49 protein-coding genes and 2 pseudogenes (1 of these 51 cut by a window edge) are annotated in these 57391 nt (G+C 62.5%); 32 read left to right on the forward strand and 19 right to left on the reverse strand.

Annotated elements, in window-relative coordinates; genetic code table 11:
• Window positions 1-137 precede the first annotated feature (137 nt).
• From BLL38_RS00005 to BLL38_RS00020, 4 genes are all read left to right on the forward strand, one after another.
• A complete protein-coding gene (locus tag BLL38_RS00005; protein WP_076960725.1) occupies window positions 138-1871 on the forward strand; it encodes a hypothetical protein in 1734 nt (577 codons plus the stop codon).
• Between the two features lie 202 nt (window positions 1872-2073).
• Window positions 2074-2514 carry a c-type cytochrome gene (locus BLL38_RS00010; RefSeq protein WP_029294425.1) on the forward strand — a complete coding sequence of 147 codons (441 nt, stop codon included), beginning with the start codon at window positions 2074-2076 and terminating at the stop codon, window positions 2512-2514.
• Between the two features lie 3 nt (window positions 2515-2517).
• Window positions 2518-3939 carry a cbb3-type cytochrome c oxidase subunit I gene (locus BLL38_RS00015; protein ID WP_076960726.1) on the forward strand — a complete coding sequence of 474 codons (1422 nt, stop codon included), beginning with the start codon at window positions 2518-2520 and terminating at the stop codon, window positions 3937-3939.
• A 72-nt stretch (window positions 3940-4011) separates the two neighbouring features.
• The gene (locus BLL38_RS00020; RefSeq protein ID WP_076960727.1) at window positions 4012-5853 is read left to right on the forward strand and encodes a nitric oxide reductase activation protein NorD; all 1842 of its coding nucleotides are present in this window, start codon (window positions 4012-4014) and stop codon (window positions 5851-5853) included.
• Here the strand turns inward: BLL38_RS00020 and BLL38_RS00025 are convergent.
• The gene (locus tag BLL38_RS00025) at window positions 5847-6047 is read right to left on the reverse strand and encodes a protein DnrP (RefSeq protein ID WP_076960728.1); all 201 of its coding nucleotides are present in this window, start codon (window positions 6045-6047) and stop codon (window positions 5847-5849) included. The genes BLL38_RS00020 and BLL38_RS00025 overlap by 7 nt on opposite strands.
• Complete coding sequence (locus BLL38_RS00030; RefSeq protein WP_076960729.1) at window positions 6044-6763, reverse strand: Crp/Fnr family transcriptional regulator; 720 nt, start codon at window positions 6761-6763, stop codon at window positions 6044-6046. Before BLL38_RS00030 ends, BLL38_RS00025 begins: the two co-directional genes overlap by 4 nt.
• Before the next feature lie 495 nt (window positions 6764-7258).
• Here BLL38_RS00030 and BLL38_RS00040 point away from each other — a divergent pair, with 495 nt between their 5' ends.
• Both BLL38_RS00040 and BLL38_RS00045 read left to right on the forward strand, forming a co-directional pair.
• Window positions 7259-8446 carry an NnrS family protein gene (locus tag BLL38_RS00040; RefSeq protein WP_076960731.1) on the forward strand — a complete coding sequence of 396 codons (1188 nt, stop codon included), beginning with the start codon at window positions 7259-7261 and terminating at the stop codon, window positions 8444-8446.
• Window positions 8447-8456: 10 nt separating this feature from the next.
• Complete coding sequence (locus tag BLL38_RS00045; RefSeq protein WP_076960732.1) at window positions 8457-8888, forward strand: hypothetical protein; 432 nt, start codon at window positions 8457-8459, stop codon at window positions 8886-8888.
• A 37-nt stretch (window positions 8889-8925) separates the two neighbouring features.
• Here BLL38_RS00045 and BLL38_RS00050 read toward each other — a convergent pair.
• Window positions 8926-9375: pseudogene (locus BLL38_RS00050) on the reverse strand (hemerythrin domain-containing protein); the annotation flags it as partial.
• A 178-nt stretch (window positions 9376-9553) separates the two neighbouring features.
• Here BLL38_RS00050 and norR point away from each other — a divergent pair.
• The 7 genes from norR (at window position 9554) to ubiT (ending at window position 16212) form a co-directional block, all read left to right on the forward strand.
• Window positions 9554-11071, forward strand: a complete 1518-nt coding sequence (gene norR / locus BLL38_RS00055; protein WP_076961122.1) for a nitric oxide reductase transcriptional regulator NorR — start codon at window positions 9554-9556, stop codon at window positions 11069-11071.
• A gap of 100 nt (window positions 11072-11171) precedes the next feature.
• A complete protein-coding gene (gene pdxH, locus BLL38_RS00060) occupies window positions 11172-11819 on the forward strand; it encodes a pyridoxamine 5'-phosphate oxidase (RefSeq protein WP_076960734.1) in 648 nt (215 codons plus the stop codon).
• 92 nt (window positions 11820-11911) lie between these two features.
• On the forward strand, window positions 11912-12466 hold the full coding sequence (gene moaB / locus BLL38_RS00065) for a molybdenum cofactor biosynthesis protein B (RefSeq protein WP_076960735.1): 555 nt from the start codon (window positions 11912-11914) through the stop codon (window positions 12464-12466).
• Window positions 12463-13698, forward strand: coding sequence for a molybdopterin molybdotransferase MoeA (locus BLL38_RS00070; protein WP_076960736.1), 1236 nt, complete (start codon window positions 12463-12465; stop codon window positions 13696-13698). Before moaB ends, BLL38_RS00070 begins: the two co-directional genes overlap by 4 nt.
• Before the next feature lie 156 nt (window positions 13699-13854).
• Window positions 13855-14850, forward strand: a complete 996-nt coding sequence (gene ubiU, locus BLL38_RS00075; RefSeq protein ID WP_076960737.1) for a ubiquinone anaerobic biosynthesis protein UbiU — start codon at window positions 13855-13857, stop codon at window positions 14848-14850.
• 10 nt (window positions 14851-14860) lie between these two features.
• Window positions 14861-15751, forward strand: coding sequence for a U32 family peptidase (locus BLL38_RS00080; protein WP_076960738.1), 891 nt, complete (start codon window positions 14861-14863; stop codon window positions 15749-15751).
• Window positions 15745-16212, forward strand: a complete 468-nt coding sequence (gene ubiT / locus BLL38_RS00085; protein WP_076960739.1) for a ubiquinone anaerobic biosynthesis accessory factor UbiT — start codon at window positions 15745-15747, stop codon at window positions 16210-16212. The genes BLL38_RS00080 and ubiT overlap by 7 nt, the downstream gene beginning before the upstream one ends.
• Before the next feature lie 51 nt (window positions 16213-16263).
• Here ubiT and ampC read toward each other — a convergent pair whose 3' ends face one another.
• Window positions 16264-17406 carry a class C beta-lactamase gene (gene ampC, locus BLL38_RS00090; RefSeq protein WP_076960740.1) on the reverse strand — a complete coding sequence of 381 codons (1143 nt, stop codon included), beginning with the start codon at window positions 17404-17406 and terminating at the stop codon, window positions 16264-16266.
• Window positions 17407-17538: 132 nt separating this feature from the next.
• Between ampC and BLL38_RS00095 the strand changes: the two genes are divergently transcribed.
• Window positions 17539-18417 carry a LysR family transcriptional regulator gene (locus tag BLL38_RS00095; protein ID WP_076960741.1) on the forward strand — a complete coding sequence of 293 codons (879 nt, stop codon included), beginning with the start codon at window positions 17539-17541 and terminating at the stop codon, window positions 18415-18417.
• A gap of 110 nt (window positions 18418-18527) precedes the next feature.
• Here the strand turns inward: BLL38_RS00095 and BLL38_RS00100 are convergent, their stop codons facing one another.
• Entirely contained in the window at window positions 18528-19022 is a 495-nt protein-coding gene (locus tag BLL38_RS00100) for a PaaI family thioesterase (protein WP_076960742.1), read from the reverse strand.
• A gap of 52 nt (window positions 19023-19074) precedes the next feature.
• Window positions 19075-19965 (reverse strand): DMT family transporter, encoded by an 891-nt coding sequence (locus BLL38_RS00105; protein ID WP_076960743.1) that lies wholly within the window; start codon window positions 19963-19965, stop codon window positions 19075-19077.
• A gap of 91 nt (window positions 19966-20056) precedes the next feature.
• Here BLL38_RS00105 and BLL38_RS00110 point away from each other — a divergent pair, with 91 nt between their 5' ends.
• Entirely contained in the window at window positions 20057-21385 is a 1329-nt protein-coding gene (locus BLL38_RS00110; RefSeq protein ID WP_076960744.1) for an aminotransferase-like domain-containing protein, read from the forward strand.
• A gap of 74 nt (window positions 21386-21459) precedes the next feature.
• Here BLL38_RS00110 and BLL38_RS00115 read toward each other — a convergent pair whose 3' ends face one another.
• Window positions 21460-26445 carry a TcdA/TcdB catalytic glycosyltransferase domain-containing protein gene (locus BLL38_RS00115; RefSeq protein WP_083743012.1) on the reverse strand — a complete coding sequence of 1662 codons (4986 nt, stop codon included), beginning with the start codon at window positions 26443-26445 and terminating at the stop codon, window positions 21460-21462.
• Window positions 26446-27089: 644 nt separating this feature from the next.
• On the opposite strand from BLL38_RS00115, the gene BLL38_RS00120 reads away from it, so the two are divergent.
• From BLL38_RS00120 to BLL38_RS00130, 3 genes are read left to right on the forward strand one after another with little or no spacing between them, the layout of a single operon-like run.
• The gene (locus tag BLL38_RS00120) at window positions 27090-28499 is read left to right on the forward strand and encodes an NAD(P)/FAD-dependent oxidoreductase (protein ID WP_076960745.1); all 1410 of its coding nucleotides are present in this window, start codon (window positions 27090-27092) and stop codon (window positions 28497-28499) included.
• Window positions 28486-29748: an NAD(P)/FAD-dependent oxidoreductase gene (locus tag BLL38_RS00125; RefSeq protein WP_076960746.1), complete on the forward strand. Its 1263-nt coding sequence runs from the start codon at window positions 28486-28488 to the stop codon at window positions 29746-29748. The genes BLL38_RS00120 and BLL38_RS00125 overlap by 14 nt, the downstream gene beginning before the upstream one ends.
• A 1-nt stretch (window position 29749) precedes the next feature.
• Complete coding sequence (locus BLL38_RS00130; RefSeq protein ID WP_076960747.1) at window positions 29750-31165, forward strand: glycerol kinase; 1416 nt, start codon at window positions 29750-29752, stop codon at window positions 31163-31165.
• A gap of 3 nt (window positions 31166-31168) precedes the next feature.
• Here the strand turns inward: BLL38_RS00130 and BLL38_RS00135 are convergent, their stop codons facing one another.
• Window positions 31169-31948 (reverse strand): DeoR/GlpR family DNA-binding transcription regulator, encoded by a 780-nt coding sequence (locus BLL38_RS00135; protein WP_076960748.1) that lies wholly within the window; start codon window positions 31946-31948, stop codon window positions 31169-31171.
• Window positions 31949-32335: 387 nt separating this feature from the next.
• On the opposite strand from BLL38_RS00135, the gene eutH reads away from it, so the two are divergent.
• The 6 genes from eutH (at window position 32336) to BLL38_RS00165 (ending at window position 39551) form a co-directional block, all read left to right on the forward strand.
• Window positions 32336-33580 (forward strand): ethanolamine utilization protein EutH, encoded by a 1245-nt coding sequence (eutH, locus tag BLL38_RS00140; protein ID WP_076960749.1) that lies wholly within the window; start codon window positions 32336-32338, stop codon window positions 33578-33580.
• A gap of 56 nt (window positions 33581-33636) precedes the next feature.
• On the forward strand, window positions 33637-33993 hold the full coding sequence (locus BLL38_RS00145) for a DUF1937 family protein (protein WP_076960750.1): 357 nt from the start codon (window positions 33637-33639) through the stop codon (window positions 33991-33993).
• A 193-nt stretch (window positions 33994-34186) separates the two neighbouring features.
• Window positions 34187-35038 (forward strand): urea carboxylase-associated family protein, encoded by an 852-nt coding sequence (locus tag BLL38_RS00150; protein WP_076960751.1) that lies wholly within the window; start codon window positions 34187-34189, stop codon window positions 35036-35038.
• Window positions 35039-35159: 121 nt separating this feature from the next.
• Window positions 35160-35666, forward strand: a complete 507-nt coding sequence (locus BLL38_RS00155) for a sigma-70 family RNA polymerase sigma factor (RefSeq protein ID WP_076960752.1) — start codon at window positions 35160-35162, stop codon at window positions 35664-35666.
• On the forward strand, window positions 35663-36628 hold the full coding sequence (locus BLL38_RS00160) for a FecR domain-containing protein (protein ID WP_076960753.1): 966 nt from the start codon (window positions 35663-35665) through the stop codon (window positions 36626-36628). Before BLL38_RS00155 ends, BLL38_RS00160 begins: the two co-directional genes overlap by 4 nt.
• Window positions 36629-36725: 97 nt before the next feature.
• Entirely contained in the window at window positions 36726-39551 is a 2826-nt protein-coding gene (locus BLL38_RS00165; protein ID WP_076960754.1) for a TonB-dependent receptor, read from the forward strand.
• Window positions 39552-39617: 66 nt separating this feature from the next.
• Here BLL38_RS00165 and BLL38_RS00170 read toward each other — a convergent pair whose 3' ends face one another.
• Window positions 39618-40220, reverse strand: coding sequence for a glutathione S-transferase family protein (locus BLL38_RS00170; RefSeq protein WP_076960755.1), 603 nt, complete (start codon window positions 40218-40220; stop codon window positions 39618-39620).
• A 261-nt stretch (window positions 40221-40481) separates the two neighbouring features.
• Between BLL38_RS00170 and BLL38_RS00175 the strand changes: the two genes are divergently transcribed.
• Window positions 40482-40658 (forward strand): DUF2188 domain-containing protein, encoded by a 177-nt coding sequence (locus tag BLL38_RS00175; protein WP_076960756.1) that lies wholly within the window; start codon window positions 40482-40484, stop codon window positions 40656-40658.
• 186 nt (window positions 40659-40844) lie between these two features.
• Complete coding sequence (locus BLL38_RS00180; protein ID WP_076960757.1) at window positions 40845-41570, forward strand: tellurite resistance TerB family protein; 726 nt, start codon at window positions 40845-40847, stop codon at window positions 41568-41570.
• A gap of 311 nt (window positions 41571-41881) precedes the next feature.
• Here BLL38_RS00180 and BLL38_RS00185 read toward each other — a convergent pair whose 3' ends face one another.
• The 5 genes and pseudogenes from BLL38_RS00185 to BLL38_RS00205 form a co-directional block, all read right to left on the reverse strand.
• The gene (locus BLL38_RS00185; RefSeq protein ID WP_076960758.1) at window positions 41882-42610 is read right to left on the reverse strand and encodes a hypothetical protein; all 729 of its coding nucleotides are present in this window, start codon (window positions 42608-42610) and stop codon (window positions 41882-41884) included.
• Between the two features lie 88 nt (window positions 42611-42698).
• On the reverse strand, window positions 42699-45407 hold the full coding sequence (mgtA, locus tag BLL38_RS00190) for a magnesium-translocating P-type ATPase (protein WP_242627585.1): 2709 nt from the start codon (window positions 45405-45407) through the stop codon (window positions 42699-42701).
• Between the two features lie 208 nt (window positions 45408-45615).
• Window positions 45616-45900 carry a hypothetical protein gene (locus tag BLL38_RS00195; RefSeq protein ID WP_076960760.1) on the reverse strand — a complete coding sequence of 95 codons (285 nt, stop codon included), beginning with the start codon at window positions 45898-45900 and terminating at the stop codon, window positions 45616-45618.
• Between the two features lie 309 nt (window positions 45901-46209).
• A pseudogene (locus tag BLL38_RS00200) lies at window positions 46210-46365 on the reverse strand (chemotaxis protein); the annotation flags it as partial.
• Between the two features lie 10 nt (window positions 46366-46375).
• Window positions 46376-47659 carry an arsenic transporter gene (locus tag BLL38_RS00205; RefSeq protein ID WP_076960761.1) on the reverse strand — a complete coding sequence of 428 codons (1284 nt, stop codon included), beginning with the start codon at window positions 47657-47659 and terminating at the stop codon, window positions 46376-46378.
• A 142-nt stretch (window positions 47660-47801) separates the two neighbouring features.
• Here BLL38_RS00205 and BLL38_RS00210 point away from each other — a divergent pair, with 142 nt between their 5' ends.
• The 5 genes from BLL38_RS00210 to BLL38_RS00230 all read left to right on the forward strand — a co-directional run bounded on the left by BLL38_RS00210 (window position 47802) and on the right by BLL38_RS00230 (window position 50355).
• Window positions 47802-48017 (forward strand): hypothetical protein, encoded by a 216-nt coding sequence (locus tag BLL38_RS00210; RefSeq protein ID WP_003212603.1) that lies wholly within the window; start codon window positions 47802-47804, stop codon window positions 48015-48017.
• A 129-nt stretch (window positions 48018-48146) separates the two neighbouring features.
• Window positions 48147-48842: an alpha/beta hydrolase gene (locus BLL38_RS00215; protein WP_076960762.1), complete on the forward strand. Its 696-nt coding sequence runs from the start codon at window positions 48147-48149 to the stop codon at window positions 48840-48842.
• Window positions 48843-48958: 116 nt separating this feature from the next.
• Window positions 48959-49654, forward strand: coding sequence for an AzlC family ABC transporter permease (locus BLL38_RS00220; protein WP_076960763.1), 696 nt, complete (start codon window positions 48959-48961; stop codon window positions 49652-49654).
• Window positions 49651-49962, forward strand: a complete 312-nt coding sequence (locus tag BLL38_RS00225) for an AzlD domain-containing protein (protein ID WP_076960764.1) — start codon at window positions 49651-49653, stop codon at window positions 49960-49962. The genes BLL38_RS00220 and BLL38_RS00225 overlap by 4 nt, the downstream gene beginning before the upstream one ends.
• Window positions 49963-50001: 39 nt before the next feature.
• A complete protein-coding gene (locus BLL38_RS00230; protein ID WP_076960765.1) occupies window positions 50002-50355 on the forward strand; it encodes a hypothetical protein in 354 nt (117 codons plus the stop codon).
• A gap of 138 nt (window positions 50356-50493) precedes the next feature.
• Here BLL38_RS00230 and BLL38_RS00235 read toward each other — a convergent pair whose 3' ends face one another.
• From BLL38_RS00235 to modA, 5 genes are all read right to left on the reverse strand, one after another.
• Window positions 50494-51198 carry a YoaK family protein gene (locus BLL38_RS00235; protein ID WP_076960766.1) on the reverse strand — a complete coding sequence of 235 codons (705 nt, stop codon included), beginning with the start codon at window positions 51196-51198 and terminating at the stop codon, window positions 50494-50496.
• A gap of 82 nt (window positions 51199-51280) precedes the next feature.
• A complete protein-coding gene (locus BLL38_RS00240) occupies window positions 51281-52915 on the reverse strand; it encodes an ABC-F family ATP-binding cassette domain-containing protein (protein WP_076960767.1) in 1635 nt (544 codons plus the stop codon).
• 146 nt (window positions 52916-53061) lie between these two features.
• Entirely contained in the window at window positions 53062-54141 is a 1080-nt protein-coding gene (modC, locus tag BLL38_RS00245) for a molybdenum ABC transporter ATP-binding protein (RefSeq protein WP_076961124.1), read from the reverse strand.
• Between the two features lie 5 nt (window positions 54142-54146).
• Window positions 54147-54827, reverse strand: coding sequence for a molybdate ABC transporter permease subunit (gene modB / locus BLL38_RS00250; protein ID WP_038441011.1), 681 nt, complete (start codon window positions 54825-54827; stop codon window positions 54147-54149).
• Entirely contained in the window at window positions 54828-55592 is a 765-nt protein-coding gene (modA, locus tag BLL38_RS00255; protein ID WP_076961125.1) for a molybdate ABC transporter substrate-binding protein, read from the reverse strand.
• Window positions 55593-55864: 272 nt separating this feature from the next.
• Between modA and BLL38_RS00260 the strand changes: the two genes are divergently transcribed.
• Window positions 55865-57391, forward strand: the 5' end (the start) of a protein-coding gene (locus BLL38_RS00260) for a hypothetical protein (protein WP_076960768.1). 2223 nt of this gene lie beyond the right edge of the window; only the first 1527 of its 3750 coding nucleotides appear in the window; the start codon lies at window positions 55865-55867; its stop codon lies beyond the right edge, outside the window.

Below are 57391 nucleotides of genomic sequence, written 5' to 3' on the forward strand. Positions count from 1 at the left end.
CTCGCAGCGTCTGTCGTTGAAAGAGCATCACCATAATGGTGACGCGCTCCTCGGTACTCAGGTGGTTGTATTGGGTAGACATGGCAACACCTTACATGAGGTGTTGCACTTGCTCCTTGAGACCGCCCAGTATCAGTTTGGGCGCTGTCGCGGCCCAATATGGCGGGGACGCGATTGGGGCGTCGCTCAACAAGTTGGGGCAAAGTGTCATTCAAAAGGCTGCACCTTCGATCATGGGATTTAAAGCGTCGAGTGTCGGGCAACTGATTGGCAAGGTCGGCACGGGGGCGGGCACGGCGATCAGCCTGCCCTTTGATATCTACAGTGCTGTCGATTCGTTTAAAAAAGCCAGTAACAGCAGCGGTACTGAAGCCCAGGATCACTATGTTGACGGTGCGTTTTCGGTGGCCAACGCTGCAACCTCGGTAACGTTGGGCGCCGCATTCATGATGGGGGCGACCTCGGCAGGGCCGATAGGCTTGGCCGTGGCAGGGACGCTCATGATGAGCCAAATGATTTACCACTCTGTTCGTAGCGTGGAAGACCTGGATAAGGTCACGCCGCTGACTGGTGAACAAAAGGCCGTCACCGGGGCGAGGGCGTTCCTGGGCCTGGAGCCCGGATTTGATGTGCTCAAGCCTTACTTGCAAACCCAATACACCAACGAAATCGATGAGCAACGCCAAAGTCGCTATAAAGCGTTCCTGAGCGGTGATGGAAAGCACAACTTTGAACGGGTGGTCTACGGTTCGTCGCAGGTTGAGGTCAAGCAAGTGGACGGCAACGTCCCACTGACACCCAGAGTCTGGTTTTCGCCGGTCACCTGGCTGCTGAATCTGATTCCAATACCCGGCAAGGTTCCGTCGGTGACCGTCCACGATGGCAATGACCAGGTAGGCGTGGATGAAAGCTATGCATCATTGAACGGCAAACCGGTCAAACAGGTTGAAGGCGAGTTGGGTGATGGAAAAGCCACGTTATGGGACCTGGGGGGTGGGGACGATTATGTAAGAGGGGTGGAAAACAAACCCAACGTCTTCCTGCTGGGAGCCGGCAAAAAGGTTGTCAGTGGCGGGCGCGCTGACGATACGGTGGTCATGAATGCCGATGCGCGCCAGACACTGGAGCGGGCGCGTGAGGTCGAGAAGACCGGAGACAAAACTTTCAGTCCCAGACAAATATCCCTGGAGGGTGGAGAGGGACGCAATACCCTGGTTTTTTCTGGAGAGTTAAGTTCGCCACGCGACGACGCTGGGAAGAAAGAAAGTGCCAGCTACGTAGGGCATGTCATTAATCTAAAAGACTCCACCGTCTCGGTAAAAACCGAAAATTCCAATACCTTGGGGGTGAAAAAAATCGCCAGTGTGCAGAACTTTTCCAATGTAACCACTGTGAAGAACGGCGAAAGTTATGTTCAAGGTGACGACCAGAATAATTTACTGACCCTCAATGGCCGCGAGGACATTGCCCGCACAGGCAAGGGGGCTGATGTCGTCGTTATCAATGGTGGGGCCCGGGTGATCGGTGAAGGCGGTAGCAATACTTACATCATCAACAAGGGGTCAGGCAGCGTTCATATTGACGACCCGGAGGGCAGCTCCGTTCAACTGGACTACACCGACGCCGAAATCTCGGACTGGCAGGTGACCTCCTCCGGGGATCTGAAGCTGACCTTGAACGGTGGCTCACCCGAGCAACGCCGATCTGTCGAGTTTAAAGGGGCTTTTTCCAATGACCCGCAAGATCAAGGCAAGTCACGGCCGGTATTCATCACCAGCGACAGGGTAATGCTGAGCGTCATTGACCCGCGCAAGAATGGCTCATCTACGGGTACGCCACAGATCCAGCGGCTCAAGGTTGGGGAGCGCTGACGGGGGTACTGGTCTGTCAGCTTCTCCAGCGATTGGCGCTTGTGCTGTTGCGCACCGCTGAAGCCTGACGACAGGGGTACGCGCAGGCTGTACCCCAACCCCAATACCTGAGCAAAACCATCGGCATTTCTTGATCGCCATCAAGCAGGTTTTACCCCCCGGCTTTCTATCATGGTCCCTGCCAAGCAATGAGGACGCGACCATGTCAGAGACCTTCACCAAGGGCATGGCCAGGAATATCTACTTCGGGGGAAGCGTGTTCTTCTTCCTGATCTTCCTGGCCCTGACCTACCACACCGAACAAACCTTTCCCTCTCGCAGTAATCAGGAGCTACTCACCGAATCCGTAGTGCGCGGCAAGGGCGTCTGGGAGCGCAATAACTGCGTTGGCTGCCACACCTTGCTGGGCGAGGGCGCGTACTTTGCGCCGGAGCTGGGCAATGTGTTCAACCGCCGGGGTGGCGAGGAAGCGTTCAAGCCATTCCTGCACGCCTGGATGAAGATGCAACCTTTGGGCGTGCCTGGCCGGCGCGCGATGCCGCAATTCAACCTCAGCGACCAGGAGGTGGACGATATGGCCGAGTTCCTCAAATGGAGCTCGAAGATCAACACCAACGGCTGGCCGCCAAACAAGGAGGGCTGAGGGATGCGTACCGTCAATCCATATCTGAAATTCCAATCCCAGGCCGTGGCCAAACCCTACTTTGTATTCGCCCTGATCCTGTTCCTGGGCCAGGTGCTGTTCGGTTTGATCATGGGCCTGCAATACGTGGTCGGCGACTTCTTGTTCCCGCTGATCCCCTTCAACGTGGCGCGGATGGTCCACACCAACCTGCTGATCGTCTGGCTGCTGTTCGGGTTTATGGGCGCCGCCTACTACCTGGTGCCGGAGGAGGCCGACCGCGAATTGCACAGCCCCAAGCTGGCGATCCTGTTGTTTTGGGTGTTTGCCGCCGCCGGCGTGTTGACCATCCTCGGCTACTTGCTGGTGCCCTATGCGGCCCTGGCCAAGTTGACCCACAACGAACTGCTGCCGACCATGGGCCGTGAATTCCTCGAGCAGCCGACCATCACCAAGATGGGCATCGTGGTCGTGTGCCTGGGCTTTCTCTACAACATCGGCATGACCCTGCTCAAGGGCCGCAAGACCACGGTGAGCATGGTGATGATGACCGGGCTGATTGGCCTGGCGGTGTTCTTCCTGTTCTCGTTCTACAACCCCGGCAACCTGGCGCGGGACAAATTCTACTGGTGGTGGGTGGTGCATCTTTGGGTCGAAGGCGTGTGGGAGCTGATCATGGGCTCGATGCTCGCCTTTGTGCTGATCAAGGTCACCGGCGTCGACCGTGAGGTCGTGGAAAAATGGTTGTACGTGATCATCGCCATGGCCCTGATCACCGGGATCATCGGCACCGGCCACCACTTCTTCTGGATCGGTGCGCCCGAGGTGTGGTTGTGGGTCGGTTCGATCTTCTCGGCCCTGGAGCCCCTGCCGTTCCTGGCGATGGTGATGTTTGCCTTCACCATGGTCAAACAGCGCCGGCGCCAGCACCCGAACCGGGCGGCCACGTTGTGGGCCAAGGGCACCACGGTCACCGCGTTCTTCGGCGCCGGGGTCTGGGGCTTCCTCCATACTCTGGCACCGGTCAACTTCTATACCCACGGTACCCAACTGACCGCCGCCCACGGCCACCTGGCGTTCTTCGGCGCCTACGCCATGATCGTCATGACCCTGATCAGCTACGCCATGCCCCGCCTGCGCGGTATCGGTGAAGCACCGGATGCACGCTCGCAAACTTTGGAGATCTGGGGCTTCTGGATGATGGTCCTGTCGATGGTGATGATCACCCTGTTCCTCACCGCCGCCGGTGCCGTGCAGGTCTGGTTGCAACGCTGGCAGGTGGACGGTGTGGCGCTGCCGTTCATGGCCACCATGGACCACCTGGCCCTGCTGTTCTGGGCACGACTGGCCAGTGGCGTGGTGTTCCTGCTGGGCCTGCTCTGCTACCTGTGGAGCTTCCGGCAGCGGGGCAAGGGCTTGGACTCTGCCGTGCCCGTGACAGCTTGAGCGGTCAACGTTAATCCCCAAGAGGGCGGCCCGGCAGGTTCTGCGGGCCGTTTTACGTCTGGAGCACTTCACATGGCCTTTACCCTTGAGCTGGAAGAGTGGGTCGGCAGTGTCTGGCACCGCTTTATCACGCGCCGCGCCAGTGCCGACTTCCCCGAGGCGCGGGTCGATCTGGTCGACCGCCAGCGCAGCCTGGCCCTATTGTTCCGCGCCCTGGGCGGCGCCCACGGGATAGCGGTGGAAGCCGCCAGCGAGCGCGACCTGCTGCTGCGGCGCAACCTGTTGATGCGCATCGCCGGCACCTGCCGCCAGGCGCCGCTGGCCTCGTGCGATGGTCATCGCCTGCGCCTGCCGGCCAGCCTGGCGGTGTTTCCCACGGTGGCCCTGAACCTGGAGCTGTACCGCTGGCTGGCGCTGCTGGCCGCGCACGCCGGGCCGATGACCCACTGGGCCCGGGACAACCAGCGCTGGACCTGGCAACTGTTGCAGCGCTACCCGGCCATGCTCCCCAGCTATCAGCGCCTGGTGGAGGCCCACCTGCAATTGCGCCCCGATCCCGCCACCCTCAACCCTGTCGAAGCCGCCGTGGAAAAGGCCTTGCGCCAGGCCCTGCGCGAACCCGGCAGCATCCGCCAGTTACCCCGCAGCGAGCGCGCCGCCTGGCCGTTGCCGCTGTGGCTGTATCCGCCCTTGCACCTGCACAGCCCGCAGGCCGCAGACCAGGACGACGAGGGCGACGACCTGGCCACCCGCCCCGGCGAACAACAGGGCGCGCCCAAGCAGGCCAACCGGGTCGACGACAACAGCCGCGACGGCGGCCTATTGGTAGTGCGCCTGGAAAACCTGTTCAGTTGGACCGAGCATGTCGATCTGGACCGTTGGGCCGATGACTCCGAAGACGAAGAGGCCGCGCGGGTCGCCGAAGACCTCGACCAGTTGAGTTTGTCGCGCCAGCGTGTGCGCAAGAGCGGCGGGCTGAAGCTGCACCTGGATCTGCCCCCGACCGATGTCGACGATATCCCCCTGGGCGACGGCATCAAGCTGCCCGAATGGGACTACCGCCAGCAATGCCTGCAAGCCAACTTCGTCAACCTGCAACTGATGCAACCCCGCCACAGCGCGCCCCAGCCGCTGCCGGCGCGCCTGCGGCCCCAGGCTGCGCGGTTACGTCGCCAGTTCCAGCAACTGCGCACCGACCGCCAATGGCTACGCCAACAACCCCAGGGCGCGGAACTGGACCTGCAGGCCTGGCTGGATTTTCACGTCGAGCGCCAACACAGCGCATGCGCCGAGCGCGGCCTGTTCAAGGAGCAGCGCCGCACCCGGCGTGACTTGGCCTGTTTGCTGCTGGCCGATTTGTCGATGTCCACCGACGCCCATTTGAACGATACGCAAAAGGTCATCGACGTGATCCGCGACAGCCTGCTGCTGTTTGGCGAGAGCCTGGCGGGCCTGGGCGATGCGTTTGCCTTGTATGGTTTTTCGTCCCTGCGTCGCCAGCAGGTGCGCCTGCAACAGCTCAAGTCATTCCAGCAACCCTACGACGACCACACCCGTGGCTGTATCCAGGGCTTGAAACCGGGTTACTACACACGCATGGGCGCGGCCATTCGCCAAGCCACCCAGACCTTGGGCGCCTGCAAGCAACGGCGCAAACTGTTGTTGATTGTGACCGATGGCAAGCCCAACGACCTGGACCTGTACGAGGGCCGCTATGGTGTGGAGGACACCCGCCAGGCGGTGCTAGAAGCGCGGCGCCAGGGCCTGGTGCCGTTCTGCATCACCATCGACAAACAGGCTGCGGACTACCTGCCGTACATGTTCGGCGCCCACGGCTACACCCTGATCCGCCAGCCGGAGCAACTGCCGCTACGCTTGCCGCAGCTGTACCGGCAGTTGACCGACGATCAGTAGAAGTCCCGGGGCAGCCAGAAGAACATCGTGATGCAGAACACGGCCAGCCCCAGGCAGAACCATTGGAAGCGCTTGAGCCGCCGCGCCTCAAGGCTGGCGGTGGAAGCGGGCAGGGGCATGGCGCAGCGTTCGCAGGCGGCGTGCGTCGGCGGGTTGGCATGCTGGCAGTACAGGCAGACCCGCGTTGCGTTCATTCAAATTGCTCCAGGCGCAGGCGGTCGAGAATGGCGATCTGGCGACCGTCCTGGGTGATGATTTTTTCATCGATCAGCCGGCGGATGATCCGCGAGAACGTCTCCGGCTGGATCGACAGGTGCCCGGCGATCAACTGTTTGGCCATGGGCAGCTCGAACGAACTGTCGGCACTGTGCAGGCGCACCTGTTGCGTCAGCAGGTAGCGCACCACGCGGTGGGTGGCGTTTTTCAGGGACAGGGTCTCGATCTCGTTGACCCGCTGGTGCAGGCGCACACACAGCTTGCCCAGCAGGGCGAAGGTCAGGCGGCTGTTGCTATGGAGCAGGCGCATATACGTGGCGTTGGACAGGCGATACAACTGCGTGGGGCCCACCGCCTCGGCGCAGGCCACGTAGTTGGGGGTGTCCATCAGCATCATCGCCTCGGCAAAGGTCTGCCGCTCGCCGATCACTTCAAAGACCTTTTCCTGGCCGTCTGGGGTCAGGCGGTAGATCTTCACCGCGCCGGCAATCACAAAGTAAAAGCCATCGGCCGGCTCGCCCTGGCGGAACAGCGGCTCGCCCTTGTCGACACTCAGCAACTGACTGCTGGCCATCAACTCATCCATCTGCTCTTCGTTGAGCGGCTCGAACAGGTGATGGCTGCGCAGGATCTGATGATGCACGCGGTGCAAAACCCGGGGCGCATCCTTGGAGCAGGCCAGGGACGGGATCATACAAGCCACAACGACAGGCCACTGGCCGCCGCCATCATCGAACCGAGGATCACGAACCAGGCCAGGGGCTGGATAACTTTTTTCATGGTGACTCCGTGGGGGCAGTAATAAGGGATAACCGGGTAGAGCAAGAGCTGGGCCAAGGCGCGGGCCTTGTAAAACCTGGGCTGTAGCGCCTGCTTGGTCAAAACGACCCTGTCTTTAAGGGTTCTTTTAACCCTCTAATGGTTATTTAAACCCTCATAAGCAACGCCAATTCCCTGTGGGAGCTGGCTTGCCTGCGATGGCATCGCTGCGGTTTAACCGCTAGACCGAGGTGCCCGCATCGCAGGCAAGCCAGCTCCCACCGGGGAGTTCGGCCCGGCCCTTGCAACGCTATTTCTGCGACGGCCCCCAGGATATTGCGCCGCCCAGAAGCCCTGCTTGATCTGCGACAAGGGCCGGACGCGGGCAATCCCGGATGATCGGGCCGGCAATGACTTGAGGAGTGGTGGTATGCAAGTGCTGGATCGACGCAAGGCTATGTCGATTACCCCGTTGTTTCGCCTGGCTTTCCGGCCATTTTTCCTCGGTGGCTGCCTGTTGGCGCTGCTGGCGATTCCCCTGTGGCTGCTGGCCCTGGCCGGCGATGCGGGCTGGCAGCCGGCGGGTGGTTGGCTGGCGTGGCATCGCCATGAGCTGCTGTTCGGTTTTGCCCTGGCAATCATCGGCGGGTTCCTGCTGACGGCGGTGCAGACCTGGACCGGCCGCCCCGGCATCAGCGGCATGCCCCTGGCGGTGCTGGCCGGGGTATGGCTGGCCGCACGCCTGGCCTGGCTGTTCAACCTGCCGTGGCCGCTGCTGGCTGTGCTGGAGCTGAGCTTTCCTCTGGCGGTCGCCGGGCTGATGGGCTGGACCCTGTGGAAAGTGCGGCAACAACGCAACTACCCGATTGTGCTGGTCCTGCTGCTGTTGACCCTGGCCGATGGCCTGTCCCTGTATGGCTTGCTGCGCGCAGATGAAGGCTGGCAGCGCCAGGCGGTGTTGAGCGGGTTGTGGCTGGTGGCGGCGATGATGGGGTTGATCGGTGGCCGGGTGATTCCGTTTTTCACCCAGCGTGGCCTGGGGCGCACCGAGGCGGTGAAGCCCTGGCCGTGGCTGGATCACCTGTTGCTGGGCGGCTCGGCAGGGGTGGCGCTGTTGTACGCCAGCGGCCTGGCATTAACCGCCAGCCTGTGGGTGGGCCTGCTGTTTGGCTTGCTGGGGCTCGGTCATCTGCTGCGCCTGGTACGTTGGCACGACCGTGGCTTGTGGCGCGTGCCGCTGCTGTGGTCGCTGCACCTGGCCTATGCCTGGCTGGCCGTGGCCTGCCTGGGCATGGCGCTGTGGCATTTCGGCGCGCCGCTGAACCCGAGCCTGGCGGTGCATGCGCTGACGGTGGGGGCGATGGGCGGGTTGATCCTGGCGATGATCGCCCGGGTCAGCCTGGGCCATACCGGCCGGCCGCTGACGCCACCCAAGGGCATGCCCCTGGCTTTTGCGCTGTTGAACCTGGCCTGCCTGAGCCGGGTGCTGTTGGTGCTGGTCTGGCCGTATGCCGCGCTGTGGCTGGCGGGCCTGTGCTGGACCCTGGGCTTGGGCCTGTATCTATGGCGCTATGCCCCAATGCTGTGGCGCGCGCGGGTTGACGGCCATCCGGGCTAGGAGAACGGCAATGCTCTATTCGTGGTTATTGATTGTGCATCTATTGGCGGCCATCGCCTTTATCGGCACGCTGTTCTTCGAGGTTTTTATCTGGCACCGCGCCCGCGAAGAACTGGCCTGGTCGGCGCAGTTCACCAGCGAGCAAGCCATTGCCCGGCGTTCGCGGCAGGTGCTGCATGGCGTGGTGCTGCTGTTGTATGGCGCGGGCATCGGCCTGGCCTGGCACTACCGCGGCGTGCTGGGCGCGCCCTGGGCCAGTCATTTTTCCGCGCTGTTGAGCCTGAAGATCGTATTGGCGCTGAGCATCATCGGGCATTACCTGTTGCTGGCGTACTGGCTGACGCAAAAGCGCCTGAGCCCGTTGCGGGCAGTGTGGATCCGTCGCAGCATCCTTGGGCATATGGTGCTGATCGTGATCCTGGCCAAGCTGATGCTGCGCTGACCCCCTGTGGAGCGAGCAAGCTCGCTCCTTGGGAGGGTTAGGCTGTTAGCGCACGTACAAACAACACGTCGTTTTCCAGATGAATATGCTCCAGCAAGTCCCCATGAAACACTTCCAGCCCTTGATACAGGGCGCGCCAGGTATTGCACGCGTCGTTGGGCGGCTGGATGCGATTGGTCAGCGCCAGCAACTGCTCCAGGGCCTGATTATGTTGCTCGTGTTCAAAGCGCATGACCTGGATCGGCGGCGCGGCCTGGGGCCCCATGCCCATTTGCAGCATCGGGAACAGCACCTGTTCCTCCTTGAGCATATGGCCCTCCAGCTCCTGCTCGATATCACGCAGCAAGTCGGCCAGGCCGTTGGGGCAGGCCAGGTGATGGCCGTGGACCTGCTCGACGCGGCTGGCCAGGCGGATCAGTTCCGGCAGTTGTTCGCGGTGGCGGGCGTGGTAACGCTGCAGCAAATGCTCGATCAGTTGCGCCTGGGGCAGGCTGTCCGGGGCGATGGCGTTCATCGGGTTTCCTCATCAAGTGAACAGATAAGCCGGTGATTGCATGCCGTGTGCCATTGCCAACTTATTGAAAAATCTAGATTAATTTTTTGTAGTGGTCAGGATCACCCTGATGCTGCACGGTAGAACCGACCATCCAAGGGTAGTAATGACCATGTTGCGTGAAAGTCTGTCGGCCGATCTGATTGTCGAATTGCCCAACGCGGTGCGCCTGCAACGCCTGGTGCAAACCCTGCGCGAATATTTCCATAGCGGCGCCGTGGGCCTGTTGCGTCTGGACGGCGACGACAGCCTGCGCCCGGTGGCCACGGTGGGGCTGGTGCATGAGGCCCTTGGCCGGCGTTTTGTGATTGCCCAGCACCCGCGGCTGGCGGCGATCATGGCCTCCCGCGAGCCGACCTGGTTCGAGCCCGACAGCCGCCTGCCGGACCCGTACGACGGCCTGCTGGACACTCAGGTCGGCGAACCGCTGCCCGTGCATGACTGCATGGGCGTGAGCCTGTTCGTCGAAGGCCGGCCCTGGGGCGCGATTACCCTGGATGCGCTGCATGCCGGGACCTTCGATGCCAATGCCCGCGAGCAACTCAAGCGCTGCACCTTGCAGATCGAAGCCGCGGTGCGGGTCACGCGGCTGGAGCAGGAAAACCGCAGCCTGCGCCTGTCGCGCAGCGAGCCGGTGGCGGGCTCGCCCAGCGTCGAAGACGGCGAAATCCTCGGCCAGAGCCCGGTGCTGCATCAACTGCTCAACGAACTGGATGTACTCGCCGGCTCAGATCTGCCGGTGCTGCTGCTTGGCGAAACCGGGGTGGGCAAGGAGCTGTTCGCCCGCCGCCTGCATCGCCTGTCGCGGCGCAGTAAAAAGCCGCTGGTGCAGGTCAACTGCGCGGCGCTGCCGGAGTCGTTGGCCGAGAGTGAGTTGTTCGGGCATGTCAAAGGCGCGTTTTCCGGCGCCACCAGCGACCGCGCCGGGCGTTTTGATGCGGCCAACGGCGGCACGTTGTTTCTCGATGAAGTGGGCGAGCTGCCGCTGAGTGTGCAGGCCAAACTGCTGCGTACCTTGCAGAACGGTGAGATCCAGCGCCTGGGCGCCGACAAGCCATTGCATGTGGATGTGCGGATCATCGCTGCCACCAACCGCCACCTGCCCGAGAGCATTCGCCAAGGGCTGTTTCGCGCCGACCTGTACCACCGGCTGTCGGTGTACCCGGTGCCGATCCCGGCGCTGCGCGAGCGCGGCCACGATGTGCTGCTGCTGGCCGGGCACTTCCTGGAGCTCAACCGCGCGCGCCTGGGCCTGCGCGGCTTGCGCCTGTCACCGGCGGCGGAGCAGGCCCTGCTTGGTTATGCCTGGCCGGGCAATGTGCGCGAGCTGGAACACGTGATCAGCCGCGCTGCCCTCAAGCAGTTGAGCCGTGGCGGCAATCGCAACCAGATCATGACCCTGGAAGCCGAGCTGCTGGATCTCGACAGCGCCACCTTGGCCCAGGCCCCTGTGCCTGAAGTGCCGGCGCCGGCGTTCCAGAGCTTGAGCGATGCGGTGGATGACTGCCAGCGCCAGAAGGTGCGTCAGGCGTTGAGCCTGTCCGGCGATAACTGGGCCAGCGCTGCGCGCATGCTCGGCCTGGACTCCAGCAACCTGCACAAACTGGCGCGGCGCCTGGGGCTCAAGTAGCCGGGCTGCGACCCCATGCCGCGGCGCGCAGTTGATCGCGATCAAGGTGCGCAGGCCGTCGGCTGATCAGACTGTGGCGAACTGACCGGAGGTTCGCCCCATGCCCCTTTCCCTGGCGCAGATGCGCCGCAACTACACCCTGTACGGTTTGCGCGATGACCTGGTACAGGACGATCCTCTCGTTCTGTTCGGCCAGTGGCTGGAGCAGGCGCGCAAGACCGAAGTGGCGCCGGTGGAGGCCAACAGCATGGCCCTGGCCACGGTCGATGCCCAGGGCCGCGCCCATTGTCGGATCCTCTTGCTCAAGGGCTTTGGCGCCGAGGGCTTTACCTTCTTCGGCCACTACCAGAGTGCCAAGGGCCAGGAGCTGGCGAGCAATCCCAGCGCCGCCATGACCTTTTTCTGGCCGGGCCTGGAACGCCAGGTGCGCATCGAAGGCACGGTCGTGCGCCTGGCGCCGCAGCTGTCCGACGAGTACTTCAATTCACGCCCCCTGGCCAGCCAGGTGGGGGCCTGGGCCTCATTGCAAAGCCAGCCCCTGGCCCATCGCGCCGAGCTGGAAGGGCGCCTGCGCGAGGTCACCCAGCGCTTTGCCGGGCAACCGCCGCCGCGCCCGGCAGAGTGGGGCGGCTATTGCCTGCAACCCGAGCGCGTGGAGTTCTGGCAAGGCCGCCCCGACCGCCTGCACGACCGCCTCGATTACCGGCGGCACGACGGCACCTGGCAGCGCTGCCGCCTGGCGCCCTGAAGCCGCCTAGAGGTACCTCCTCGGAGGAATAGGCCCGCCGGCCTTTGCGGTGCAGGCTGGGGCCATTGCTCATTTATCCCGGGATTTTCACCATGGCACACCTGACTCAACGCAATTTTGTCTCCCTGAATATCGCCGTACTGACTATCAGCGATACGCGCAATTTTGACAGCGACACCTCCGGGCAAACCCTGTGCGAGCGCGTGCAAGCGGCCGGGCACGCATTGATCGACCGGGCCCTGGTGGTGGACGACATTTACCAGATCCGCGCACGCATTTCGCAGTGGATCGCCGACCCCCAGGTGCAGGTGATCCTCACCACCGGCGGTACCGGCTTCACCGCGCGCGACAACACCCCGCAAGCGGTGCTGCCCTTGCTGGACAAACATGTCGAAGGCTTTGGCGAGCTGTTTCGCCAGGTGTCCCTGCAAGAGATCGGCATGTCGACCCTGCAATCGCGGGCCCTGGCCGGCATGAGCAACGGCGTGCTGGTGTGTTGCATGCCCGGTTCGCCCGGCGCCTGCCGCACCGGCTGGGACCAGATCCTCCTGGGGCAACTGGACAGCCGCACCGGGCCGTGCAATTTCGCCCCGCACCTCAAGCCCCAGGCCGTGCAAGCGCTACAGCCCTGTGAGGCACGGCCATGAGCACATCGGTGTGTGAAAGCGGCGAACTGATCCCGGTGGATGAGGCCATCGAACGCCTGTTGGCCCAGGCACCGCCACCCCCATCCACCCAACAGGTGAAAACCGCCCAGGCCCTGGGCCGGGTGTTGGCCAGCGATATCTTTTCCCCGGTCAACCTGCCGGCCTGGGACAACAGCGCCATGGACGGCTACGCGCTGTGCGCCGCCGACCTGCCGGCCGAGGGCGGCTACCTGCGCCTGGCCGGGCGCATCGCCGCTGGCGAGGGCGCAGCCACAGCGTTGAGCAGTGGGCAGACCATGCGCATTTTTACCGGCGCACCCTTGCCGGCCGGGGCTGACACCGTGGTGCCCCAGGAGCGTTGCCGGGTCTACGGCCAACGCATCTGGTGCCCGCCGATGCGCACCGGCGAGCATGTGCGCAAGCAAGGTGAAGAGGTGACCCAGGGCGCTCTGTTACTGCCAGCAGGCAAGCGCCTGCGCGCCCAGGAGCTTGGCCTGCTGGCGGCCGCCGGGCTGGCCCAGGTCAAGGTCTATCGACCGCTGCGGGTGTGCCTGCTGAGCAGTGGTGATGAACTGCGCGAGCCGGGCGATCACCTGGCGCCGGGGCAGATCTACAACAGCAATCGCCATTGCCTGGCCGCGCTGCTGCAAGGCTGGGGCGTGGAGGTGCATGACTATGGGGTGATGGCCGACGAATTGGCCGTCAGCCGCGATGCGTTGACCCTGGCGTCCTCGGAATGCGACTTGCTGCTGACGTCTGGCGGGGTGTCGGTGGGCGAGGAAGATCACCTCAAGCAGGCGATCAAGGAGCTGGGGCGCGTTGATTTCTGGCGCCTGGCAATCCAGCCGGGCAAACCCCTGGCCTTTGGCGATGTCGCCGGCAAACCGTGGATCGGCTTGCCCGGCAACCCTTCGGCGGCGCTGATTACCGCGTTGGTGGTGGTGCGCCCGTTTCTGTTGCGTGCCCAGGGTGTGACTGAGGTCACGTCGGTGCCGATGCTACTGCCGGCCGACTTTGCCTGGACCCAGCGCAACCGTCGTCGCCAATACCTGCGCGCCCGCTTGACTCCGGGCATCGACGGCCAGGCGCGCGTCACCCTGCACCCACGGCAAAGTTCGGCGATGTTGAGCGCCGCCTGCTGGGCCGATGGCCTGGCGATTGTGGAGCGTGAACAGGTGGTGGAGAAGGGCGGCCTGGTGCGGTTCGTGTCTTTTGCCGAACTGATGCAATAACTGCCGGTGGTGACCAATGTGGGAGCGGGCTTGCCCGCGATAGCGGTGTGTCAATCACCATAAATGTCGACTGGTAGGCCGCCATCGCGGGCAAGCCCGCTCCCACACAAGCCTGCTGCTATGCAAGTGCGATAACTTTTCTGATGAGGATCAACCATGCAACTGGTCTGCCCGGCAGGCAATCTGCCTGCGCTTAAAGCCGCCGTGCGCCAAGGTGCCGATGCGGTGTATGTGGGGTTTCGCGATGACACCAACGCCCGGCATTTTGCCGGGCTGAACATGGACGACAAGCAGTTCGACGGCGCCGTCGCCCATATCCGCCAGCACCAGCGCAAGCTGTATGTGGCGGTCAATACCTACCCGCAGCCCAAGGGCTGGGAGCGCTGGCAAAGGGCGGTGGACCGCGCTGCCGACCATGGCGTGGACGCCTTGATCGCAGGTGATCCGGGGGTGCTGCAGTACGCCAGCAGCCGCCATCCGCAAATGGCCTTGCACCTTTCCGTTCAGGGCTCGGCAACCCATGCGGCAGCGTTGCAGTTCTACGCCGAGCGCTACGGTATCCGTCGTGCGGTATTGCCCCGGGTGTTGTCCCTGGCCCAGGTCAAGCATGTGGCCGCCAGCAGCTCGGTGCCGATTGAGGTGTTTGGCTTTGGCAGCCTGTGCATCATGGCCGAGGGCCGTTGCCACCTGTCTTCGTACATTACCGGCGAATCGCCGAACCTGTGCGGCGTGTGCTCGCCAGCCAAGGCGGTGCGCTGGAGCGAAGACGCCGACGGCCTGAGTGCGCGCCTGAGCGAAGTGCTGATCGACCGCTACACCCCGGACGAACCGGCGGGCTACCCGACCCTGTGCAAGGGCCGTTTCATGGTCGATGGCAAGCGCTTCCATGCCCTCGAAGAACCCACCAGCCTCGACACCCTGGACCTGATCCCCGAGTTGATCGCCATGGGCGTCGAAGCGGTAAAAATCGAAGGCCGCCAGCGCAGCCCGGCGTATGTCGAGCAAGTCACCGGGGTCTGGCGCGCCGCGCTGGATGCCCACCGCAGCGCGCCACAGCGTTTTGTGGTCAAGGACCAGTGGCGCAGCGTGCTGGCCGGTCTATCCGAAGGCAGCCAGACCACCCTGGGCGCCTACCATCGTTCGTGGCAATGAGGAACCGCACATGAAACTCAGCCTGGGACCGGTGCTGTTTTATTGGGATAAGCAACAACTGGGGCAGTTCTACAGCGAGATGGCCAGCCTGCCGCTGGATGTGATCTACCTGGGGGAAACCGTGTGCTCCAAGCGCCGCGCGTTCAACCTCGACCAGTGGTTGGGCCTGGGCCGCGAATTGCAGTCGGCGGGTCAGGCGCAAATCGTGCTGTCGAGCCTGACCCTGATCGAGGCCGCGTCGGAGCTGTCGAGCCTGCGCCGCCTGTGTGACAACGGCGAGGTGCTGGTGGAAGCCAATGATATGGGCGCCGTGCAACTGCTTGCCGAGCGCAAGTTGCCCTTTGTCGGCGGCCCGGCCTTGAACCTGTATAACGGCCACGCCCTCGTGCAGTTGCTGGATGCGGGGATGATGCGCTGGGTGCCGCCGGTGGAATGCTCGGCCACGCTGATTGGCGATGTGCTGGAGCAGGTGCAGGAACTGGGCCGGCCGTTGCCGCAAGTGGAAGTCTTCGCCTATGGGCATCTGCCCCTGGCCTATTCGGCCCGCTGCTTTACGGCGCGGGCGCAAAACCGGCCCAAGGATGACTGCCAGTTCTGCTGCCTCAACTACCCCGATGGCATGGCCTTGACCAGTCAGGAGGGGCAGGCACTGTTCACGTTAAATGGCATCCAGACCATGTCGGCGGATGTCACCAACCTGCTGGCCGACTACCCGGGATTGGTCAGTTGCGGCGCTGACTTGTTGCGCCTGAGCCCACGGGCGCAAGGCATGGTGGGCATCGTCGAAGCCTTTGACCGGGTGCGCCAGGGCGCCACGCCGCCGGTGTTTGTCGAAGGCTGCAATGGCTACTGGCATGGCCAGGCCGGGATGTTGCGGGTCGAGGAGGTGGGGCTGTGCTGAATCGCAAGCAATGGCTGCTCAAGGGCGCCGACCGCTTACTGCCGCTGATGCGCAAGGTGCCCTTTGTGGTGCAACGCCTGGCCTTGCAACAGGCGCTGAATCGCTGCCTGGCCGAGCCCTTGCGCGATGGCGGCTTTGAACTGCTGCGCGGGCGCTGGATGTGCCTGCGCATTCCCGACCTGGGCTTGCGCTGGTACCTGACCCTGGGCCGCGAAGGACTACGCATTGCCGAGCGGGCCGAGGCCCAGGTGACCATCAGCGGTAACTGGCGCGAGTTCCTGTTATTGGCCAGCCGCCAGGAAGACCCGGACACCTTGTTCTTCCGTCGGCGGCTGGTGATCGAGGGGGATACGGAGTTGGGGTTGGGCCTGAAGAACCTGATCGACAGCCTCGACCCGGAGGTGTTGCCGCCCTGGTTGTGGCGCAATCTGGAACGGGCCGGCAAAGGCCTGGCGGCCTGAAGATCAAGCCCGCTCCCACATTGGAACTATGCCGGGTTCAAAAAAAGTGAGCTATTGCTCCATCGCCTGCAAGATTCTATGGGCCGCTTTCACCCGCTCGGCATTGGGGTAGTTCTTGTTTGCCAGGATCACTACGCCGATGCCTCTGCTCGGTACATAAGCGATATAGGCGCCAAAGCCGCCGGTCGAGCCGGTCTTGTTCACCAGGGTATTGGCGCGCAGCGGCTGGGCGGGTGTCAGCCATTTGACCGGGTGCGGCTCCATGGCCATGGGTGTCGAATTGCCGTCGACCAAGGCGTCAACACTCAGCGGGTAGGCGTACATCTCCCAGCCAAGCCCTTGGGTGGTGCCTTCGACCGTGTAATAACCCGTGTGCGTGGCGGCAATCGCCTGTTGTAGCGACTGCTCCAGCGACGTCGGGTGCATGTTCAGCGCCATGTAGCGAGCCAGGTCCGCCGGGCTGGTCTTCACCCCGTAGGCTTCGCTGTCCAGCGCCCCTGGGCTGACGCGCACCGGCTTGCCGGCCTTGTCGTAGCCCTGGGCATACAGGCCCATTTGTGCCTTGGGCACCGTGAGATAGGTGTGCTTGAGGCCGAGCTTGGGCAGCAGGGTCTGTTCCATTGCCACGTCGAAAGGTTGTTGCAGGCTGTGCGCCGCCAGATAGCCGAACAAGCCCAGGCTGGGGTTGGAGTATTGGCGCTGGGTGCCGGGGGCGAAAGCGGCTTTCCAGTGCTGGAAGTAGCCGATCATCTGCTGGGCATTGTCCGCCTCGCCGGGGAACTGCAACGGCAGCCCGCCTGCGGTGTAGGTGCCCAGTTGGAGCACGCTGATGTGATCGAACAGGCTGCCGCGCAAGGCTGGCAAGTAGTCGCTGGCTGGTGCAGAGAGCTTGAGCTTGCCGGTGGCCTGGGCATAACCGGCCAGGGTGGCGGCGAAGGTCTTGCTCACCGAGCCGATCTCGAACAGGGTGTTTTCGCTGACGGGCTGCTGGCTGTCCTTGGCGGCGATACCGTAGTTAAAGTATCGGGCCTTGCCGTCCTGCACGATGGCGACTGCCAGGCCGGGAATGGCCTGTTGCTGCATCAGCGGCTTGACGGTGGTGTCCACCACCTGGCGCAGATTGTCGGCGGCCATGCAGTTGCCGGCGCCGATCAATAGGCTGAGAATCGTGACGTTGCGCACGTGTTGGTACATGATGAGGTCGCTTCCATGAGGATGATCGGGTGTCTCGCAGCCTGCGCAGGCGTGGCCAAGATAGGCAGTTTTCCGGCCCTGGACAACCGATGATATCTCGCACCAGTCATTAGAAAAATTTGGGCTTAAACCATGTTGCGTTCCCATCTGCCCCTTAACGCACTGCGCGCCTTCGAGGCATCTGCCCGGCATTTGAGTTTTACCCGGGCGGCCATCGAACTGTGTGTGACCCAGGCGGCGATCAGTCACCAGGTCAAGAGCCTGGAGGCCCAACTCAACGTCACCCTGTTCAAGCGCCTGCCCCGTGGCCTGATGCTCACCCGCGAAGGGGAGACGCTGTTGCCGGTGCTGCGCGAGTCCTTCGACCGCATCGCCCAGACCCTCGGCCAGTTCCAGGCCGGGCATTACCGAGAAGTGCTGACGGTGGGGGCCGTGGGCACGTTTGCGGTGGGCTGGCTGCTGCCGCGCCTGGCGGATTTCCAGGCGCGCTACCCGTTTATCGACTTGCGCCTGTCGACCCATAACAACCGCGTGGATGTGGCGGCCGAGGGCCTGGATTATGCGATCCGCTTTGGCGCTGGCGCCTGGCATGGCACCCACGCCTGTGAGTTGCTGGCGGCACCGCTGACGGTGTTGTGCGTGCCGGCGATTGCCCGCCAGTTGCATGGCCCGGGTGATGTGTTGAAACACACGCTGTTGCGCTCTTACCGGGCGGATGAATGGAACCTCTGGTTCCAGGCCGCAGGCTTGCCCGCCGACACCCTGATGCCGCGCAGTATCGTGTTTGACTCGTCCCTGGCAATGATGGAAGCGGCGTTGCAGGGCAGTGGCGTGGCATTGGCACCGGCGATGATGTTCTCGCGGCAGTTGGCCCAGGACGTGATCCGCCAGCCCTTTGATATCGGCATCAGCACCGGCAGCTACTGGCTGACGCGCCTGCAGTCACGCGCTGAAACCCCGGCAATGTTGGCGTTCAAGCAATGGCTGCTGGAGCAGGTGACGAACCTGTAGGAACTTTCACAATCCTGTGCCCGGCCAAGATCCCTGTGGGAGCGGGCTTGCCCGCGATGGCGCGGGTCCAGGCACTGTTTTTCCCAGGGAAGAAACCGCAGGCATCGTTCTCAGGCAGGTCGGCCATGGGCCGTCGCCGCCAGTTGCCCGGTATCGACACGCACGAAGATCGAGTCGCCAATCGCCGTCAGCACATCGCCTGCATACACCTCGCAAACCACGCGGCTCTTGCGCCCGACCTCGCCCTCGACCCTGGCGCGCAGGGTCAGTGGCACGCCCATGGGGGTGGGCTTGATGAACTTGATCCCCAGGTTGCCGGTCACGCAGTCGATACGCGGCAACTCACCCGGTTCGCGCTGCTCGGCGCGGTAGTGGTAGGCCATGGCGGTCCAGTTGGAATGGCAATCGACCAGCATGGCGATCAGGCCGCCGTAGACCAGGTCGGGCCAGCCGCAGTACTGGGCGTCGGGCAGGTGCTCGGCGACGATATGCACGCCGTCCGCATCCCAGCGGCTCTTGATCTGCAGCCCATGGGCATTGCCCGGGCCGCAGCCGTAACAGACGCCATCTGGCGCGGTGGTGTCTTGCAGGGAAGGGGTGGGCATCGTGGATCCTTATTGTTCTTGGGCCAATCCACGAGCCTAAAGGCCTACGCCCCTAACGCGCAAACTTCTTCGCTCCGGCCACGCAGGCAATCACCGCGCCAGTCACCGCCAGCATGCCCAGGCTCACCTGTTCATGCAGCAGGCCGGCCGCCAGCGCCAGGCCGAAAAACGGTTGCAGCAATTGCAATTGGCCGACCGCCGCGATGCCGCCCTGGGCCAGCCCGCGGTACCAGAACACAAAGCCGATCAACATGCTGAACAGCGCCACGTAACCCAGGCTCAACCAGGCTGGCAGGCTGATCCCGGTGAAGGAGGCGGGGGCCAGCAGCAAGGTCAACGGCGCCACCACCGGCAGCGATATCACCAGCGCCCAGCAGATCACCTGCCAGCCGCCGAGGCTGCGTGACAGCGTGGCCCCTTCGGCATACCCCAGCCCGCACACCAGCACCGCCAACAGCATCAGCAGGTCACCGGCGGGCGCGGCGCTCAGGCCCTGGGCCAGGGCGTAGCCCATCACCAACAGGCTGCCGAGGATCGAAAACAGCCAGAACACCGGGCGCGGCCGCTCGCCGCCGCGCAGTACGCCGAACACCGCCGTGGCCAGGGGCAGCAAGCCGATAAACACGATGGAATGGGCTGAAGTCACGTACTGCAAGGCCAGGGCGGTGAGCAACGGGAAACCGATCACCACCCCCAGAGCGACAATCAGCAACGGCCCCCACTGGTGGCGCGCCGGGCGTTTTTCCCGGAACAGCCACAACAGGCCCAGGCCCAGCACTGCGGCGATACTGGCCCTGGCCACGGTGAGAAACACCGGTTCAAATTCCAGCACCGCCAGGCGCGTGGCGGGCAACGAGCCGCTGAAAATCAGCACGCCGATCAAGCCATTGATCCAGCCGCTGCGGCTGTGTTCGGGGGTGATCATCCGGGAGGTCTGTTCCATGCAGGGGGTGCTCGTAGGGGGAGGGTTGCGTTGCGGGCATCCTAGGGCTGAAGATTGGGGCAATCAAAAAATTGTCATGGATACATCGCCCATGCCCCGTGCCCGTTACAAGTCGTTGGTGGATACCTTTGCCCGGGATATCCGTGCGGGCACCCTGGTGCCCGGCACCCGCCTGCCCACCCACCGGCAACTGGCAGCCAGCCATGGCCTGGCCTTGGCCACGGCCAGCCGGGTGTATAGCGAGCTGGAGGCCATGGGCCTGGTCAGCGGCGAGACCGGGCGTGGCACCTTTGTGCGGGAAATCGCCCTGGCACCCGGGCAGGGCAGTGGCCAGATGGCGGTGGCGGCGGGCATGCTCGACCTGAATTTCAACTACCCGTCGTTACCGGGCCAGGCCGACCTGCTGCGCACGGCCTTGCGCCAGCTGGCGTTGTCCGGCGACCTGGAAGCGTTGCTGCGTTACCAGCCCCATGCCGGGCGCGCCCATGAACGGGCGGCCATGGCCCGGCATCTGCTGCACCGTGGCTTGAGTGTCGCGGCCGAGCAGGTGCTGATGGTCAGCGGTGCGCAGCACGGTTTGGCGGTGGTGATGATGGCCTTGCTCAAGCCGGGCGATGTGATTGCGGTGGATGCGTTGACCTATTCCGGTTTCAAGGTGCTGGCCGAGACCTTGCACCTGGAAATCGCCGCGATCCCGGTCACACCGACCGGCCCTGATCTTGCGGCGCTGCAACAGTTGTGTCGCCGCCGGCCGGTGCGGGCGCTGTACTGCATGCCGACCTTGCACAACCCGCTGGGTTGGGTGCTGGGCATCGAACAGCGCGAGCAACTGGTGCGCATCGCCCGTGAGCATGAGCTGATCCTGATCGAAGACGCCGCCTACGCCTTCCTCGCCGAGCAGGCGCCGGCACCGCTGGCGCAATTGGCGCCGGAACGCACGGTGTATGTGGGCGGCCTGTCGAAGAGTGTCGCCACCGGCCTGCGCGTGGGTTTCGTCGCCGCGCCGCTGGCATGGGTGCCGGCGTTGGAGCGCACAATCATGGCCACCGTGTGGAATGCGCCCGGGGTGATGACGGCCATTGCCGCAGGCTGGGTCGACGATGGCACGGTGCTGCAACTGGAGGCGCAAAAGCGCACGGACGCCAAGGCCCGGCAGGCGTTGGCGGCGCAGGTGTTGGCCGGGCTGGATTACATTGCCCATCCCGCGTCGTACTTTTTGTGGCTGCCACTGGGCGAAGAGGCCCGGGCGGATCAGATCACCATGGCGCTGGCGCGCGAGCATATTTCGGTGTCCACGGCCGAGCCGTTTTCGGTGTCAGCGCAGGTGCCCCATGCGATTCGCCTGGCGTTGGGCTCGGTGGAAAAAAACGCCCTGCGTGGGGCGTTGCTGAAGGTGCGATGGGTGGTGGCGGGGTATTGAGGTCTACGCACGGACCGTTGGCCCCGCATCGCAACTGCGATCCGGGGGCCAATGGTGTCACCGCTGCGATTCGCTCAGGCAGTGAGCCACGAATGCTCGGCACCGATCTTGACGTTGAACTGGTGGAAAAGCGGTATGTAGTGCTTCTTCGCTTTCTGAACGTTCAGGCCCAGGAGAGCTGGCGGCGTAATCCCTTTGCTTTCGTAGTTTTTACGTAAATCGGCGTTGACATCCGTGAGTGGCCCGGATGGGACAAATTTTTTACCGACATACTCATATTTTTTGGCAAGTTTGTCGAAGCCCAGGCCGTACATATCAGGTCGTTTTGACTTTAAGACGTCATTAAACAGGTTGGGACCCACCGTCTCGAAGATCTTGCGCTCATAGGTTTCAAATTCAGGGGTGTATTGGATCTCGCCATCGGCGTCCTTGACGGCCTTGGGCCGATTGGTGGTGAAATAGGCCTTGTTGTCGGCAAATTTTTTGTGCATCTGGGCAGACATTTCTTTAAGCAACGGGTTACCAGGCTGTGTTGCAAAGCTGCTGGTGTTGTAGAACGGTCTGTAATCGGTAAGTTTATGGAGAATAGGCCTGTTGAGGAGGATGTCATTCGACCCCGCCTGCAATATGTCACTGCCGACATCGGCTTGAATGATGTCATCGGTGTCGAGATAGGCCCCCCCGTATTTGTCCATTATCGGATAACGTGCGACGTCCGAGGCAGCCGCCAGGTTCTGCCCGTGTCCTTTGCGAAAGTGGCTGTACATATCACTGTTTTTAAATTGTTTGAAAACCTCGTCGTCATTGAGGTTTGCCACGTTCAGGCCTGGGGCTTTGCGCGCCAGGTCACTTTTGATTTTCTGGAAAACGGCTGGGTTATCCGCATCGACATGCAGGATGGATTTATACCCCGATGCTTTGACTGCATTGTGGGCCATGTTTTTGACCAAATGGGGCGGGATATCTTGACCAGCCCAAAAATAATGAAGTTCTTTGGGGATGGGCTTTAGATCTTTGGGCAGACTTACGTTTGCCGCAGCGGGGACATCAACAAACTGGAATCTGTGGGCGTCGGCTTGCTTGGCTTGTTTAAGTTCTTTGAACGTTCCCCGCTGCCATTTGCCTTTGCCGCTTCGCCAGAAATACGTATGGCTGCTCCCCTCTACACCCGTCGAGAGGTTGGTGGCTTTCCAGGCACCGGCTGAACTGTCGAAGGTGACGCCATGATCTACGCCCTTGTAATTGAGGGCAAAGGGGGACTTTGCATGACTGGTCGTTTTGATATCGTCCATCGGCACTACGTAGGTCGTGTCGTCGAGTTTCCACGGCGTTGGCGCATTTCCCGCCCCCCCCGGTAGGCGTGCGGACCTGGAGGTGGGCTCCCATCCGGCAGCGCCCAGATCCCTGACCGGTATATCGGGCGCGGCGCGGGCGGGATGCCGGATGATGCGCTGGCCATCCTTCACCTGGGATTCATAGAGTATCTCGTCGACCTTTACATATTCTTTTTTACTTCGGCCTACATACACATTGCCTTGTAACCCCTTGGTTGACAGTTCGTCCGGCGCTACGTGTCTGGATTCATAACCCACCAGATCGGCGTCCACCGGCCTTATCTCGCCACTGGCCGCTACCCGGCTTGGTTTGAAATCCTTCAGCGGGGGGCCGAAGGCGCGTTTCTTCACGGCATCGTACTGATGCCAATTGCCCTGAAAGAGGACGGCATTGCCCTCGACAATCCCTTGCCCCGCCTTGAACGTACCGCTGGCTGCCAAGCCGTGCTGCTGGCTGGCGGCCCGTGTCACATCATCGCTGCCCAGGGATGGCAAACGATTGAGGTCGGTTGACTGGAGAGGGGCGATGGAGAAGTCCTCCAGCGCTTTGCCGAACGCTTGTTGGGTACGCGGATTGAAGGCGTACCACCGTTGTGTGGCCTCGTCGAACTTGGCCAGGATTCCATTGCGCTTTGGGCTGTTGAGTGCCTTGAATGTGCCTTCAGCGAGATCGGGTCTTTTTGCCAGTTCAAGCAGGTTGACACTCCGGTAGGAACCGCGCAGTTGCTTGACCCCCTTATAGGCGGCAATGCCCCCTTGGCGCACGAGGTCATCAATACCGCTCAAGGGGTTTAGCGCACCCACCGCCGCCCGGCCGAGGATCTTCACGCCATGCCCGACCTTGGCCAATGCCGAAGCCCCGGCGGATAAAGCCTTCGCCCCCTTGGCGGCGGCCCCCAGGCCGACCGCGAAACCAAAGATATCGAAGGCCAGGTCGGCAATGCCGCCGGGAACGTCGCCGGCGATGAACTTGGTGATCGCTGACCTGAGCGGGATCAGGTTGAGTACAAATTCTTCGATTTTCTTATAGGTGGGGACTTCAGTATCAAACGTCGTGGCTCCCTGGGCGTACTTTTTCACCTCCGGCAGATCCATGTCCTTGATCACGGCATCCACGATATAGCGGGTCCTGGCACTGCCAAAGCTGTCAGGCGTGCCTTGCGCACCTTGGTGTTCATCCGTGATCCCGGCGGCATACTGCCCCTCAGGCTTGATCACGTCATATAACTTACCCGGGGTAGGGGAAAAGCCGCCGCTTGGACGGGTCTCATCATAAGTCTGGCCTGGGCGCTGGGTGATGGTGCCCTTCGACCGGTCGATTTCATAGGTCATGACGTTGCCGCCGCGCTTGGTCTCAACCAGCAGGGCTCCCGGGGCAACCCGCCGGACACGGTCCTCTTTGTAGTAGTCACTTTCCTTGCGGATGGTGATTTCACCAAACTCGAGATTTTTCCGATCTTCCAGCGGCAGTTTGGAAATAAGGTGTTTGATCTGCGCAGACGTCGTTTTTGTAACGGCGTTGGAGTAATCCGTAAAGGCCTTGTCGAATGGCTCTTGCGGGCCCGGCAGTGTTTGAAGGGTGGCCAGGACATCGTCAATTTTTATTGCCGCCTCTGAAGAGACCCAGGCTGCAGGAGCGCCAGCCGTTTTCGTCGGGATGAGTCCGGCAGTAATCGCGTTAAAAAACTGATTTGTTGTCTCCTTCCATTCATCGGACGAGTCGGGTGCTGCGCGCAGACCTCGGCCATCCCTGTACAGATCCAGGATCGAATAAGGTCCAGGAAAGTGCCTGCTGGAGGGCGTCGAGGTGATGCATTTTTTTTCAAACAGTGCCGGGTCCATGTCCGGCAGGGCTTTTTTCAACTGTTCCAGCGCCATGGCCTTGGCTGATGGCAGATCCCCTATTTGCGTTTCAGCCGCCTCTCTGAGCTCGCTGATTTGCGCATCGAAGGCCTTGCGCACCGCCGTCATGGCCGCGTCGGTCGTTGGAGGGGCCATGCCGTTGGCAACCGCCCAGTGCTTGATGGCTTGGTTCTGGGCGGCATATTCAATGCGCCGTTCGTCATCAGTGATGGGTGCAATGCTGCCTTCGAGCATGACGTGCGCATAACTCATCGCCGCCGTCGCCCCGGGCGCTTTGGCTTCGATGCGGGCCACCGCGGTGGCAAAGCTGACCCAACTGTGGGTGCCGATGACCACCTGCTCGGGCACACCCTTGACCAGGAATTCCGGGGCCCGGCTGGCGAGCATCAGGTGGGCTTGTACCGATGCAACCGGGGCTGGGGTCTTGCCGGGGACGGTCAGGTGATCGGTCACCTCCTGGAGGACCGTTGATGCGGACTTGCCTTGATTATCAGATGAGAACAATTGATAACCTTCAATATTGGCCCTGTCCCCAGCCTCATTCTTGTTGCTCCCCACACTCAAGGCGGCCAGCAGCCAGTCGGCCGCACTGCCTTTGATGGACCGCGCCTCGAAGGTGGCCTGGAGGGCCTGGCCCAGCGCCTCGCCCCTGGGCGACTTGAGCAAGCTGTCGATCAACGGTCGCGGGTTACGCTGTTCCTCAGGCGTGAGGGGGCGGTTGTTCAGGAGATACGCCAGGACGCTGTCAAACGGGCCCAACGCGATATCGCCGACTTTACCCGTGCGCAGGTCTTGCCTGAGCTGTTCCTGGCTGCCCGGGTCAAGGGGGACGGGCCAGGACAGGGCGCCGCCCAGGTTGCCATGGGCGGGAGCCTTGGGCTGCGCAGTGGAGAGGGCGGTGGCCAGGTTCAGCAGTTGTTCGTCAGTACTGGGGATATCCCAGCCATGGTCCTCCAGCAATTGCAGCAGGCTGACAGTGCCCGATTGGTCAGTGTTGTCTGGCTGGTAGGTACTGTCGACGTCCAGATCGATCCTGGTTCTTTTCAATTCATCCTTGATGTGCCCCACATCCTCGCTGTCCGTTTTTACTGCGCTTGCCAGATGACGCAGGCTGGCGCTGGCGTTGTACCGGTTGTAAATATCGCCCACCGCGGCTCTCTGGTTCTGGAGTTCGCCTTCGCTGCGCGCTTTGATCAAACCGGCTGAGGTGTTCGGGTCAAGTTTTGTAAAGCCCTGGTTTCGGTCGATTTGCGCAGCCTGCTGGTGCAGCGCAGGGCCTCTAAGGCCCCGGGGTTCTGTATAAAAGCCCCCGACCACCTCATACGGAACCGGCTCGTCGAGATCGGTGGCTGGCGGGGTGAAGGTCATATCGGCGTTGCCCGCAGCAATGACTTGCCCGGCCTGGAGGACAGGCACGCTGATCGCAGCCCAGTGAGGGTCGTCTTGCCCGATAGTGTGGCGCTTCTGTGTGGGATCAAGGTGGTGCTGGAGCGTAAAAGAGAGGCTGCCGGATGGCGGATTGAGTTTGAACGACTGGGTATTGATGCCTTTGTCTTTAATCCATTGCCGGACTTCTGGCGATTTGAAGGCGTGCCGCAACTGCTCCCACCATTGGCCGAATGTGGAGTCGGGGGGGATAGGGCTGATAGTGACAGGGGGCTCTTGCCGGGCGGCCTGGAGCAGGGCCGAGTGATACGCCATGGCCAACGTGTGATCGCCTTTTTCGCGGGCGCTTTGGGCCGGCTCGGCTGGCGCCGTGGCAGGGGCGTCGCGGGTTTGTCGCGAAAGCGTTTGCAGCGGGGGCGTGTTGAGTGGGGGCAGCGGTTGGCGTTGCGCGCTATGGAGATGGGCAATAGTGTGCATAAGGTCTGTCACCTGAAGGTTCAAGAATGGGCCCGGGTGCGAACAGCTACCGTGGCGTTAGCCTTGTGTAGCGCTTTCCCTCAAGTTGATTCCCTTGCTTTGGCCGTTGGTGATTTACCTCATGTGTCGGCTAGCCGGCCTGGGCCGGCCCTTTCGACGTCTTTATCCAGGAGGGCGAAGAAAGACGGCTCCACGTCGTCAATAAGCGGTTTTTATGTGGTTAATTTTTTATATCGGTCAATTTTTTTGGTTTTATGACTGAGCGGCGCTGGTTAAGCGCAGCATGGCCTTAAAAATCGGGATGGATCAGGTCTGAATGTGTTTAAAAGTAACGTAGTTATAAGTTGTTGTGTATTTGCGTAGCGATTTTTATGCCTGTCGCCGAATTCACAGTAACGTCTTTTTGACAGAATCCGCCGTGTGCGCAACGGACCGGTCAATCTTTCCACGTTATGTTTAAAGCCTGGGTGCCAATAAATATTGGGCATCTGCATGGCTACAGCTGTGTGTCCTGCCGCCGCCCCCTTGAGGCGTGAGTGAACTGCCATGGTCAATCGGTCATTCCAACCCCGATTCGGTCAGTGGCATATGCCCTGCACCCACCCATGGCAATACAGGCGCTCACTTCACCCATAGGCTTGATCATGACAAAACCCTTCCCGAATCAGAGCGGTATCTACGACGTCATCGTTGTGGGCGGTGGCGTGGTGGGATGCGCGATGGTCCGGCGCTTTACCCTGGAGGGGGCGCGGGTGCTGTTGCTGGAAAAAAGCCCGGATATCCTGTCTGGGGCGAGCAAAGGCAACAGCGCGATCCTGCACACCGGCTTCGATGCGCCCACCGGCAGCCTGGAGCTGCAATGCATGAAGGATGGCTACCAGGAGTACCTGCAGATTCATCAGCAGATGGCACTGCCGCTGCTCAAGACCGGCGCGATGGTGGTGGCCTGGAATGACGAGGACCTGGGCAAGCTGCAAGGCATCGTCGAGCAGGCGCACGCCAACGGGGTGGCCGATGTCAGCCTGATCGGCCGCGAGCGGGTGCGCGCCCTGGAGCCGAACCTGGCCCACACCGCCCTGGGCGCGGTCGAGGTGCCCGGCGAGTTCCTGATCGACCCGTGGTCGGCGCCCCTGGGCTACCTGCTCCAGGCGCTGATGCATGGGGCGCAGGTGCGCTTCAATACCGAGGTCAACGGCGGGTATTTCGATGGCGAACTCTGGGCCCTGGAGACCACCAACGGGTTTATCCGTGGTCGTACGATCATCAACTGCGCCGGGTTGTTCGGTGATGTGCTGGAGCAACAGTTACTGGGCGCCTCGAGCTTCTCCATTCACCCGCGCAAAGGTCAGTTCGTGGTGTTCGACAAGGCCGCTGCACGCTATCTGGGCAATATCATCCTGCCGGTGCCCAATGAACGCACCAAGGGCATCGTGCTGACCCGCACGGTGTACGGCAACCTGTTGGTGGGGCCGACCGCCGAAGAACAGGACGACCGCCTGCACGCAAGGCTCGACAGCGACGTGCTGCGCCAACTGGTGGACGCTGCCGTCGAACGGATTCCTGCGCTCGACGGCATGCCGGTCACCGCCACCTATGCCGCGCTGCGCCCGGCCACGGAGAAGAAGGAGTACCGGGTGCAGCGGGTCGAAGGCAAGAACTGGATCAGCGTCGGCGGCATCCGCTCCACCGGCCTGACGGCGGCGCTGGGCATTGCCCGGCACGTGTTCAGCCTCTATCAGCGCGAGCACACGCCGGTCCCTGAGCCCAGCCTGCAATGGCCCACGCTGCCCAACCTCGCCGAACATTTGCCGCGCGATTACCAGCGCCCGGGCTACGGCGAAATCGTCTGCCACTGTGAAATGGTGACCCAGCGGGAAATCCAGAATGCCTTGGCCAGCGCATTGCCGCCCGGCGACCTCGGCGGCTTGAAGCGCCGCACGCGGGCCTGCATGGGGCGCTGCCAGGGGTTTTATTGTGGGGCGCGGGTGGCTGAGCTGAGCGCGGGTCATCTGGCGGTTCCCCTTGCAACAGGTGTTTGTCATGCAGCCCATTGAAGTCGAAAACATTGATGTCGCGATTATTGGTGGCGGGCCGTCGGGGCTGTCGGCGGCGATCACCTTGCGCAAGCTGGGCGTTGGCACGGTGGTGGTGATCGAGCGTGAGCCCGAGGCGGGTGGGATCCCACGCCATTGTGGGCACCCGCCCTTTGGGTTGCGCGAATACGGCCGGGTCTACACGGGGCCGGCGTATGCGCGCAAAAACGTCGCGCAGGCGTTGAAGGCCGGGGTGCAGATCCGCGTCAAGCACGCGGTGACGCAGATGGGCCCGGGCGGGCGCCTGGAGGTGGTCAGCCCGGAGGGTGCCCAGGTGATCCAGGCGCGGCGGGTGTTGATCGCCACCGGGGCCCGGGAAACACCGCGATCGGCGCGCCTGCTGGGCGGCGATCGCCCGCTGGGGGTGATCAATACCGGCGCGTTCCAGTCCTACCTGTACCTGGAGCACCTCAAGCCCTTTGAACGCCCGTTGATCGTCGGCACCGAGCTGGTCAGCCTGTCGGCGGTCATGAGTTGCCGGCGCGCCGGGATCCGGCCGGTGGCGATGATCGAGGCCAACCCGCGGGCCACGGCGCGTTGGCCACTGTCGCTGTACCCACGGCTGCGTGGCGTACCGATGCATTTTGGCGCGCAGCTCCTGGAAATCCACGGCACCGGGCGGGTGGAGGGCGCGACGGTGCGCCTGGCCGACGGGCAGACCCAGACCTTCGCCTGCGATGGCGTGCTGCTCACCGGCCAGTTCATCCCGGAATCGAGCCTGGTGCGCTTGAGCGAGTTGCGCCTGGACCCGAACAGCGGCGGCCCGCATATCGATCAATACGGGCGTTGTTCCGATCCTGTGTACTTTGCGGCGGGGAATCTGCTGCGTCCCGTCGAGACGGCAGGTTGGTCGTTTCGCGAAGGCCATAAGATCGCTACGATGATCGCCCGCGACCTGCAGGGGCAATTGCCGCCTGCCGCGCCGGGCATCGAGATTGCCTGCAAGGGCGACGTGAAGCTCTGCGTGCCGCAACGCCTGAACCCGTCTACTGTGGCAGGTCTGCAACACCTGCAATTGCGGGTCAGCCGTGGGGTGAAAGGCCGTCTGGTGGTACGGGCCGATGGCGAGGAAATCTGGGCGCGCGCCGGCAGTTCGCTACCCGAGCGGCGGATATTGATACCCATCGCCAGCCTGAACCTGCCCCAGGGCGTACAGCAACTGGAAGTCGACTTTGTCGGCCAAGAACAAGACCTGCCGAGGAGTCTTTAACATGCGGATTGCCGCGCTCGATCAAGGCACCACCAGCACCCGTGTGTTGGTGGTGAGTGACAATGGGTCAGCTGATATCCAGCTTTCGCTGCGCCATCAGCAACACCATCCCCATCCCGGTTGGGTGGAGCACGATCCACTGGAATTGCTCAATAACCTGCAGCGCTGCCTGGAGGCCACCGGTCATGTGGACGCCATCGGCCTTGCCAACCAGGGCGAGAGTTGCCTGGCGTGGGATGCCCAGACCGGCGAGCCGTTGTCCCCGGTGATCGTCTGGCAGGACAATCGCACGTCGGTCGAGATCGCCCAGTTGCGCGGCGACGGCGGCGAAGCCCTGACCCTGGAGCTTGCCGGGTTGCCCCTGGACCCGTATTTTTCGGCGAGCAAGCTGGCGTGGATCGTGCGCAACCTGCCGGCCGCACAGAGCGCATTGCGCGCCGGACGGCTGCGCCTGGGCACCACCGATGCGTACTTTCTCGACCGCCTGACCGGGGTCTTTGCCACCGATGTCACCACCGCGTCACGCACCTCGCTGATGAACCTGGCGACCGGGCAGTGGGACAGCCAGCTCTGCGAGCTGTTTGGCGTACCGATGGAAACCCTGCCGGAAATCCGCGACACCGTCGGGTACTTTGGCGAGATCGGCGCCACACCGATCACCGCCTCGATTGTCGACCAGCAAGCCTCGCTCTACGGCCATGGTTGCCGCAATGAGGGCGACGCCAAGATCACCTACGGCACCGGGGCGTTTGCGCTGACCTTGACCGGCGAGCAGATCATCCGCGCCCCGGAAAAAGGCCTGCTGGCAACCATTGCCTGGCAGATCGAGGGCAAACCCACTTACGCCATGGACGGTGGCGTCTACGATGCCAGCGCGGCGGTGGAGTGGGCCGGGCGGCTTGGCTTGTTCAGCGATTTTTCGGAACTGGCGGCGTTCGACGAACCCCCGGCCATTGGTCGCCAACTGGCGTTTGTGCCGGCGCTGTCCGGGCTGGCCTGCCCCCATTGGGACCGCAGCGCGGCGGCCCTGTGGGTTGGCATGAATGGCGGCACCACGCGCCAGGATATGTGCCAGGCGGTGCTCGAAGGCGTGGCGTTGCGCAGTGTGGAAGTGATCACGGCCATGGACGGGTTTCTCAGCGTCACCGATCACCTGTCCATCGATGGCGGCCTGGCGCGCAGCCCGTATTTCGCGCAGTTCCTCGCCGATGCCCTGCAGCGTTGCATCGTGACCCAGCGCTTTGATGAATTGACCGCGTTCGGCTGCGCAGCGCTGGCGGCCAAAGGCCTGGGCGTGGCCCTCAAACCGCCGCGTAACACCAGTACTAGCTTTCACCCGAAAGTCAGTGCCGCACAGGCCCAGCAGTGGCAGGCCACGTTCAGCGAGGCGGTGACGCGTTGCCGCGACTGGCGCTGACGGTTACCACTCGGGCCGGGTCAGGGCGGGGGCTTCCAGGACTTCAACCTGGGCCTCGGCCAGGGCCTTGGCCAGTTCGCCCAGGGGTTTGCGGTCGATGATCAGACGGTCGATGCGCTGCAACGGGAATACCTGGAACAGCGCGTGCTTGCCCATCTTCGAGGAGTCGGCAATCACCGTGAGGTAGCGCGTACGGGCAATCATGGCGCGGGTGATTTCCGCCTCTTCGATGGAGAAGTCGAAGGCGCCGTCGCTGTTCAGGGCACCAATGGTGACCACGGCATGCTCGGCGTTGAAGCGGGCGATCTGCTCCATGGCCAGGGCGCCGATATTCTGTTCCGATTCGGGGCGGTATTCGCCGCCGATCATGAACACGCGATTACCGCTGGCGCCAATGGCGGCAGCGATCAACAAGGAGTTGGTGATCACCGTGATGCGGTTGAGCCTGGCCAGTTCACGGGCAAAGAACAGGGTAGTGGTGCCGGTATCGATCAGCAGGCTGTCGCCCGGCGCATAGAGCCCGGCGGCGAAGCGCGCCACTGCACGTTTTTGCGCAGAGAACTCATTCATCCGAGTCTGGAAGGCGTTCTCGTGTTCACCGCTGGGGGGCAGCGAGGCACCGCCATGGAACTTGGTGACCTGGCCATCTTCGGCCAGGGCCGTGAGGTCGCGGCGAATGGTCTCTTGCGAAGTACCGAGGGTGCGTGCCAACTCGTCGACCGAGATGCGTTCACGCTGGCGTAGCAGTTCAAGGATATGTTGGCGTCGTTCATTGGGGCGCATGGGCAATCATCCTCTCAATGCTACGTGAGTGCGCCACTGGTGCGCAGCGCTGTTACCGAGGCACTCAAATGATGCCGCAGCAGTGCGTGTTGGGGCGCTTGAGCGCCAGCGCAGGTGGCGTGAACTTGGTATTGGCGTTTGTCGTTCACGGCCATAGAGTGCGCAGCCTTGAACGGTGTGGCTAGAGATTACGCAATAGAATTGACCGATTCCACTGTGTTTAACCGGCAAAACCACATAAAACACACGATTGGCATGGGAAGTGGTTAGTAATAGGGTGTGAAAGCGCCGCAAATGGGGCTGTAAAACGCGTTTGGCCAATGGAGCGACCGAACTGGGGCGTACTCCTACAACAACAATTGATTCAGTACAGATGGAGCGAAAGCAATGGCGGAATTCGGCAACTACGTTATTTACCTGATCATGATCGGCGCGGTGGTTGGCGCGTTTGCATCCGTGATCAAGCCGGACAGCGGCCTGGGCAAGGAGTTTGTCAACGGCATCCACTCCATTGGCCCGGTGTTCCTGGCGCAGGCGGGGATCATGGTGGCGATCCCGTACCTATCTAAATTCATCGAGGTCGCCCTGGGGCCGTACTTCGGCGCGATGGGGTCGGACGTGTCGATTGCGGCGCTGTCGATCATCGCCGTGGACATGGGCGGCTACCAGCTTGCCGATGCCCTGGCGGCGAACCGCGACATGTGGATCACCGCCATGATCGTCGGCTACACCTCCGGCGCGACCATTGTCTACCTGATCCCGGTCGGCCTGATGATGCTCGAACGCAAGGACCACAAGTACCTGGCGCTGGGGGCCATGGCCGGTTTGATCAGCATCCCGTTTGCGGTGCTGGCGTCGCTGATGATGATCACCGCCTTCAACCTGCCGGTGCGCGACATCGTGTCCACCACTTCGCCGGCCCTGCATTACCTGAGCCTGGATTTTGTCGATTGCGTGCGCTTGCTCGCGCCACTGTTTGTGTTCTGCTTCCTGCTGGCTGCCGGCCTGCGCTACCGGGCGGCGTGGATGGTGGCCGGGTTCCTGGTGTTCGGTAAATTGATGGATGCCTTTATCAAGATCGTCCTGGCGCTGGCCATCGTCGAGCACTTCACCGGGTTCTTCATGAAAAACTTCGGGGTGTGGGGCTTCGACCCGATGTTCGCTGACGAGAAGGAGCTGTTCCGCGCCATCGAGATTGCCGGCTATATCGGCATCATGCTCGCCGGTACGTTCCCGATCTGCTACCTGTTCAACCGCTACTGCAAGAAACCCATGGAAGTGCTGGGCAGGCACATCGGGCTGTCGGCCGATGGCGCGGCGGCATTTATCATGGTGTTTGCCAACATCATCGCGGTCTACCACCTGTTCAAGAAGATGAATGCCCGGGACAAGGTCCTGTGCGTGGCCCTGGGTGTCTGTGCCCAAGCCACCATTGGCGATCACCTGGCCTTTACCGCGAACTTCCAGCCGACGCTGATCATGCCGATCCTGCTGGCCAAGCTGTTTGGTGGCCTGCTTGCGGTGGCGATTGCGATCAAGATCTCCGTGCCTGCCGCCCAGCGTTACGAAGCGCAGGAACGCGAGCGCGAAGAGGCCGATGCCCCCGGTGTGACCGCTGCCCAGGCGGTATGACGGCAACTGTTTAATCACCGCAAGGGCGCGTGCCCTTGCATTGCCCTGAGGTAACAATGAGAAAGATCTTTCTGGCCTGCCCCTATAGCCACGCCGATGCGAACGTCACCCACGAGCGCTTTATCCGGTGCAACCAGGTGGCCGCCACGATTATCGCGTCGGGTCATGCCGTGTTCAGCCAGGTGTCCATGTCGCACCCGATCAACCTGGCCTTTGAGGGCAAGGACAGCGCAACCATCGGCAAGCTGTGGGCACCGGTGGATGCGTTGTTTATGGAGATGATGGAGGAACTGATCATTCTCGACTTGCCGGGCTGGGACCTGAGTTCGGGGATCAAGCGTGAGATCGAGTTTTTCAAGCAGCGCGGGCAGAAGGTCAGCCTGTGGTCGCAGGTTTCTGGCGAGTTCAGCTAACAACGCAGATCCCCTTGTGGGAGCGGGCTTGCCCGCGATAGCAGTGTGTCAGGTTAAAACTAATTGACTGACACACCGCCATCGCGGGCAAGCCCGCTCCCACAAAAGCCCTCCCACTTCGGGTTGTGTGCATGGCGCACGCCACATGCCACGTTGTATGGTCTTGCAAAACCCTGCCACGGAGCATCCCGCCATGTACAAGGACTATCCCGCCGCCTACCAAGTCAGCAAGGGTGCCGCCTTGCAGGTCGACCAGGCGTTTTACGATCGCGTGCGCGAGTCCGTGGCCGGGCGCACCCTGGTCGAGCAGTTTGAAGTGCCGATCCGCACCGGCCGCGCCTGGAAAGTGCCCGCCGGCCATGTGTTCCGTGTGACCACCCCGGTGGGCCCGCAGGTCGGTGACTTCAACGTCTGGAATGCCAATGACCCACGCGAGCGCCTGTGGGCGGCCCGGACCCGCCAGTTGCAAGGCGCCCATGTCAGCACCTATGACCGTTTATGGTCGAACCTGCCGTTCCTGCGGCCCATGGTGACCATCACCGATGACAGCCTGGCCGGCTACGGCATCGACGAGCACGGCGGGCGCCTGCATGACTTGTTGGGCACGCGCTGCGACCCTTACGTGAACAAGATGCTCACCGGCGAGGACTTCCACCACCATTGCCACTCCAACCTGACCCGCGCCGTATTGCCCCACGGCCTGACCGAGTTTGATGTGCACGATGTGTTGAATATCTTCCAATGCACCGGCCTGAATCACGACGACCTGTATTTCATGAAGGCGTGCCCGGCCAGGCAGGGCGATTATCTGGAGTTCTTTGCCGAGATCGACTTGCTGTGCGCCTTGTCTACCTGCCCGGGCGGCGATCTGTCGTTGCCGATGTGGGGCCCGGATGCCGAGGACCCGCTGACGGTGTGCCGCCCGTTGGGCGTAGAAATCTACCGGCTCGACGAGGCGCTACTGCAGGGCTGGGAATCGCCTGCGCGCGCGGCGTACAACGGCAATCATGGCTTGCTGATGCCCAAGGCGGCGTGGGAAAAATAATCCCGTGGGAATGAACGCGGTATTGCCTATGGGGGAACGTGGCAACAGTAGAGGCTGTACAAGCGTCAGGTCCGGACACTAAAATGAGAAGTATTATCATTAACTGCTCATTGGACCTGACATGTACGACGACAGTCTCGTCTCGCCCGTCGAACACCTCTACACCCGTCATCACCCCTGGTTGCGCGGCTGGTTGCAGCGGCGCCTGGGGCATCGCGCCGATGCCGAGGACCTGGCGCACGACACGTTTATCCGGGTGTTGCGCACGCAGCAGGATGTGCGGGAGTTGCGCCAGCCCATGGCGTTTCTGGCCGCGATCGCCAATGGCTTGCTGATCAACCGCTGGCGGCGCCAGGCCATTGAGCGGGCCTACCTTGAGGCGCTCGCCGCCCGCCCGGAAGGCGAGGAGCCGTCGCCCGAAACCCGTTACCTGATGATCGAAACCCTGCTGCAGCTCGATTCGCTGCTGGTGGGGCTGTCGAGGCCGGTGCGCCAGATCTTCTTTCTGTCCCAGCTCGATGGCTTGACGTACCCGCAGATCGCCACACAACTGAGCTTGAGCGTGGCCCAGGTGCAGCGGGCGATGAGCAAGGCCTTCAGCGTGTGCTACGCGAGCCGGTTTGAATGAATGGCGCCGCCGTTGCACCGCCAGTCCGCGAGACGGCCATCGCTTGGCTCGTGCGTTTGCAGTCTGGAGTGATGAGCCCGGCCGATCAGCAGGCGTTGCAGCAATGGCGCCAGGCGAGCGCCGAACATGAATATGCCTGGCAACGTGTCGCCAGCTTGCCGCTGCTGCTCCAACCCGGGGCCAAGCTGTTGGCGGATGTCACTGCGCGGCAGGCCTTGGAGGCGGCTGGGGCTGACTCGGCGCGGCGTCGGCAGGTGCTCAAGTGCTTGTTGGGGCTGGGCCTGCTCGGTGGTCTGTCCTGGCAGGGGATGGAATCGACCCTGGTGCGCGCCGCCTTTGCCACGTACCGCACCGCCACCGGCGAGCGCCGCCACTGGACCCTGGCCGATGGCAGCTCTTTGTGGCTGAACACTGCCAGCGCCGTCAGCCTGGACCTCAGTGCGCAACTGCGCAGCGTGCAGTTGATCGAGGGCGAGGTGGCGCTGGATGCACGGGGTGAGTCGCGCCCGTTGCAACTGCTCACGCCGGATGCGCTGCTGCGCAGCCAGGAGGCCAACCTGCTGGTGCGTCATGACCAGCAGGGCACGTGGATTACCGTGTTGCGCGGCCTGGTCGAGGTGAGCTCGCCGCGCCACCCGGCACCGGTATCCGTGGCGGCGGGGTGGCAGGCCCAAGTGGATCGCCAGGGTGTGGGGGCGCCACGGCCAACCGATGGATTGCTGGCCCAGGCCTGGCTGCGCGGGATTCTGCCCGCCGAGCGCATGCGCCTGGATGTACTGCTGGCCGAGCTGTCCCGCTACCGTGCGGGTATCTTGCGTTGCAGCGAGCAGGTCGCGGCATTGCGCGTGACCGGTAGCTTCCAGCTCGACGATACCGATGCCGCGTTGGCGTTGGTTGCCCATGCCTTGCCGGTGCGCATCGAGCGGCGCACCCGTTATTGGGTGACTGTGGTGCCGGTCTGAACATTTTTTTACCTTCCCCCCGTCGTTTTTCCAGACTCGCTTGGCCTCTAGGTATAACCCACCGAAACAGGTGGGCCTTCACCTCTAGGAGCCCTGCATGATTTCTCCCGCAAGTGTCTTGCGCACCCGCACATTGGGTCTGTTGTTACTCAGCCTGCAACCGCTGTACAGCCCGGCGGTGTTCGCCCAGCCCTACAGTATCGAGGCCGGCCCCCTGGACCAGGCGCTCTCGCGTTTCGGCGTGCAGGCGGGTATCAGCATGGCCGGCAGTGCGACGCTCACGGCGGGCAAGCGCAGCAACGGCCTGCACGGCGACTTCAGCACCGAAGCCGGCCTGGCGCGGTTATTGGCGGGCACGGGCCTGGCTTTCCAGCGCCAGGCCGATGGCAGTTTTGAACTGCATCCGGCAACCAGCGCGCTGGTGTTGCCGTCGCAGAAAGTCATCGGCGATGACCTTGAGAAGAAAGCGGTCTACTCGGCGCCACGTTCGTCGGTGTACATCTCCAACGAAGACGTGCAGCGCTTTGGCGTGATCTCCGCCGGTGACCTGCTCAAGGGCCAGCCCGGGGTGCAGGTGGGCGACAGCCGTAATGGCGGTGGCCTGGATGTGAATATCCGCGGGATCCAGGGGCAAAGCCGGGTCGCGGTCACGGTCGACGGTTCGCAACAGGCGCTGGATGTCTATCGCGGCTATGCGGGCACGCAACAGCGCAGTTACATCGACCCCGACCTGATCAGCGACGTGTCCATCGACAAGGGCCCCAGCCTGACCTCCAGCGCCATCGGCGGCACAGTGGCGATCCGCACCCTGGGTGTGGATGACATCCTGCGTGATGGCCAGAATGTGGGCCTGCGCTTGAAGGGCGACCTGTGGAACAACGGTGTCGCGCCGGCCTCGCGCAACCGCCATTCGGCCACCGAGAGCCTGTACGCCGAGCCGCACCGGAACCGGGGCGGCCTGTTCGGTTCCGACGCAGAGTCGGGCAGTGCGGCGTTTGCCTATACCCATGACCTGTTTGATGTGGTGGCCGCCTATGCCCACCGCAACCAGGGCAACTATTTCTCCGGCAAGCACGGCCAGGATCGCTATCGCACCTTTGACCGCTATGGTCGCGAAGACATGACGGTGGCCACCACCTACAACGCCGGCGAAGAGGTGCTCAACTCTTCGGCGCAAACCGAATCGCTCCTGCTCAAGACCACCCTGCGCCCGGCCGACGACCACACCTTCGACCTAGGCTACAGCCGCTACGATGGGCGCATGGGCGAGATCATGCCGTCGGACATCTTCCGGTTCGGCACCGGTGGCATCTACCAGTACCCGCGTGGCCGCACCCAGATCGACACCTACACCGCCCGCTATCACTACCTGCCGACGGGCAATATGCTGGTGGACCTGACGGCCAGCCTGTGGATGACCGATGCCAAGACCAGCCAGTTGACCTCGGTGCTGGCGCCGAGCTCCCAGGCCTACCGCTCGGACCGCAACTGGACGCGCCAGGCCGACCGGCGCATCGGCGGCGAGTTGGCCAACACCTCGCGCTTTGTGACCGATCACGGCGATTTCAAGCTGGACCTGGGCGGCGGGTTCCAGGTCGAGGAGCTGCGCCCGCAAAAGGGCGTGGTCACCACCCAGCACGATCTCAACGCCAATCGCGGCCTGCGTGACGGTTCGCGCCAGGAGTTCAGCCTCAACGGCAAGCTGGAGTACAAGCCGGTCGACGAGCTGACGCTGTGGGGTGGCGGGCGCTACCTGTATTACCGTACCCAGGATCATATGATGCATTCGACGGCGCAGCGCGAGGAGCGCGAAGCGCGCTACGTGAACGTGATCAAGCCTGGACGCTACGACTTCATGATGTGGTTTCCCGACCAGAACGGGCAGTACACCGACGCCACGGACCCGCGGTTGAACAATGGGATTGTCTTCGGCAATACCAATTTTCCGTTTGAAGGCACGCCCTACAACGACTATGGCGGGACGGGCACACGTGTCTTCCCGGCCCAGGTGGGCGAGGTCGTGACCGGCTACACCTACGCCAAGAAGCAAAGCGACAGCGCGGGGGCATTTTCGCCGGCCTTCGGCGTCAATTTAGAACTGGCGCCAGACACCTTTATCTATGCCTCGTACACCCAGGGCCTGCGCATGCCGTCATTGTTCGAGAGCAGCCTGGGGACGTTGCAGACCCTGCCCGGCAAGGGGCTCAAGCCCGAGCGCTCCAGTCACTGGGAAATCGGTGCGAGCACGATGCAAAAAGGCCTGCTGGCCGCCAACGACTCGGCGTCGATCAAGCTGGCGTATTTCAATAACACCATCAAAAATTACATCACCCGCTATTACGACCCGAGCCCAGGCAAGATGGGCCTGATGAATTTCAGCAATACCGACAGCTTTAAGACCAGTGGCCTGGAGCTGCAATCGAACTACGACGCCGGGCGGGTATTTACCGACTTGTCCGCGACCTACTATTTAAAGACCGAAACCTGCGACTCGGCCTTCGCCGCGCGCCTGCGGGCCAGCTCCAACCCCTATCGGGACCTTGGCGCCACCCCCAACTGCACACCGGGCAGTTTCATGGGCTCGTACACCAACACCCAGAACCCGCCACGGGTGGCCGGCAACCTGACCACGGGGTTGCGCTTCTTTGACCAGACGCTGACAGTCGGCGGGCGCTTGACCTATACCTCGGGCCCGACCGTCACCGCCGACAAGCTCTGGCAGACCGGCGCCACCACGCCGCAGCTGGTCTATCGCGAAGTGGCGCTGTTTGATCTGTTCCTCAACTACAAATGGCAGGACCACACCCAGGTCAACGTGTCGCTGCAAAACCTGACGGATCGCTATTACCTGGACCCATTGGCCCAAAGCTTTATGCCGGCGCCGGGGCGCACGTTGCGCATGGGCGTGGTGACCAAGTTCTGAGGTGCCTACCGCACCAGGGATTGCTCATAGGCGGTGGTCATGACGTGCCAGGTGTGGCGCTGCTGCCTATTGGATAGGGTATTTGCCGAACGCCGGGTGTTGCTCGGCCAACCGGGCGTGGCGTTGCAGGTTGGGAAAGTCCTCGGCCTTGACCACCGAGGGTACGGCGTACTGGGTAAAGGACCAGGCCACCGCGACGCTGAGCGACGCCTGGGTCAGGGACTCGCCTGGCGCGTTGGCCAAGCGTTTTTCCAGGCCCGAATAGGCGGCCAGCAGTTGCCCGGTTACGCGCTCGAGCCACGGTTCATGCAGCTTCTCTGCGGGCCGCAGGTTGTGTTCATAGTAAATCTGCACGCTCTTGTCACAGGCGGCCAAGGCCAGGCCGATCAGTTGCAGGTCCCGTGCGCGGGCGACGGCGGTCTGGGGCAGCAGCTTTTTATCGGCCGGCGCCAGGGCCTCGAAGTAATCCAGGATCAGGCTGGAGTCCATCAGCACCGTCCCATCGTCGAGCACCAGTGTCGGGGCCTTGACCACCGGGTTGATCCTGGCAAATTCGTCGAAGGTGCTGAACACCGAGAGCGATTGCTGCTCAAAATCCACCCCATACAGATCCAGGGCAATCGCCACGCGGCGTACGTAGGGCGAGTCCAGCATGCCAACCAGTTTCATGAAGCCTCCATTGCTATCAGGGGAAAGGGGTTGTGTGTTCACGTGATGCCCCTGTTTTTACCATAAAAAGGCTGGTTGAACCGCAGCTTGATTGTCCGCGCCTTGGCGGCGGCTTGTTGAGCCTGGGCAAGGCACGGAAAAAACGTGCCGGAGCGTGAAGTGCTCCAGGGGCAGTCAGCGACGTTCGGTAAGCCACAAGGCCTGGATCGGGCGTATGGTGGACCGGGCAACCCGTGGCTTATCTCTAGAGGAGAGATGACTATGAGCGTTCCCCTGTTGAACAAGATGCAGCTCAATGGCTATGACATTGTCCGGGTCAATAGCGGCCCGTGGCGCGTGTGTACCAAGGATGATCGATTGGCCTCCTTTGGCTCCCGTGAGCAGGCGCTGGCCTATGCCGCGAGCTTGCCGGGCTACAAGGCCCGCGCAAGACCGTAAACCCCGCGGCAGCTGCTACGCGATGGTGGTTAATCTGAAGAATTCTCACGGCTGTTACAGGGTTGTGCCGGATTTGTTGAGGCCCAGGCCGGTCGATAAAAAACCGCTTGCCGGCGGGTGTTGGCGTTATAGGCGCCAGCGACTATTGTTGCGGGTCTGGAGCACAGCCCACAGGAGGGCAATACCATGAACACCAGCGATCTACTGGGACAACTGCTACAGGCGGCGATCAAGCCGCAAGGCGGTTCGGCGGCACCTCAGGGCGGAGCGGGAGGGCTCGGTGGGTTGGGCGGTTTGCTCGGTGGCTTGCTGCGGGGCGGTGGTGCTGGCGGCTCGACGTCGGGCAGTGGTGGCCTGGGCGATCTGCTCGGTGGCCTTGGCGGGATGCTCGGTGGTGCGCCAGCCGGCGGCTCGACCCCGACGCGCTCAGGCGCCAGCAACTACGCGGCCCTGGCATCGCTGGGGATGATGGCGTTCCAGGCGTACCAGGCCTGGCAGCAGCAACAGGCCTCGGCGCCGCAGCAGGCGTTGCAGACGGTTGATCAACTCTCCGGCGCCGATGTCGAGGCCCATAGCCACGCGGTGCTGTGTGCATTGATCGCGGCGGCCAAGGTGGATGGACGGATCGACGAAAAAGAGCAGGCGTTGATCTCCCAGGAACTCGGGCGTCATACCGACGATCCGAACTTGCAGCAATGGCTTGATGCACAAGTCGCCAAGCCATTGGATGTGTCGGATTTTGCCGAGTATGCCAGTGACCCGGCGGTAGCGGCCGAAGTCTACCTGGCCAGCGTCCTGCTGGTAGATGATCAGCAAGACGCCGAGCGCAACTACCTGGACGAACTGGCGGGCGTGCTGGGTATTAAGCCTGAGTTGCAACTGCACCTTGAACAGCAAGCCAAACCGGCCTGATTACCCGGGATCACTGTGGGAGCTGCCGAGCTTTAGCGAGGCTGCGATAGCGGTGGTTCAGCCAGCCTCAATGCCAGCAGTGCCGCCGCCATCGCAGCCTCGCAGGGCGAGACAGCTCCCACATTATTTTGGGCCAACAGGCATACCGTGTTCGCTGTAGGACGCCAGTGTTAAGGCACGCAGATCCGGCAAACACCGAGAAACCCTGTGGGAGCTGTCGAGCCCCGGCGAGGCTGCGATAGCGGTGGGTCAGCCAACATCAATGCCAGCAATACCACCGGGGTTCGGCTCTTTGGTTTCCATCCTGTCTTTCAGAACCGCAGGGTAGCCCCCGTCGTCAGCCAGTGGTCGCGGTCTCCTGCCAGGTTGCGCCCGACCACCAGGTCCACATCCACCTGTTTCCCCAGGTGCACGCGCGGTCCGGCCTGCCAGGCCTGGTCGCCGTGTTGCTGGCCGTAACGTTCAGCCAGCAGGGTCAGGCAGCCTGCCACGCGGTATTCCAGGCCTGTGCCCCAGGTCAGCCGGTGATTGCGTTCGCCATCGTCATAGGCATGGGCCCAGCCGGTATTGAGGTTCAAGCGCAGGGTTTCAAACGGTTGCCAGCTCAGCAGCAGGCCCAGGTCGGCGCCGTCGAAGGGGTGTCGGCGATCCATCGCGATATGCGCCGCCGCTGCCCAGGCGATCTCCACGCCCGCATCCTGCCAGGCCCACAATGCCCCCTTGAGTTGTGGGCTGAGCTGGGTCTGGTCGGGGTCGTTCTCGATGGCCGCGCCCCATTGCAGGTTGGGCATGGCGCGGGATGTACAGGCGCCAGAGAGGGTGGTGCGCGCGGTTGAGCCTGTGTAGCTACCGTCGACATTGCATTCGCCGGGGGCGTTGATTGCGCCATCGTCCACGGTATAGGCACCGCCAGCGGCGAAGGCCTTGGACAGCAAACCGAGCACCAGGGTAGCGCCGATAAAGACCAGGTTGCGGCGCAGCGCCCGTTGCCGCGACGCCGGTAGCCACGCGAAGGCCGAAAGGAGGGTGTGTTTGTGCATGGGCTCATGCTCCAAATTGACAGAGGGTTCGGTGAGGCTGTTGTGGCGAGCGGGCACGCCCGTTCGCCACAACCACACGACAAAGCACTCAGTACCACTGCTTGAAGCGGCGGATATAGATCGTCTTCATCAGCTGCGCCACGCAGCAGTAGGCGAGCAGGGTGCCGACCAGCCAAGGGAAGTAGGCCCACGGCAACGGTTGCAGGCCCACCAGCGTGCCCAGGGGCGAGAAGGGCACATAGATCCCCAGCGCAATGACCAGGCTGGTCATCAGCAACACCGGCCAGGCGGCCGTGCTCTGGAAGAACGGGATCTTGCGGGTGCGCAGCATGTGTACCACCAGGGTCTGGGAGAGCAGCCCTTCGACAAACCAGCCGGACTGGAACAAGGTCTGCATTTCCACACTATTGGCCGAGAACACGTACCACATCAGGGCAAAGGTGGTGATGTCGAAGATCGACGAGGTCGGCCCGATCCAGATCATAAAGCGCCCGATATTTTGCGCGTCCCACTTGCGCGGCTTGGCCAGGTACTCCTTGTCCATCTTGTCCCACGGCAGGGCCAGCTGGGAGATGTCGTACATCAGGTTTTGCAGCAGCAAGTGGATCGCCAGCATCGGCATGAAGGGAATGAACGCACTGGCCACCAGCACCGAGAACACGTTGCCGAAGTTGGAGCTGGCCGTCATGTTCAGGTACTTCATGATATTGCCGAAGGTCTCGCGGCCTTTGAGCACACCTTCTTCGAGAACCATCAGGCTCTTTTCCAGGAGGATGATGTCGGCCGACTCCTTGGCAATATCAGTCGCGCTGTCCACCGAGATACCGACGTCGGCATCGCGCAGGGCAGGGGCATCGTTGATGCCGTCGCCGAGGAAACCCACGGTGTGACCATTGGCCTGCAAAGCCTTGAGCACCCGGGACTTTTGCAGCGGGGTCAGCTTGGCGAACACCGTGCGTTGCTCGACCTGCTGCTTGAGGGTGGCATCGTCCATGGCTTCGATATCCACGCCCAGCAGCGGCTCGCCGGGTTCCAGGCCGACCTGGCGGCAGATGGTGCGGGTGACCACGGCGTTATCGCCGGTCAGCACTTTGACCGCGACCCCGATCTCTTGCAGTGCAGCAATCGCCGGGCCGGCGGTTTCCTTTGGCGGATCGAGGAAGGTCAGGAAGCCGTGGATCACCAGGTTGCGTTCATCGGTGGGGGTGTATTGCTGGCGCGCCAGGGCCTTGGGAATGTTGCGGGTGGCCACCACCAGCACGCGGAAACCGTCCTCGTTGAACTCGTTGGCGGTGCGCAGCAACGCCTGGCGACGCCCCTCGTCCAGGGCCACGGCGCTATCGCCTTCCATTACATGGGTGGCAATGCCGAGCATTTCTTCCACGGCCCCCTTGCACACCAGCAGGTGATCGCCGTGGTTGTCCTTGACCACAATCGACAGGCGCCGACGGACAAAGTCGAAGGGCAGTTCATCCACCTTGCTGTAGGCAAACGGCACCTGGAACTTGGGGTTGTGCTGGGAGAACGCGAGCACCGCCTGGTCCATCAGGTTCTTCATGCCGCTTTGGTGATGGCTGTTGAGCCAGGCCAGGGACAGCACCTGGTCGTCCCGCTGGCCGAAGGCGTTGACGTGGTGTTCCAGGATGATCTTGTCTTGGGTCAGGGTGCCGGTCTTGTCGGTGCACAGCACGTCCATCGAACCGAAGTTCTGGATCGCGTTGAGGCGCTTGACCACCACTTTGCGCTTGGCCATGGCATTCGCGCCCTTGGCCAGGTTGGCGCTGACGATCATCGGCAGCATTTCCGGGGTCAGGCCCACGGCCACCGCCAGGGCAAACAGGAACGCGTCGCCCCAGTCGCCCTTGGAAAAGCCATTGAGGAAAAACACGATAGGCACCATCACCAGCATAAAGCGGATCAGTAGCCAACTGACGCTGTTCACCCCACGGTCGAAGGCGGTCTGCACCCGGGAGCCGACGATGGCCTTGGCCAGCGAGCCGAAGTAGGTGCGGGGCCCGGTCGCCACCACCACGGCCTGGGCACGGCCGCTGACGACGTTGGTGCCCATAAAGCAGATATTGGGCAGGTCCAGCAGGTTGCTCTGGTCGGCGGCTTGACGCGTGGCGGATTTTTGCGTGACAGCGCCCAGGGTGTCGTACTTCTCCACCGGCAGGGCTTCACCGGTCAGCACGGCCTGGCTGATAAACAGGTCGCGGGACTCAATCAGGCGGATATCGGCCGGGATCATGTCGCCGGCCGACAGCTGCACGATATCGCCGGCCACCAGGTCGCGCATCGGCACTTCGCGCAGGGTGGGCTTGGCGCCGACCTGCTCGCGGCGCAGCACCGTGGCAGTGGTCCGCACCATGGCCTTGAGGGCCTCGGCGGATTTGGCCGAGCGGTGTTCCTGCCAGAAGCGCAGCAGGCTGCTCAGGGCGACCATGGTCATGATGATAATGACCTTGGTCAGGTCCACTTCTTCGCCGGCGCGCAAGGGGAGCCAGTAGTCGGTGACAAAGCTGATCACCGCCAGGGTCAGCAGCACATAGATAAACGGGTTGTTCAGGGCCTGGAGGAACTGCACCACCGCGTGGGGCGGCTTGTCGTGGGCCACTTCGTTATAGCCTTCGCGTTGCAGGCGGGCGCAGGCATCCAGTTCGGTCAGGCCGTCCTTGGTCGCCCGGACGTTGGCCAGGGTGGCCGCCAGGCCGTTTTGCGCTTCACGGGCGGCCCGCATCGACAGTTTGCTGTCGCTGGTGTTCTGGGTTGGCTGTTGCGTGGTTTTTACGGCGCTCATAGTTTTTACTCCTGTCGACATACTCATTACTTGCCTGGAAAACAGGCGGGCACGGGCATGCCGAGTCGCAGTTTTTGCGATGGGTTCTAATAACTTTAAAGAGGCGAGTTAATTAACGGGCGCGCAGAAAACTACGGCTGGCTTAGTTCGCAAGGAACGCCAGTTAATTAATTGACCAATAATCAGGAAGTTGCTGTTTCCAGCCAGCTTATGCCGCGCGAACGCTCAGTAGCAGGCGTGCTTGGGCAAGCAGGCTGAAAACGTTCCGTCTCTGCGGATCTTGAGGGTCGGCGTGGTCCCATTGCTGGACCAGATGGCCGCTGGTGGGGCACAGGCGCCAGTGGGCCTGGAGATGCGCCGGGTTGATACGCGGGGAGGGGCAGACACAGGCCGTGCGCACGGGGGCAACGCCCAGGGAGCCACGGCACAGCTTGGCGCGCAGGGCCGAGGCCAGCGTGCGTGCATCAGGTAGAACAAGGGTCTGGAACTTCATAACACACCTCGGGACCGGACTGGCGCCGGCGCAAGGCAGTCACGTTGGAGCATCAAGCTCTAGCGCAGCTTACCCGGCCTGGAAGGCGAGTCCCGTCTTTACTCTGGGTTTGGCGCCCGACCCCTGTATTCACGGGGGAAGGACAGCGACTAGATACTGTGTCCATTGGCTTCTTTTGTGAGGTTGAAAAAAGGCCCGAGTTGCAGGCACGGGCAATCTACTCAGGCAGGTAGGGGATGTCAATCAATAATGAACTTGTTTGTGGCCCGTTCAGACTTCATTCAGATTGGTGTTATTCAATATATAAGTTTAAAGACTATAAGTGGTCAGTAATGCCAGATAGATCAATACCAACCCTGCAATCAAAAAGCACGACAGGATCGACGCCAGCATAAAGCCGGCGAAAAACATCAGGGTCTGGCCGTGACTCGGGGTGGTGCCGACGATGCCTGACAGGGCACTGCCCCAGACCGGCTTAGAAACTCAGGCGCAGGGCCAGTGCGGCCAGGGTGATCAGCAGCACCGGCAAAGTCAGGATGATGCCGACCTTGAAGTAATACCCCCACGTAATACGGATGCCCTTACGCGCCAGGATATGCAGCCAGAGCAACGTCGCCAGGCTGCCGATAGGGGTGATTTTCGGCCCTAGGTCGCTGCCGATCACATTGGCGTAGATCATCGCCTCCTTGACCACGCCCACGGCATGGCTGGCCTCGATCGACAGCGCGCCGATCAGTACGGTCGGCAGGTTGTTCATCGCCGAAGACAGCAGCGCCGTCAGCAACCCGGTGCCCAGGGCGGCGCCCCACACGCCGTAGTCGGCGAAGGTGTTGAGCCAGGTGGCCAGGTACGTGGTCAGGCCGGCGTTGCGCAGGCCATACACCACCAGGTACATGCCCAGGGAGAAAATCACGATCTGCCAGGGCGCTTCCTTGAGCACCTTGCGTGTGGAAATCTTGTGGCCCTTGGCGGCGATCACCAGCAGGAGCAGGGCGCAAGCGGCCGAGATGGCGCTGATGGGAATGCCCAGGGGTTCGAGGGCAAAGCAGCCCACCAGCAGGATGCCCAGCACCCACCAGGCCGCGTGGAAGGTGGCCGGGTCATGAATGGCGCTGGCCGGCTCGGGCAGGTCGGCGGGGTCGTAGTGTTGCGGGATATCACGGCGAAAGAACCACAGCAGTACCGCCAGGGTGGCGGCGACGCTGACCAGGTTGACGGGCACCATCACCGCCGCGTACTGCTTGAAGCCGATATTGAAGTAGTCTGCCGAGACGATATTCACCAGGTTGGACACCACCAGCGGCAGGCTGGCGGTGTCGGCGATAAACCCCGCGCCCATCACGAAGGCCAGGGTGGCGGCGGGTGAAAAACGCAGCGCCAGGAGCATCGACATGACAATCGGCGTGAGGATCAGGGCCGCCCCGTCATTGGCGAACAGCGCCGAGACCAGCGCCCCCAGCAGCACCATATAGGCAAACAGCCGCCGTCCACGGCCGCGCCCCCAGCGCGCCACATGCAACGCGGCCCAGGCGAAAAAGCCGGCCTCGTCGAGGATCAGGCTGATGATGATCAGGGCGACGAAGGTGCCGGTGGCATTCCAGATGATCTGCCACACCACGGGGATATCCGCCAGGCTGATCACGCCACAGGCCAGGGCAAGGATCGCCCCCATGGCGGCGCTCCAGCCCACGCCGAGGCCCTTGGGTTGCCAGATGACCAGGACGATGGTGAACAGGAAGATGGCGAGGGCGGCAAGCATCAAGGACAGTCTCCGTGGGGCGCGTATTCGACGTTTGATTGACTTGTGACAAGGTACCGGGGTTCTGTGGCAAGTGCTTGAAATTAAAATGAAACACAACTGTCCTAAAGTGCCCGCCATTGGTGATAAAGGAAGTAACCGTGTGACCCGTGCCACTCGCAATCTGCGCAAGACCCTAGATTCTGTCGCGGACAACAACGAAACCGCGGCCTTCGACTTGATGCGCGCCGTCGAAAAACTCAGCGATGAAGTGCTGCGTCAGCGCCTGCTCAACACCATCCACCGCCTTAACCAGGATGCCCATGAATTGCGTGAGGCCCGGGATGCGGTCGAGCGGGTGTCCGTCAAGCTGGCTTGATAAAAACCTGTGACCGTTCGGCGACTGCTGGATGACGCGAGCACCTGATGCGCTGACACTGAGCGCGGCTGCGGTTATGAGCGGCAATTACCGTGAGGCCTTCTTGTTCACTACACAGGAAATAATCGAATGAGCAATAAACCGGCAATTGTTTTAGTGCATGGCTTTTGGGGTGGTGCTGCGCATTGGAGCCGTGTGATTGTTGAGCTGCATAAAAAGGGCTACACCGATTTGCACGCGGTTGAAATGCCCTTGACCTCACTGGCCGAGGACGCCGAGCGCACACGCAAGATGGTGGCTCAGATCAAGGGGCCTGTCCTGTTGGTCGGGCACTCCTATGGCGGTGCGGTCATCAGCCAGGCGGGCAATGAGCCCAACGTGCAGGGCCTGGTGTTCATTGCCGCGTTTGCGCCCGATGAAGGGGAAAGCCCTGGCGCAATCACTCAGGTGCACCTACCCAAGGCTGCCCCCAACCTGGTGCCCGACAGCGATGGCTACCTGTGGGTCAAGCCCGAGCTGTTCCATGAAAGCTTCTGCCAGGACCTGCCGGAGTCAGAAGGCAACGTCATGGGGGTCACCCAGAAAGCCCCTCTGGCCAGCACCTTTGGCAACGAGGTCAGCAACCCGGCCTGGAAGCACAAACCGTCCTGGTATCAGGTGTCCACCCAGGATCATATGATCCACCCCGATAACCAGGTGCGCATGGCCGAGCGCCTCAAGGCCCGGGAAATCCTCAAGCTGGACGCCAGCCACGCGTCGCTGGCCTCCAGGGCCGTCGAGGTGGCTGGGCTGATCGATAGGGCGGCGGTTGCGTTGCAGAAGTAATCGCTATGGGCAATATCCCTTCCCGGTGTTGGGGTATTGCCCGTAGCAAGATCGTTCAAGACAAACCCCCATCCGCGCTGCCATGCTTGTCGACTGTCTGTTGATGAGTGTGCTCGATGCCTACTGCCTTGCCGCATTACGCTTTCGCCCGTGGCGCGATTGCGATCATTCCGCTGTCGCTGGCCTGTGCCCCGTGGGGCCTGTTGGCCGGTTCCCTGGCGATTGACGCCCAGTTCACCCCCCTGCAAAGCCAGGGCCTGTCGGCCATTGTATTTGCCGGTGCCGCGCAGTTGGTGGCGATTGGCATGGTCAAGAGCGGCGCGAGCCTGATCGCCATTTTACTCACCACCTTGCTGCTGACCTCCCAACACCTGCTGTATGGCATGCATATGCGCAGCACCCTGTCGCCCCTGCCGGCACGGTGGCGCATGAGCCTGGGCTTTTTGCTGACGGATGAGTTCTTCGCCCTGGTCAGCCAATATGATCGCCAGACCTTCAACCGCTGGTATGCCCTGGGTGTGGGCCTGACGTTCTACGTGGCCTGGAACCTGTTCACCCTGGCCGGCATCGTGCTCGGCAAGAGCATCCCCAACCTCGATCAATTGGGCCTGGAATTTTCCATCGCCGCGACCTTTATTGCCTTGATCACCCCGGTGGTGCGGGATGTGCCGACGGTGGTGTGTGTGGCGGTGGCCCTGCTGTTTTCGGTGTTGCTCAGCTACTGGCACTGGGAATCGGCGGTGGTGGTGTCGGGGTTGTTGGGGATGAGTGCAGGGTATGCCTGCAAACGCTTGGGAGTGGGGCAGCGATGATTTTTGTGATGATTATCGGCATGGGCCTGGCGGTGTTTTTCAACCGTTACCTGTTTCTTGAACCGCGCTTGCCGGTGCGCCTGAACCGCGGCGCCCGGGAGTTTCTCGGTTTTGCGGTGCCCGGCATGTTGACGGCGATTTGCGGGCCGATCATTTTCCTGGCCGAGCACAGGCTCAACCTGAGCCCCACCAACCCCTACCTGCTGGCCGGTGTCTGTGCCGTGGCCTTGATGTTCTGGACCCGTAGTGTGTTGACCACGGTGCTGTCGAGCATGGCGCTGTTCTATCTGTTTCGCTGGTTGTGGTAGGCAGTGCTACAGTCGCGTTTTTTTCAAGGAGGCGATGGCATGCGGAAGGTGGTGATAGGTGCGTTGGTCCTGGCGGCGCTGGCCGGTTGCGCAGGGGCGAAGATGAAAGATGCACGCGCTGGCGCGCCCTATAAAACCCTGGCGTCAGACAAGGCCGCGTTGGTCGTGGCCCAGTGCATCCAGTTCGGCTGGCAGGACGAGGCGGTGTTCGGTGTCGATGCCGGTGGTTTTATGGAGCCGGCGCCAGGCGGGGGCCATACGGTCTACACCACTAGCGGTGACTACTTTGTCGATGTACGCAGTGCCGGCAGCAGCACCACCGTCAGTTACTACGCCGCCGCCGATAATTTCGCGGCCAAACGCCGTCTGGCCGCAGCGGCGACCTGCCTATAAGTTGTTTCCGCATATTTCTTCAGAAATACCCCGGCGGACACACCGCCGGCTTTGCCTTAATATGCCAGCGCTCGCCCGACTTTATGGCTCTTTACCAGCACATGGATGTCGAGGCCTGAATGTCGGGCGGGCATCTTTTCAGCGTGGCATATACCCCAAGTGCCAACGCCGCGGAATCTTCAGGGACGCCAGGCCCAGCAGTGCCGACAGCAGGCCGCTGACCAGCAGGGCCCTGATCCCCAGTTGATGCTCCAGCAAGGCGCCGATCACCGCGCCGACAAACATCCCGGCCCAGGGAATCAACTGCACCCGCCAGCCATTACGGCGCTCCCCCAGCATCCAGCGCCCCAGCCCCCGACCGAAACGCGACAGCGCCCCGGTCACGTAAGTCAGCCCCACGGGCAAACCATTGACCTGTTCCACCGCCGCATTGAGCATGCCCATGGCAATGATCGCCGCCAGCACTGCCGGCAACGGCTCGGCCATCGGCCACGCCGCCGCCCCGCACAACAGCGTGGCGATGCACAACAACAGCGGCAGCGCATGGCGCTTGCTGACACGGCTGATGATCACACCCAGCGCGTTGCCCAGGATAAAGGTCGCCACCAACAGCGTGAGACGACCGGTCAGCCCCAGGTCGCCCTCACTGATCGCCACGGCCAGGCGCGTGGTGTTGCCGCTCATGAACGAGACAAAATCGCCACTGGCCATAAAACCGATGGCGTCGGTCATGCCGGCCAGCACCGAGAGGCTGGCGACCAAGGTCAATCCGACGCGACCGCGCCATTTGTGCTGGTGCTGCAGGGCTGTATTGACCGTGGGTTTAAGGGAGGAGGGCAGCACGGCGAAAGGTTCCTCAAGGCAATTATCCGGCCACTACCGTAGGACGCTTTTGTGGCGACTGCAATGATTTGGCGCACCGCCTTCAATTGACCTCCAAGCGCCACCCCGTGGCCGTCCACGTCAGCACGTGAGTCGGCTTGAGCGCCTGGAGAAACGCTGCGTCATGGGAGACGGCCAGCAGCGCGCCGGCAAACCCTTGCAAGGCCTGCTCAAAAGCCATGACGGATTCCAGGTCCAGGTGGTTGGTGGGCTCATCCAGAAGCAGCAGTTGCGCCGGGGTCTTGCGCCATAAGGCAAGGGCCATGGCCGCCTTCAACCGCTCGCCGCCGCTGAGCTGGCCGACGGGCTGGGTCACGCGCAAGGCGTCCAGTTGCAACAGGGCCAGGCGCGTGCGCAGCTCGGCTTCGGCCAGGGGAGTGCCCATCAGTTTGAGTTGTTCGACGATCGATTGCCGGTCATCGAGCAGCGTCAACTGTTGGTCGAGGTAGGCGCAGGGCACATGCACCGTGCATTCGCCGCTGATGGGTTGCCATTGGCCCGCCAGCAGCTTGAGCAAGGTGGACTTGCCGCAGCCGTTCGGGCCCTTGATGGCGACCCGGACCGGGCCACACAGGCTGGCGTTGAGAAAGGTGCTCGGCGCGCAGGGGTCGAGCCAGGGCAACTGGCTGTCGACCAGGGTCATCACCTGGCGACCTGCGGGCAGAGGTGTGCCGGGTAAGGCGAGGAAGGTTGGTGTTTCGTCCACCACCCGTTCGTGGGCCGAGCGCACGCGTTCATTCAGGGCGTGTTTGTGCTGCACATGTGCGCTGCGCACGTGGCTGACGATTTCGTTGGCGGCACCTTTCCAGCGGGACTTGGTGAAGGCATCGACGTTGGCCGTTTCGGCATGTTTACGGGCGCTTGCGGCGTGGCGCTGGAAGCTGTCGAGGTCCTTTTTCAGGCGCTGGTGCTCGCGCCGGCGATCCAGCCGGGCATGCTCCAGGGCGGCCTGGGCGGCGTGTTGCTGGGCGTCACGCTGGGCACGGTAATCATCATAGTTGCCGCCATAGAGCCGGGCCCCGAGGGGGGACAGTTCGATGATCCGGCCCAGGGTATTGAGCAGGCGCCGATCATGGCTGACCACCACCAGGCCGCCGCGCCAGGTGGCGAGGGTCGCTAACAGCCAGTCGCGGCCGGCGCTGTCGAGGTGGTTGGTGGGTTCGTCGAGAATCAGCAACTGCGGCGCACCCAGCAGGGCGCCAATCAGGGCGACCCTGGCCAGTTGGCCGCCGCTGAGCTGTGCGGCGGGCTGGGCGGGGCTGATCCCGGCCAGGCCGGCGCCGTCCAGGGCCTGGCGCAGGCGTTCGGCCAGGTCCCAGCGATCATCGATCAGTTCCAGGTCTTCAGCCTGCGCGTCGCCCCTGGCCAGGCGCTCCAGGGCTGTCAGGGTCTCGGCGCAGCCGCTGGCCTGGGCCACGGTCTGCCCCGGTAACAGCGCAAGGGTTTGTGGGACATAGACGATCCGGGCCGAGGCTTTGATAACGCCGTAAGACGGCACAAGCACGCCGGCCAGCAAGCGCGCCAACACGCTTTTGCCCATACCATTACGGCCGACAATCCCGGTCGGAGTGTGATCGATAGACAGGTTGAGGTCTTCCAGCAAAATCTCGCCATTGGCGAACTGAAAACCCACGTGATGCAAGGAAACAAGTACAGGCAGCCGGTTGACGTCAGTCATCAGCACCTCCAGAACAATGTGGCACAAGCCAACAAGCGCGCCAGGCGGCTCGTTGCGTTTACATGTTGGAAGGCTTAGTTGTTCACGTCGGCGGTCGTCCTGCGGTTGGAAGGGACGGCCAGCCTAACCTAGTTCGGTAATTTTTCCTACGCCAGCACCGCAACTGCCTTGATCTGCGCCCACAGCACCTGGCCGGGATGCACGTGCAACTGGTCCCGCGAATAACGGGTGATCCGCGCCAGCAACGGCGTGCCTGCCGCATCGAGTCGCACCAGCACATGGGCGCTGTTATCGGCGGGGATCTCCTGGGTCACGGTCACCGGCAAGCAGTTGAGGATACTGCTGTGCGCCCCGGGTTGCAGGCTGAGGCTGACATCCCGGGCGCGCACCTTGAACCGCAAGTGTTGGCCCGGGGCCAGCGCCGTATGGGCGACGCGCATTTGCAGGGGGCTGTCGGGCAGTTGCAGGGTCAGCAATTGATAGTGGGCGTCGTGGCCGCTGACCGTGCCGTCGATCACCACGCCGGCATCGTCGCCCAGGGCCAGCGGCAGGTCGAGCCGCGCCAGGGTTTCGCCGATCGGGCCGCTGGCCAGGGCCCGGCCTTCGCTGAGCAACACAATGTGATCGGCCAGGCGCGCCACTTCATCCTGGGCATGGCTGACGTACAGCACCGGGATTTCCAGTTGGTCGTGCAGGCGCTCCAGGTACGGCAGGATTTCGCTTTTGCGCTGGCTGTCGAGGGCGGCCAGGGGCTCGTCCATCAGGAGCAACTGCGGGCTGGTGAGCAGGGCGCGGGCGATGCCGACGCGCTGGCGTTCACCGCCGGACAGGTGCTGGGGGTGGCGATCGAGCAGGTGGCCGATGCCCAGCAGTTGTGTGGCCTGGGCCATGTCCACGCGGCGCTGGGCCCTGGGGATACGCTTGAGGCCGAACGCCAGGTTGGCCAGCACCGACAGGTGGGGAAACAGGCTGGCCTCTTGAAACACATAGCCCAAGGCGCGTTTGTGCGGCGGCACAAACACGCCGTTGCGGCTGTCTTGCCAGACCTGCTCGTTGATTTGCACAAAACCCTCGCCGGCCCGCTCCAGCCCGGCGATGCAGCGCAGGCAGGTGGTCTTGCCCGAGCCCGAGTGCCCGTAGAGCGCGGTGACGCCACGCCCCGGCAGCTTCAGGTCCACGTCCAGGGCAAACCCGGAATACTGCAGTTGCAGGCGCACCTCGATCATCGACATCAGCTCCAGCCCGCTTTGGTTTTACGGCTGGAGTAGAGCGCCAGCAACACCAGGAAAGAAAACACCACCATGGCCCCGGCCAGCCAGTGGGCCTGGGCGTATTCCATGGCTTCGACGTGGTCGTAGATCTGCACCGAGACCACCCGGGTCTTGTCGGGGATATTGCCGCCGATCATCAGCACCACGCCAAACTCGCCCACGGTATGGGCAAAACCGAGGATCGAGGCGGTGATAAACCCGGGGCGGGCCAGGGGCAGGATCACCGTGAAAAAGGTATCCCAGGGATTGGCCCGCAGCGTGGCGGCGACTTCCAGGGGGCGACTGCCGATGGCCGAGAACGCGTTCTGCAACGGTTGCACCACAAACGGCATGGAATAGATCACCGAGCCAATCACCAGGCCGGCGAAGCTGAAGGTCAGGGTGCCCAGGCCCAGCCATTGGGTGAACTGCCCAAGGTAACCATGGGGGCCCATGGTCAGCAGCAGGTAGAAGCCAATCACCGTCGGTGGCAGCACCAGCGGCAGGGCCACGATTGCGCCGATGGGGCCGCGCCACCAGGAGCGGGTGCGCGACAGCCACAGGGCAATCGGAGTGCCGATGACCAGCAGGATCGCCGTGGTCAGCGACGCCAGTTTCAGGGTCAGCCAGATGGCGGAGAAGTCGGCACTCGATAGCGGCATTTACAGTTGATAACCGTAGGATTTGATAATGGCGGCGGCTTTTGGCCCCTTGAGGTAGTCAACCAGTGCCTTGGCAGCCGGGTTGTCCTTGCCTTTGTTGAGGATTACCGCGTCCTGTTTGATCGGGTCATGCATCTGGCCGGGAACGATCCACGCCGAGCCGCTGCTGACTTTGCCGTCTTTATAGATCTGCGACAAGGCGACAAACCCCAACTCGGCATTGCCGGTGGACACAAACTGATAGGCCTGGGTGATGTTCTGGCCTTCTACCAGCTTGCCCTTGACCTGTTCGGCCAGGCCCAGTTTGGCCAGCACCTGGGTGGCCGCGAGGCCGTAGGGGGCGGCTTTCGGGTTGGCGATGGACAAATGCTGGTATTGATTTTTCGCCAGTACCGCGCCCTGGGTGTCCACATAACCGTCCTTGGCCGACCACAGCGCCAAGGTGCCCACGGCATAGGTAAAGCGCGAGCCCTTGACCGTATCCCCTTCGCTTTCGAGCTTTTGTGGGGTGGTGTCGTCGGCGCTGAGGAACACTTCAAACGGCGCGCCGTTCTTGATCTGGGTATAGAACTGCCCAGTGGCCCCGTAGGCGGCGACCAGGGTGTGCCCGGTGTCTTTTTTGAAGTCGGCGGCAATGGCCTGGATGGGGGCGGTGAAGTTGGCGGCGACCGCCACTTGCACTTCGTCGGCCAGGGCCTGCGTGGCGGCGAACAGGGTCACCAGCGTGGCCAGGCACGTTGGGATAAAGCGAGAGGGACTGAACATCAGGAACGGCTCCGCATGAAAGGTGGGGATCGAGACGCCCGACACGGGAGCGGCGCTCTGGGGGCAGGCGCTGTATGTATAGGTATATAGCGAAAAAATGGCAAGGAAAATCAACGGCCCAGACCTGCCTGGGGATTTGTGGGGTGGCTCGGGCTGACCTTTCTCCACGCGCTTGCCAAACGGCCCCTACAGCCAGGCGTGGTGCAAGCCCTGATAGTTCGCCGTTGTCGTCGCCAATCGTGACGGTGACAGGACTCTGAAGGAACAAGGGCATGGAAAAGGAATACGCCTACATAGACAGTCAGGCAGATGAACGATGGAACAGTGAAGCCTACGTCCGAAACTGGCTTGAACGTGTGCTGGATGCTTCAACGCTTGAGCCCAGTGCCAGGCAACTGATCAACACCCGCTCAATGTTGCCGGTGGAGTTCAGGGTATTTGATGAGTTCGAGACTGATGACAGTTCGCCGCTTATTGTGCTGCGCGAGGAGGTGCCTTTGTGGCACATCCTCACGGATCGATACCCCTGGCGCAGCTTTTATGGCAAGGGGCAACCGGAAGGCAATGTGAAGGCGAGCGTGCAGATGCCGGAGTTTTATGGCGCCTTGGCTCAGGAGCTGACGGCTACGCGGTTTTTTTTGAGCAGTATCCGCATCGCCGGTCAACGCAGCGAGGACGAGATGCTCAGGCAGGATCTGGAGTTGCCGGACAGGGCGGTGCTCAAGAGCGAGGTGGTGCTGTTATCGGTCTGGGGAGTGAGCAAGCGCTTGCTGGCAGAGATCTGGTTTGAGGTGACGCCGAGCGAACGGGGGGCCAGCAAATGGCCAAAAATGATCAGTGGGCAGTGGCCAGGCATGCACATAGGGGTCAGGAGTGGGGACCATTTCAGTTATTCCGCAAACGCCGCCCAAAACAGCCTATGGCTCAAGCGCTTCAAAGAACCGGTGTTGGATGTAGACATCGGGATCTACCCACGTTGGGTGCGCAAGCCTTTACCGTTGCCTGGCGATAACATCGAGGCGGATCAGGTTGTGGACGTCACGATCAACAATAGCCCGGGTGGTTCGCGCATAAGGTATGTGATCAAGGTTCCGCCAGCGTTCTGGCCACGGGACCGCTGGTGGTATTACGTGGGGATCTACCTCAGCTACCGTTGCCCGTGGTTGACCTACGGCATGTTGAATCAGGACGGCGTTGTCCGCCCGGCCAGAGACCAGGAAAACAGCTGGTTCTTCAGGTGCGATGCCACGCAGATGGCCGTCGACATTCGTCTGCTGCCCTTTGAGATGGCGCAGTGGACTGAAGACTTTATCTCCGGCAGAACCCTTCCGGTGGCCACCAAGTCCTGGCAAAAATGGGATGCATTGTTGGCGGGGCTTGGGGTGGGGGAATTGACCAGCAGCTATGTCAAGACACTGATCGACCGCAGCCTGGCGAAGTCAGGATTGCCGGTGGCCACCCAGCAGGACTTCAGGGTCCAGACGGCGTTCAGGTACAAGTACCAAGTGGGGCATGCGGTCTATTCGCCGCATTTCACTGCGTATGTTCCGCCTCGATACCGCTACTTCTCATTTAACCAGATCCTGGTGGGCGAGCCTCAGCGCATTGCTTTTTTGCAGGAGACCGTCGCCTCCGTGCAACTGCGCAACCAGGCACTGTCGGCGGCCGAAGTAAAAGCACTGGATGGGTTGAGGGATAGCCTGTTGAGCGAGTTCTTCGCCGATATCAACAACCTGTTTAATGGCGTTGAGTACAAGCAGTTATTCAGTGACACCTGCACTGCGTTGGCCAGGGTCAGG

This window comes from Pseudomonas gessardii (assembly GCF_001983165.1).
In the GTDB taxonomy this organism is placed as follows: domain Bacteria; phylum Pseudomonadota; class Gammaproteobacteria; order Pseudomonadales; family Pseudomonadaceae; genus Aquipseudomonas; species Aquipseudomonas gessardii.

Bases quoted from the DNA above. Each gene is read 5' to 3' on its own strand.
- BLL38_RS00010 (WP_029294425.1), top strand. From the start codon at position 2,074: ATGTCAGAGACCTTCACCAAGGGCATGGCCAGGAATATCTACTTCGGG.
- BLL38_RS00015 (WP_076960726.1), top strand. From the start codon at position 2,518: ATGCGTACCGTCAATCCATATCTGAAATTCCAATCCCAGGCCGTGGCC.
- BLL38_RS00020 (WP_076960727.1), top strand. From the start codon at position 4,012: ATGGCCTTTACCCTTGAGCTGGAAGAGTGGGTCGGCAGTGTCTGGCAC.
- BLL38_RS00025 (WP_076960728.1), bottom strand. From the start codon at position 6,047: ATGAACGCAACGCGGGTCTGCCTGTACTGCCAGCATGCCAACCCGCCG.
- BLL38_RS00030 (WP_076960729.1), bottom strand. From the start codon at position 6,763: ATGATCCCGTCCCTGGCCTGCTCCAAGGATGCGCCCCGGGTTTTGCAC.
- BLL38_RS00040 (WP_076960731.1), top strand. From the start codon at position 7,259: ATGCAAGTGCTGGATCGACGCAAGGCTATGTCGATTACCCCGTTGTTT.
- BLL38_RS00045 (WP_076960732.1), top strand. From the start codon at position 8,457: ATGCTCTATTCGTGGTTATTGATTGTGCATCTATTGGCGGCCATCGCC.
- norR (WP_076961122.1), top strand. From the start codon at position 9,554: ATGTTGCGTGAAAGTCTGTCGGCCGATCTGATTGTCGAATTGCCCAAC.
- pdxH (WP_076960734.1), top strand. From the start codon at position 11,172: ATGCCCCTTTCCCTGGCGCAGATGCGCCGCAACTACACCCTGTACGGT.
- moaB (WP_076960735.1), top strand. From the start codon at position 11,912: ATGGCACACCTGACTCAACGCAATTTTGTCTCCCTGAATATCGCCGTA.
- BLL38_RS00070 (WP_076960736.1), top strand. From the start codon at position 12,463: ATGAGCACATCGGTGTGTGAAAGCGGCGAACTGATCCCGGTGGATGAG.
- ubiU (WP_076960737.1), top strand. From the start codon at position 13,855: ATGCAACTGGTCTGCCCGGCAGGCAATCTGCCTGCGCTTAAAGCCGCC.
- BLL38_RS00080 (WP_076960738.1), top strand. From the start codon at position 14,861: ATGAAACTCAGCCTGGGACCGGTGCTGTTTTATTGGGATAAGCAACAA.
- ampC (WP_076960740.1), bottom strand. From the start codon at position 17,406: ATGTACCAACACGTGCGCAACGTCACGATTCTCAGCCTATTGATCGGC.
- BLL38_RS00095 (WP_076960741.1), top strand. From the start codon at position 17,539: ATGTTGCGTTCCCATCTGCCCCTTAACGCACTGCGCGCCTTCGAGGCA.
- BLL38_RS00100 (WP_076960742.1), bottom strand. From the start codon at position 19,022: ATGCCCACCCCTTCCCTGCAAGACACCACCGCGCCAGATGGCGTCTGT.
- BLL38_RS00105 (WP_076960743.1), bottom strand. From the start codon at position 19,965: ATGGAACAGACCTCCCGGATGATCACCCCCGAACACAGCCGCAGCGGC.
- BLL38_RS00110 (WP_076960744.1), top strand. From the start codon at position 20,057: ATGCCCCGTGCCCGTTACAAGTCGTTGGTGGATACCTTTGCCCGGGAT.
- BLL38_RS00115 (WP_083743012.1), bottom strand. From the start codon at position 26,445: ATGCACACTATTGCCCATCTCCATAGCGCGCAACGCCAACCGCTGCCC.
- BLL38_RS00120 (WP_076960745.1), top strand. From the start codon at position 27,090: ATGACAAAACCCTTCCCGAATCAGAGCGGTATCTACGACGTCATCGTT.
- BLL38_RS00125 (WP_076960746.1), top strand. From the start codon at position 28,486: ATGCAGCCCATTGAAGTCGAAAACATTGATGTCGCGATTATTGGTGGC.
- BLL38_RS00130 (WP_076960747.1), top strand. From the start codon at position 29,750: ATGCGGATTGCCGCGCTCGATCAAGGCACCACCAGCACCCGTGTGTTG.
- BLL38_RS00135 (WP_076960748.1), bottom strand. From the start codon at position 31,948: ATGCGCCCCAATGAACGACGCCAACATATCCTTGAACTGCTACGCCAG.
- eutH (WP_076960749.1), top strand. From the start codon at position 32,336: ATGGCGGAATTCGGCAACTACGTTATTTACCTGATCATGATCGGCGCG.
- BLL38_RS00145 (WP_076960750.1), top strand. From the start codon at position 33,637: ATGAGAAAGATCTTTCTGGCCTGCCCCTATAGCCACGCCGATGCGAAC.
- BLL38_RS00150 (WP_076960751.1), top strand. From the start codon at position 34,187: ATGTACAAGGACTATCCCGCCGCCTACCAAGTCAGCAAGGGTGCCGCC.
- BLL38_RS00155 (WP_076960752.1), top strand. From the start codon at position 35,160: ATGTACGACGACAGTCTCGTCTCGCCCGTCGAACACCTCTACACCCGT.
- BLL38_RS00160 (WP_076960753.1), top strand. From the start codon at position 35,663: ATGAATGGCGCCGCCGTTGCACCGCCAGTCCGCGAGACGGCCATCGCT.
- BLL38_RS00165 (WP_076960754.1), top strand. From the start codon at position 36,726: ATGATTTCTCCCGCAAGTGTCTTGCGCACCCGCACATTGGGTCTGTTG.
- BLL38_RS00170 (WP_076960755.1), bottom strand. From the start codon at position 40,220: ATGAAACTGGTTGGCATGCTGGACTCGCCCTACGTACGCCGCGTGGCG.
- BLL38_RS00175 (WP_076960756.1), top strand. From the start codon at position 40,482: ATGAGCGTTCCCCTGTTGAACAAGATGCAGCTCAATGGCTATGACATT.
- BLL38_RS00180 (WP_076960757.1), top strand. From the start codon at position 40,845: ATGAACACCAGCGATCTACTGGGACAACTGCTACAGGCGGCGATCAAG.
- BLL38_RS00185 (WP_076960758.1), bottom strand. From the start codon at position 42,610: ATGCACAAACACACCCTCCTTTCGGCCTTCGCGTGGCTACCGGCGTCG.
- mgtA (WP_242627585.1), bottom strand. From the start codon at position 45,407: ATGAGCGCCGTAAAAACCACGCAACAGCCAACCCAGAACACCAGCGAC.
- BLL38_RS00195 (WP_076960760.1), bottom strand. From the start codon at position 45,900: ATGAAGTTCCAGACCCTTGTTCTACCTGATGCACGCACGCTGGCCTCG.
- BLL38_RS00205 (WP_076960761.1), bottom strand. From the start codon at position 47,659: ATGCTTGCCGCCCTCGCCATCTTCCTGTTCACCATCGTCCTGGTCATC.
- BLL38_RS00215 (WP_076960762.1), top strand. From the start codon at position 48,147: ATGAGCAATAAACCGGCAATTGTTTTAGTGCATGGCTTTTGGGGTGGT.
- BLL38_RS00220 (WP_076960763.1), top strand. From the start codon at position 48,959: ATGCCTACTGCCTTGCCGCATTACGCTTTCGCCCGTGGCGCGATTGCG.
- BLL38_RS00225 (WP_076960764.1), top strand. From the start codon at position 49,651: ATGATTTTTGTGATGATTATCGGCATGGGCCTGGCGGTGTTTTTCAAC.
- BLL38_RS00230 (WP_076960765.1), top strand. From the start codon at position 50,002: ATGCGGAAGGTGGTGATAGGTGCGTTGGTCCTGGCGGCGCTGGCCGGT.
- BLL38_RS00240 (WP_076960767.1), bottom strand. From the start codon at position 52,915: ATGACTGACGTCAACCGGCTGCCTGTACTTGTTTCCTTGCATCACGTG.
- modC (WP_076961124.1), bottom strand. From the start codon at position 54,141: ATGATCGAGGTGCGCCTGCAACTGCAGTATTCCGGGTTTGCCCTGGAC.
- modB (WP_038441011.1), bottom strand. From the start codon at position 54,827: ATGCCGCTATCGAGTGCCGACTTCTCCGCCATCTGGCTGACCCTGAAA.
- modA (WP_076961125.1), bottom strand. From the start codon at position 55,592: ATGTTCAGTCCCTCTCGCTTTATCCCAACGTGCCTGGCCACGCTGGTG.